Raw genomic sequence first — 55303 nt, forward strand, 5'->3', positions numbered from 1 at the left:
CGTCGACAGCACCGTAGGGAAATCCCGTTCATACGGAACCCGGGCACGCTTGGAAAAGGCGGGAATCAAGATGAAGCCCGCGGACTATATCTTGCTGGTGACTTGCTCGGCCTTCGTTGCAGGAATAGTCGGTTTCATCATGAGCGGCTTTATCTTCGGCTTGCTTTTGTTGATCGCTGCACCTTTCGTTGCAAAGCTCATTGTGGGCGTGCTGACGGGCCGCCGCCGGGCGAAATTCGAGCTCCAACTCGGTGACACCATCCAGATGCTCTCGGGGGGCATGCGAGCAGGGCACAGCCTGCTCCGTTCAATCGATGCCGTGGCTCAGGAGTCCGAGTCTCCTACCCGCGAAGAGTTCGCCCGCATAGTAGCGGAGACCCGGCTCGGGCGCGATTTGAGGGATTCGATGAGCGATGCTGCTGACCGTCTCGATAGCGAAGACTTCGTCTGGACTGCCCAGGCCATCGAGATCCACCGGGAGGTAGGTGGCGACTTGGCAGAGGTCCTGGATCACGTCGGTGAAACCATTCGTGAGCGGGCCCAGGTCAAAGGCCAGGTTCGCGCTCTAAGCGCCGAAGGACGTCTCTCCGCGTATATCCTCATCGCCCTGCCGATCGGAATGTTTCTATACCTCACCCTGACAAATCCCGTATATATCGGACTGCTTTACTCCAACCTTCTCGGTTGGATCATGATCGTCACTGCCGTTATCTTGCTGGTGCTTGGGGCCTTCTGGCTCAACCGTGTCGTCAAGATCAAGTTCTGAGGGGTTGCTATGAGTCCTATTGCATGGCTGTTCGTAGCACTGATTGTCGTTCCGATTGCGGGGATGGCTTGGTCTTTCATTTCGGTAGACCGTGCCGGACTGGCTACAGTCCGAGCGAATTTAAGACGAAGCCCAGGACGGCTTCAACAGGCAGAGCCAGAAGCGCAGCGGATCCTCGTCAAGGAACTTGGCCTTCGTTTCACGCCCAAGGGATACGTCGCTTGGCTGGACAAGCTTCTCGCGCGGGCCGGTCGGCCGGCGGGAATCCCTTTGGAGCGACTGCTCATTGCCAAACCGGCACTTGCGCTTGTTGCTGGGCTTTTCGGCCTCTATTTCTTCCTCCAAGCCCCGAGCGGGCCAGGCTTCCTTCTGTACCTGTTCGTCGTTGCGTTGTGTTACATGGTGCCGGATGTCATGATCCACAGCCGTGGTGCGAAGCGCCAGGAAGCCATTCAACTGGAACTCCCGAACACCCTCGACCAGATGTTGATCTCGGTCGAGGCGGGTCTGGGATTCGAGGCAGCGATGTCAAGGGCGGGCCAAAATGGTTCGGGCCCCCTGGCCTCGGAATTCCTTCGTACCTTGCAGGACATGCAAGCCGGGCGCAGCCGCAAAGACGCATATCTGGCGCTCTCCAGCCGTGCGGATGTTCCAGAATTAAGAAGCTTTGTGCGTGCAGTCGTTCAGGCTGACACCTACGGAATCGCCATAGCCAACGTTCTTCGAACGCAGGCGTCGCAGATGCGCATCAAGCGTCGTCAGCGGGCTGAAGAGAAAGCGATGAAGCTTCCGATCAAGGTTCTCTTTCCGCTCATGTTGTGCATACTCCCCGTACTCTTCATTGTGGTCATGGGGCCAGCGGTCATCAACGTAATCAACAACTTCATGGGGGCGTTCTGACCAGGCTCCCATAACCAGCGCATCTGGGGCGCTACTGACAGGCCACCCGCCACCCCAGAACCGCGGGTGGTCTTCGCAGGCCCCCTCCCCGGTACCCAGAGCCGGGAGGGGGCCGTCCAACGTCCAAGGCCGTCCAACGTCCAGGCGCGTCCGGGAAAGCTCGCGGGAGACCGCCAGCCCTGAACCTACTCCCGCCGCGCCCGGGTCAGCTCGGCCCGCGCGAACAGCTCCGCGTCAGAGGGATAGGCCACTTCCTCCAGCACCAAGGGGTGCGGCGCGGCGAGCACCGACTTGGCGTCGCGTACCCCAGCTAGCAAACGTTCATGCAGCCATTCCGGCTTTTCCAGGCCCTCCCCCACCCGCAGCGCCGACCCCACGAGTGCACGCACCATGTTGTGGCAAAAAGCATCGGCTTGGACCTTAGCGACAAGTACGCCGTCGCTGCCGCGCACGAACTCCAGCCGCTGCAGCTCGCGAATCGTCGTGGCGCCTTCACGGGGCTTGCAGTACGCCCGGAAGTCCTGGAGCCCCAACAATGCCGCCGCCCCGGAATTCATCGCTCGTTCGTCCAAGGCGGCCTTGTGCCACAAAGTCACTCCGCGCAGGACCGGGTCCCAGCGTTCGGGGCCGTCGGCGATCCGGTAGCTGTAGCGGCGCCACAACGCTGAGAAGCGAGCGTCAAAGCCCTCAGGCGCCAGACCGGCGTCGTGCACTTCGATAGCGCCGGTCTCATCCTGCAGGACCCGGCTCAGTGCTCCGCGAAGCCTCCGCAGCAAGGCGGCGGCGGGGTCGATCTCGTGGCCCCTCGTCAGTCCGGTCCACTCTTCCCCGGACAAGTCGATATGCGCCACTTGTCCACGGGCATGGACACCGGCGTCGGTCCGCCCCGCTACGGTAACCCGCACAGGACGCCGCACAATCAGCGCCAGTCCCTCTTCCAACGATCCCTGCACGGTACGGAGGCCGGGCTGAAGCGCCCACCCGTTGAACGGACCGCCGTCGTACGAAAGATCCAGCCGGACACGCAAAAACCCGCCGCCCCCCGAAACGGGGGCAGCGGGTTTTCGTTCGTTCATAGACTTAAGTCTACTGTGAAGAATTCAGTGAATTACTTCTTTTCCTCAGCGGCCGGAGCCTCTTCGGTTTCAGCAGCTTCAGCTTCGGGAGCCTCGGCTTCGGTCTCAGGGGCGTCAGCCACAACGTCAGCCTCAACGACCTCTTCCTCGGCAACCGGAGCGGCTTCCTCGGCGGCCGGAGCAGCCTTCTCAGCGTCCTTCTTGGCAGCGGCAGTCGCCTCGGCAACTACAGCTTGCTTCGGGGAAACCGGCTCAAGAACCAGCTCGATGACAGCCATGGGAGCGTTGTCGCCCTTGCGGTTGCCGATCTTGGTGATGCGGGTGTAGCCGCCATCGCGGTTGGCAACGGCGCCGGCGATGTCGGTGAACAGCTCGTGGACGATGCCCTTGTCGCTGATCAGGCCGAGCACACGACGGCGGGATGAAAGGTCGCCGCGCTTGGCGAAGGTCACGAGGCGCTCTGCATACGGCTTCAGGCGCTTGGCCTTGGTGACCGTGGTGGTGATGCGCTTGTGCTCGAACAGCGATGCTGCCAGGTTCGCGAGCATCAAGCGCTCGTGAGCCGGACCGCCTCCGAGGCGCGGACCCTTAGTGGGGGTAGGCATAGTAATTTCTCCTGTAATGAAGGCCGTCCGGGTCCGAACGTGGACCCGGTGGCCAAGATCTGCTTGTTAGAGCTCGTCGTCGCTGAACGCGGCGTCGTCCTCTTCGATGGCTGCGGCGCGTGCTGCAAGATCGAAACCGGGAGGGGAGTCCTTGAGGGACAGGCCCAGTTCAACCAGCTTTGCCTTGACCTCATCGATGGACTTCGCACCGAAGTTGCGGATGTCCATCAGGTCAGCCTCGGAGCGGGCAACGAGTTCACCCACGGTGTGGATGCCCTCACGCTTGAGGCAGTTGTAGGAACGGACGGTGAGGTCCAGATCCTCGATCGGCAGTGCCATGTCAGCCGCCAAGGCAGCATCCGTCGGCGACGGGCCAATCTCGATACCTTCAGCTGCGGTGTTCAGCTCACGTGCAAGACCGAACAGTTCCACCAGGGTGGTGCCTGCCGAAGCAACGGCGTCGCGCGGGGCGATAGCCTGCTTGGTCTCGACGTCGACAATCAGCTTGTCGAAGTCAGTGCGCTGCTCAACACGGGTAGCTTCCACGCGGAAGGTAACCTTCAAGACCGGCGAATAAATCGAGTCGACCGGAATACGGCCGATCTCGGAATCGCCGGACTTGTTCTGAGCTGCCGAAACGTAGCCGCGGCCGCGTTCGATGGTCAGTTCGAGTTCGAACTTGCCCTTCGAGTTCAGCGTGGCAATGTGCAGATCCGGGTTGTGGAATTCGACGCCGGCCGGCGGAGCGATGTCCGCGGCGGTGACGACTCCGGGGCCCTGCTTGCGCAGGTATGCAACAACCGGCTCATCGTGCTCGGAGGACACGGAGAGGTTCTTGATGTTCAGGATGATCTCAGTGACATCTTCCTTGACACCCGGAACCGTGGTGAACTCGTGCAGCACGCCATCGATCCGGATGCTGGTTACAGCGGCACCGGGGATGGAGGAGAGCAGGGTACGGCGGAGGGAGTTTCCGAGGGTGTAACCGAAGCCCGGTTCCAGCGGTTCAATGATGAAACGCGAGCGGTTCTCGGAGACTACTTCTTCAGACAGAGTGGGGCGCTGTGCAATAAGCACTTAGGTTTCCTTTCGGCGAGCATCCGCTATATGACGCAACACAGGTGGTGGAAATCGGCTTGGTACCGGCATTGCCGGCCGGACGGGGTGGAACAGTCACGCTGTTCCACCCCGGACCCGGCCGGCAAGGCCAAGAATCCAATTAGACGCGGCGGCGCTTCGGCGGGCGGCAACCGTTGTGGGCGCTGGGGGTGACGTCCTGGATGGAGCCGACCTCGAGGCCAGCGGCCTGCAGCGAACGGATTGCGGTCTCGCGTCCGGATCCCGGTCCCTTGACGAACACGTCAACCTTGCGCAGACCGTGCTCCTGGGCGCGCTTTGCAGCAGCCTCGGCAGCCATCTGGGCGGCGAACGGGGTGGACTTGCGGGAGCCCTTGAATCCAACCTCACCGGCGGAAGCCCAGGAGATTACAGCACCGTTCGGGTCCGTGATGGACACGATGGTGTTGTTAAAAGTGCTCTTGATGTGCGCTTGGCCAAGCGCGATATTCTTCTTGTCCTTCTTACGCGGCTTGCGAACCGCGCCACGAGTCTTCGGGGGCATTATTTCTCCTACAGAAAGTTATCGGGGGAAAGTCAGCTGCTATTTCTAGCGGCCGGCCTTCTTCTTGCCGGCGACGGTACGCTTCGGGCCCTTGCGGGTACGAGCGTTGGTCTTCGTACGCTGACCGCGTACGGGCAGGCCCTTGCGGTGACGCAGGCCTTCGTAGCTGCCGATTTCAACCTTGCGGCGGATATCTGCTGCTACTTCGCGGCGAAGGTCACCCTCAACCTTGTAGTTGCCTTCAATGTAGTCACGCAGCTGGACCAGCTCGGCGTCAGTCAGGTCCTTGACGCGAACGTCAGCGCTGATGCCGGTGGCAGCCAGGGTTTCGTGTGCACGGGTCTTGCCCACGCCGTAGATGTAAGTAAGCGCAATTTCCAACCGCTTTTCGCGGGGAATGTCTACGCCAGCGAGACGAGCCATAGTGGCAGTACTCCTTGAATAAACCGGAGGTCGTAGGCAGTACACCCGCACTTTCAGTGCGGCCCCAGCCTCCGACCGGGGGTTAGCTGTCCGGGCTCCATACGTCCCAATTCAGCTTGTGCTGCCTTTATTTACTTGCGTGGGTTAGCAACCCAGGTTGCCCTCGCGGGCGCTAGTTCCCTTGCGGGGAATCAGCCCTGGCGCTGCTTGTGGCGCGGGTTCTCGCAGATCACCATGACCCGGCCATTACGGCGGATCACTTTGCACTTGTCGCAGATCTGCTTAACGCTCGGCTTGACCTTCATGGCGTTCCTTTGCGTGTTGCAGTTGGTCAGCTGAAGCGGCACTACCTGGGATGTGTATTCCCGAGGCTGCCGCCCAGCAATTACTTGTAGCGGTAGACGATGCGACCACGTGTGAGGTCGTAAGGGCTCAGTTCCACCACTACGCGGTCTTCAGGGAGAATCCTGATGTAGTGCTGTCGCATCTTCCCCGAGATGTGTGCAAGAACGATGTGCTTGTTGGTGAGCTCAACGCGAAACATCGCATTGGGCAGCGCCTCAGTCACAACGCCCTCGATCTCAATGACCCCGTCCTTCTTGGCCATATCCTCCGCTAACTGTTGTTTGCCGCAGCCCTCCGGTTAGGCACCGGAAAATCTGCGGACGTTTTTTGTTTGTTTGGCCGTCCGGCTCCCGCCACTCCACGAAGCAGGACTCGCGACCTGTTAAATGGGCGTGGCTGTGCAGACAACCAACAGACAACTCTACGCCAAGACGGCGCGAAAGTTAAATCCGCCCATGCTAGCGCAGACACCGGCACGGTGTCACCCTTCCCGGCACCGGAGAACCCCTTGGATCCCGCTAAACCGCGCCGTATGCAGGGAAGGCGCCTGCCGCCGTCGTGATGGATTCCGCGGCCGCGATGCCGTCGCGGACAGCCAGGCGGACCGCGTCTGCCGCCGCGCTTTGCAGGGTGATGAGCGAAACCTGCCTTGCTTGTTCCGAACTGCGGTCAAGTCCGACGGCGCCGGTCGCCAGCGCGAACACGGTGTCGCCGTCGGCGAGCGTATGGGAAGGACTCAGCGCCCGGGCGAGGCCCGCGTGCGCCGCACTCGCGGTGCGCTTGCATTCGGCGGGATCGAGGTCAGCGTTGGTGGCGACCACAACGAGCGTGGTGTTCAACGACGGGGGTCCCGCAGGCGCGGTGCTGCCGGATTCCGGCCGCGGGGACGATTCGCCGAACGGCATTCCCAACGCATTGACCACCGCGAGCGCACCCACCACCACGCCGCGGTCCAGGGTGATGGACGAGGTGCCCACTCCCCCCTTGAACGCGCCCCGTCCGATCACGGCACCCGTACCGGCGCCAACGTTTCCACGCCCGACGTCGGCGCGCTCGCTTGAGGCCGCAGCCGCACCGGCCGCTTCGTATCCCATGGCTTCGTCGGGGCGAGCGGAGAAGTCCCCGCCGCGGCCCAAGTCGAAGATCGCGGCTGCAGGGACGATCGGCACCACTCCCCCGGCCACGGTGAAACCGTGTCCTTGCTGTTCACACCAACGCTGGGCGCCATGTGCCGCGATCAGCCCAAAAGCGCTCCCGCCGGTAAGCACCACTGCGTCAACCGTCGGCACCAGGGTGGTGGGATCGAGAGCGTCCGTCTCATGCGTGCCCGGACCGCCGCCCCGCACGTCCACCGATCCCACCGTCCCCGCCGGCGGAAGGACAACGGTCACGCCGCTCAGCCAGCCATCGCCGATCCGTTGGACATGTCCCACCCGGATTCCTGGCACATCAGTGATCTTGGAAGTCATGCGCCTATTCTGCTCCTTCGATACAAACGATAGGCGGGCCTCGAATGTAAACACGGCCCGATCCTTCACGAAACATCGAGTAAACGACCGCAGAAGCCTTGTCCAACAATCCAGCGAAGAGCTGGTTTTTTGACTTGACAGACATCCCCGTGTGGTGAGGTAAAACAAGCCGCCCCCTTTACCCCGTAGTGGCGAGTCCGGCGCACCCCGATATCTGCAAACCGTTAGAGACATCCCATGACAAGACAACTGACTGGCAGCCCCGCGGTCACCGCGCAGGCTGTCCCGGCCCCTCGGCGCCGTGGACGCTGGTCCGGCCGGACCCGGCGCGACTTCTTCGTGTTCCTGGCCCTGGCCTTGCCGAACCTGGCGCTGATCGCGGTCTTCACCTACCTGCCGCTAATCAACAACATGTACTACTCGACCCTCGACTGGACCTTGGGGTCCGCCTCGGCCACCGTCGTCGGGTTCGACAACTACATCGCCTTCTTCACCAGTTCCGACGCTCCGCAGGTTCTTGGCACCACAGCCATCTTCACGGTGGTCACAGTTGGCGGTTCCATGGCGCTCGGACTCCTGGTTGCCCTTGCGTTGAACGCGAAGGTCCGCGGCACCACGTTCGCCCGTTCCGCCGTCTTCGCCCCCTACGTCCTCAGCGGCGTAGGTGTGGGCCTCGTCTGGCTATTCATCTTCGACCCCGGTTATGGCGTCTTGTCCTGGCTCCTCCGGGGTATCGGCCAGCAAAGCCCGCAGTGGATCAACGATCCGCAGCTCTCCCTCGTGATGGTCATCATCGTCTACGTCTGGAAGAACCTGGGCTACTGCGCCGTCGTGTACCTCGCCGGGCTCCAGTCGCTCCCGAAGGACGTCATGGAGGCAGCTTCCCTGGATGGTGCCAACGGTTTCCGCCGCTTCATGAGCATCTCCGTTCCCCTGCTCGGTCCCACCACCTTCTTCCTGCTGATCACCACGATGATCAGCTCGCTTCAAGCCTTTGACTTGATCCGCATCATGACTCCGCTGGGCAACGGCACCAGCACGCTGATCTACGAGGCCTACCTCCAGGCGTTCGGGGCCTACAACCGCGCCGGGTACTCCGCCTCCATATCGGTGGTGCTCTTCGCCATCCTGCTCATCATCACCGTGCTCCAGTTGCGGTTCGTCGAACGGAAGGTGCACTACTCATGAGCACGCTCTCTCCCGTCAGCCCCAACTCCGCAGGCGGCGTCGGATCCCGTAACGCTCCCGACGCCGGTCCGGAGCTTCCCGTGCGGCGCGAGCGGCCGTTTTCCCGCTCGAACCTCGTCCAGACCCTGGCGGGAGGCTACATCCCGCTGATCGTGGCCACCCTGGTAGTAGTCCTGCCCCTGTTGTGGATGTTGCTGAGCTCCTTCAAGCAGCCCGGCGAGATCGTCACCACGGATCTCAAGATCCTGCCGCAGGGGCTGAACCTGGAGAACTACCACACGGCCATGACCACCGTGCCGTTCGCCGGGTTCTTCCTGAACAGCCTGATCGTCACCACGGTCGGCTCCACGGTCAAGGTGATCCTGGCGATCCTGACGGCGTATGCCTTGGTCTTTGTCCGATTCCCGTTCAAGAACGTGATCTTCGTCGTGATTCTCGTAGCCCTGATGGTGCCGCCGCAGGTGTCGATCCTCCCGAACTACATCCTGATCGCGGGAATCGGAGGGAAGAACACCTTGTGGGGAATCATTCTCCCGGGGCTCGGCACGGCCTTTGGAACCTTCCTCCTTCGCCAGCATTTCAAGACGCTTCCGGGGTCAATCCTCGAAGCCGCGGAAATCGACGGCGCGGGCCATTGGCGCAGGCTGTGGCAAGTGGTCGTCCCCGTGTCGCTCCCCTCCATCGCCACCGTTGCCCTCGTCACCGTGGTCAGCGAATGGAACGACTACATCTGGCCGCTGATCATCACGGACCGGCCGGAAACCATGACCCTCCCGGTCGGCCTGACCCTGCTTCAGAACTCTGAAGGAAACGGAGCCGGCTGGGGGATCCTGATGGCCGGGGCAGTCCTGGTGATCATCCCCATCCTCCTGGTCTTCGCGGCGCTGCAACGCTACATCGTCGCCGGGCTCACCCAGGGCAGCGTCACCGGATAGCAACACAGCACGTCTCCCGCTGCCTTCCCCGAGCTTTGGCAGCACCGTCCAACAAACCATCACCACCTTTGCATCCTTGAGAGGACCCATCATGGCAATGTACCTTGACCGTAGAAACTTCCTGGGGCTCGCCGGACTGGGAGTCGCCGCCGCCGCCCTGGCTGCCTGCGGCGGACCGTCGACCGGCGGCAGCGCCGCGAGCACAGCTCCGTCCGACATCGACTTCACCAGCGTGAAGCCGGCCGGCTCATTCGACTTTTGGACCAGCCACCCCGGGCAGTCCCAGGCCGTCGAGCAGTCCATCATCGACAAGTTCCAAGCGAAGTTCCCCGACATCAAGGTGAACCTCGTCACAGCAGGCGCCAACTACGAGGAAATCGCGCAGAAGTTCCAGACATCGCAGGCAGCGAAGTCGGCCCTCCCCGGCCTCGTCGTGCTCTCCGACGTGTGGTGGTTCCGCTACTACACCAACGGCAACATCATCCCGTTGGACGGACTGATCAAGCAGCTGGACATCAAGATCGACGACTTCCAGAAATCCCTGGTGGCGGACTACAAGTACGCCAACAAGCAGTGGGCACTCCCCTATGGCCGCTCCACGCCGCTCTTCTACTACAACAAGGATCACTTCAAGGCCGCGGGCCTTCCGGACCGTGCGCCGAAGACTTGGCAGGAATTCGCCGAGTGGGCCCCCAAGCTCCAGGCCAGCTCGGGCGCAAAGTACTCGTACATGTACCCTGCCTTGGCCGGTTACGCCGGCTGGACCCTGCAGAACAACCTGTGGGGCTGGGGAGGCGGCTGGTCAAACGGCTGGGACATCACCGCAGACTCTGCTGAGTCCGTCACGGCGCTGCAGTGGGTACAGGACACCATCTACAAGGACAAGTGGGCCGGTGTCTCCTCCAAGAACGCTGCTGATGACTTCTCCGCGGGCATAGCATCAACCACGATCTCCTCTACCGGCGACCTGCTGGGTGTGCTCAAGTCCGCCAAGTTCAACGTCGGGGTCGGCTTCCTCCCGGGCGGGCCCAAGGCCCAGAGCAACGTCTGCCCCACCGGGGGTGCCGGACTCGGGATCCCCAGCGGGGTCAGCAAGGAAGTCCAGCTCGCCGCAGCGACCTTCCTGAAGTTCATGACCGAACCGGAGAACACGGCCGCGTTCTCGGCCGCCACCGGTTACATGCCCACGCGTGTCTCCGCGGACATGACCGCCGTCCTCGCCAAAACCCCGCAGATCAAGACGGCCATGGACCAGCTCGCTGTCACCAAGGTCCAGGACAACGCCCGTGTATTCCTGCCGGGAGCGGACCAGGAGATGGCCAAGGCTGCAGCCAAGATCATGACCCAGCAGGGCGATGTGAAGGCCACGATGACAGACCTTAAGGCAACCCTCGAGGGCATTTACACCAAGGACGTGAAGCCTAAGCTCAAGAGCTAGATTCCACCCACGCTACGCAAAATCCCTGGCGACACCCGAATTCGGGCGTCGCCAGGGATTTTCTGTGTCGCCAGGGATTTTCTGTGTCGTCGGGTCAGGGAATCGGAACGGGCACGACGCCGAGCGGCGCCAGCTGCTCCGCACCGCCGTCGGGGGCGGAAAGCACCCAGATGCCCTTTTCGTGGACGGCTACCGAGTGTTCCCACTGGCACGAGCGCTTGCCGTCGGTGGTCACCACGGTCCAGTCGTCGTCGAGGGTTGCTGTTTCGATGCCGCCCCGGACGAGCATGGGCTCAATGGCAAGGCACAGTCCCGGCCTGATCTTCGGACCGCGGTGCGTGGTGCGGTAGTTCAACACATCAGGAGCCATGTGCATCTCGGAACCGATGCCGTGGCCTACATAGTCTTCCAGGATGCCCAGCGGCTTTCCCGGTACCGAGGAGACGTAGTCATCCACGGCGTTGCCGATGTCCCCCACGAACTTGCCCTTGGCCAAAGCAGCGATTCCACGCCACATGGCGGCCTGGGTGACATCCGAGAGCCGCTGGTCTTCAGGATCCGCCGTACCGACGATCACCGTGCGCGCGGAGTCCGAGTGCCAGCCATCAACGATCGCTCCGCCGTCAATCGAAATGATGTCCCCGTCCTGGAGGATCCGGTCACCGGGAATCCCGTGGACGACCTCCTCGTTGACGGACGTGCAGATGGTGGCCGGGAAGCCGTGATAGCCGAGGAAGTTCGACTTCGCTCCGGCGTCGATCAGGACAGCCGCAAACACGGCGTCGATCTCACGCGTGGTCACGCCCGGTTTCGCAGCACCAACGGCTGCGTCGAGCGCTCTGCTGAGGACCAATCCGGCCTCCTGCATCTTGCGCATTTGCTCGTTGGTCTTGTATTCGATGCGGGGCTGGCCGAACGCCATGGTCTCCTCTTGTCGTGTGCTGATGGTGGTTGGCTGCAGCAGCAGGCCACCCTCTGGTTTCCTATTTTCCCGCATCGGACGCCGTGCCCGAAACCCCGGGCTGGAAGAACGCAAAAAGGGCGAGTCCCCCGCCGGAGCATTTCGCTCCGGCGAGGGACACGCCCTTTTCAATAGTCATGCGGCGACTAGACCGCCTTGGCCGCCTCGATCGCCAACAGCACGCGATCCGTGACCTCGTCGATGGCGCCAATGCCATCAACTTGGGTCAGGATGCCACGTTCGGCGTACTTGGCAACGACGGGTTCGGTCTGCTCGTGGTAGAGGTCCAAGCGGTGGCGGATGACAGCTTCGTTGTCATCCGAGCGCCCGGTCTCCTTGGCACGGCCCAGCAAACGTTTGACAAGTTCCTCGTCGTCGGCCGTCAGCTGAAGCACGACGTCGAGCTTCTCGTCCGTGTCGGCGAGGATCTGGTCCAGGTATTCCACCTGGGCGGTGGTGCGGGGGTATCCGTCGAGCAGGAAGCCGTTTTCGACGTCGCTCTCGCTCAGGCGGTCGCGGACCATCTTGTTGGTGACGCTGTCCGGAACGAAATCGCCGGCGTCCATGTACTTCTTGGCTTCGATACCCAGAGGGGTTTCGCCCTTGACGTTCGCACGGAAGATGTCCCCAGTGGAGATCGCGACTACGCCCAAGCGCTCGGAAATCCGCTCAGCCTGGGTTCCCTTACCCGAACCCGGGGGTCCAATGATCAGCATTCTCGTCATCGCAAAAGCCCTTCGTAGTGACGTTGTTGTAGCTGCGCATCAATCTGCTTGACGGTTTCCAGGCCAACACCCACCATGATCAGAATTGACGTGCCACCGAACGGGAAGTTCTGGTTGGCACTGATCAGGACGAGTGCGACCAGCGGAATCAACGCCACGAAGCCTAGGTAAAAGGCGCCGGGGAGGGTAATCCTGGAAAGCACGTACTGCAGGTAGTCCGCGGTCGGTTTACCCGCCCGGATGCCCGGAATGAACCCGCCGTACTTCTTCATGTTGTCCGAGACCTCTTCAGGGTTGAAGGTGATCGCGACATAGAAGTAGGTGAAGAACACAATCATGACGAAGTAGAGCGCCATGTAGATGGGGTGGTCGCCCTTGGTGAGGTTGTTGTTGATCCACTCAACCCACGGGGCGATGGTCTCTCCGGCCTTCGGCTGGTTGAACTGCGCAATCAGCCCGGGCAGGTAGAGCATGGAGGAAGCAAAGATGACGGGCACGACGCCGGCCATGTTCACCTTGATGGGGATGTAGGTGCTGGTGCCGCCCACAGTGCGCCGGCCGATCATACGCTTCGCGTACTGGACCGGAATGCGCCGCTGGGACTGCTCCACGAAGACCACGAGCGCGACGGTCACCAGACCGATCGCCAGCACCGTGAAGAACGTGCCCGGTCCCTTGGAGTTCCAGATGGCGCCCAGGGAGGTCGGGAAGCCTGCTGCGATGGACGTGAAGATGAGCAGGGACATACCGTTGCCCACGCCCTTCTCGGTAACCAGCTCGCCCATCCACATGATCAGGCCCGTACCGGCCGTCAAGGTGATGACCACAAGAATCGTGGCGATGATGCTCGTGTCAGGGATGATCGGCAGCTGGCAGTTGGGGAGCAACTGTCCGGAGCGCGCCAGGGACACCAGGGTGGTGGCGTTCAGCAGACCCAGCGCAATAGTCAGATAACGCGTGTACTGCGTCAGCTTCGACTGACCGGAGGCACCTTCGTCGTACAGCTGCTGGAACCGCGGAATGACCACGCGGAGCAGCTGCACGATGATGCTGGCCGTGATGTACGGCATGATCCCCAAGGCAAAGATCGAAACCTGTAGCAGTGCACCACCGCTGAACAGGTTGACGAGCTGGTAGAGGCCGCCCTGGTCCTGATTGCTTGACAAACATTGCTGAACATTTTGGTAGCTCACACCAGGCGAGGGGATAAAGGCTCCCAAGCGGAAGATTGTGATGATTCCCAGCGTGAACAACAACTTGCGTCGCAGATCAGGCGTCCGAAATGCCCGGCCGAATGCGCTTAGCAAGCGTCCTCCTGAGTTAAAAGTCCAAGGGTGTCGATACGGGTCATTGAAACCCAACACCCGAGTCTAACGGTTTGATGCGCCATGCGAACAATCGAGGGGTGCCCCCGTATGAAAAAACTCCCGATGCGAAGGGCCGAAGCCCTCCACACCGGGAGTCCTTTTACAACGGGCGATCGCCCCAGAGCCCTTAGAGGGCAGTGGTGGTTCCGCCTGCTGCTGCAATCTTCTCAGCTGCGCTGGAGGAGAAAGCGTGGGCGGTGACGTCAACCTTGACGGTGATGTCGCCGGTGCCCAGCACCTTGACGGGCTGGTTCTTGCGAACGGCACCCTTCTCAACCAGGGACTCGACGGTGACAGCGCCACCTTCCGGGAACAGCTCGTTGAGCCTGTCCAGGTTTACAACCTGGAACTCAACCCGGAACGGGTTCTTGAAGCCGCGAAGCTTCGGCAGGCGCATGTGCAGCGGCAGCTGGCCGCCGGCAAAGCCAGCCTTGACCTGGTAGCGGGCCTTCGTACCCTTGGTACCGCGACCGGCGGTCTTACCCTTGGAGCCTTCACCACGACCAACACGGGTCTTGGCAGTCTTGGCACCGGGGGCGGGACGCAGGTGGTGGACCTTCAGAGCGTTCTGCTTGTCAGCAGCCTCGTTCTGTGCCTTATCGGCGGTCTTGTTCTCAGCCATTACTTCGCCTCCTCTACATTCACGAGGTGCGGAACCGTGTTGAGCATTCCGACGGTTACGGCATCAGCGGTACGGACAACAGTGTGTCCGATGCGCTTGAGGCCGAGGGACCGCAGGGTTTCACGCTGGTTCTGCTTGGCGCCGATGACGCCCTTGATCTGGGTGATCTCCAACTGAGCGTCGGAGGGAGTCAGGTTCTTAGCCATGACTAGACACCTGCCTTCTGGTTCTGGAGTGAGCGCACCAGAGCAGCAGGAGCAACCTCGTCCAGCGGCAGGCCACGGCGGGCTGCCACGGATGCTGGCTCTTCCAGTCGCTTCAGGGCGTCAACAGTCGCGTGAACGATGTTGATGGCGTTCGAGGAACCGAGCGACTTGGAGAGGACGTCGTGGATACCGACGCATTCCAGTACCGCGCGGACCGGACCACCGGCGATAACACCGGTACCCGGGGAAGCCGGACGCAGCATGACAACGCCTGCTGCGGCCTCACCCTGCACGCGGTGCGGGATGGTGTTGCCAACGCGGGGAACGCGGAAGAAGGACTTCTTAGCCTCTTCAACGCCCTTTGCGATAGCTGCCGGAACTTCCTTGGCCTTGCCGTAGCCAACGCCAACCATGCCGTTACCGTCACCGACGACGACGAGGGCGGTGAAGCTGAAGCGACGACCACCCTTGACGACCTTGGCAACACGGTTGATGGTTACAACGCGCTCGACGAACTGGCTCTTCTCGGCCTCGCGACCGCCGTCGCGGCCACCACGGCCACCACGGTCGCCGCGGCCCTGGCCACGGTCACCACGCTCGCCGCGACGGCCGCCGCGGCGGTCGTCGGTGGCAGCAGCAGTCTCAGTTGCTTCAGCAGCAGGTGCTTCAGTCACATTCTGTTCAGCAGACACGGTGTCCTTTTCCTTGTTTACTTCGGTCACAGTGCCAGCCCACCTTCACGTGCACCGTCAGCGACGGCGGCGATCCGGCCGTGGTACTTGTTACCACCGCGGTCGAAGACAACAGCTTCGATGCCTGCAGCCTTGGCGCGCCCGGCAACGAGCTCGCCGACGCGCTTGGCCTTGGCAGTCTTGTCCCCGTCGAATGCACGAAGGTCTGCTTCCAAAGTGGACGCGTAAGCCACGGTTACACCCTTGCTGTCATCGACAACCTGGACGAAGATGTGGCGTGCGGAGCGGTTGACGACCAGACGAGGACGAACAGCCGTACCGGTGATGCGCTTGCGGATACGAAGCTGGCGACGGCTGCGTGCAGCAGACTTGCTCTTGTTCGTACGCTTCTTGTTAATTGCGATGGCCATGGTTTACTTACCAGCCTTTCCGACCTTGCGGCGGATAACTTCGCCGGCGTAACGGACACCCTTGCCCTTGTAGGGGTCGGGCTTGCGCAGCTTGCGAATGTTGGCAGCAACCTCGCCGACCTGCTGCTTGGAGATACCAGCGACGGAGAGCTTGGTCGGCCCCTCCACCGTGAAGGTGATGCCTTCCGGAGCGGAGACATTGACCGGGTGGCTGAAGCCGAGAGCGAACTCAAGGTCAGAACCCTTGGCCTGAACGCGGTAACCGGTACCAACGATTTCAAGCTTCTTCTCGTAGCCCTTGGTGACGCCCTCGATCATGTTGGCGATCAGGGTGCGGGTCAGGCCGTGCAGGGAACGCGAAGCGCGCTCGTCGTTCGGGCGGGTGACAGTCAAGGTGCTCTCGTCCAGGGTGACCTCGATCGGGCTGGCTACAGTGTGGCTCAGCTCGCCTTTGGTGCCCTTGACGTTGATGACAGAGCCATCAACCTTAACTTCAACGCCGGCAGGAACGGTGATGGGGAGACGTCCAATACGTGACATTATTCTCTTCCTTTCCCGTTACCAGACGTACGCGAGGACTTCGCCGCCCACGCCCTTCTTGCCGGCCTGCTTGTCAGTCAGGAGGCCGGAAGAGGTGGACAGGATTGCGATACCCAGGCCACCCAGCACGTGAGGCAGGTTGGTGGACTTCGCGTAAACGCGGAGACCAGGCTTGGAAATGCGGCGGACACCAGCAATCGAACGCTCGCGGTTCGGACCGAACTTGAGGTCGATGGTCAGCTTCTTGCCGACTTCGGCTTCCTCTTCCTTCCAGGCAGCAATGTAGCCTTCTGCCTTCAGGATGTCGGCAACGCGTGCCTTGAGCTTGCTGTACGGCATGCTCACGGTGTCGTGGTATGCCGAGTTGGCGTTGCGCAGACGCGTAAGCATGTCTGCGACAGGGTCTGTCATAGTCATTTGGGCTCTTGCCCTTCCTCGTAATGGTTTCCGCGTTGGCTAAAGAGCAGCCGCGGCCGGACCTACTACGTAGTTATTAGTCTTCGGATTTGAACGGGAAGCCAAGTGCCTTAAGCAGCGCACGGCCTTCGTCATCGGTCTTTGCAGTGGTGACAACCGTGATGTCCATACCGCGAACGCGGTCGATGGAGTCCTGGTCGATTTCGTGGAACATAACCTGCTCGGTCAGACCGAAGGTGTAGTTGCCGTTACCGTCGAACTGCTTGCCGTTGAGGCCGCGGAAGTCGCGGATACGGGGCAGGGCGAGGGTCACGAGGCGGTCCACGAATTCCCACATGCGGTCCCCACGCAGAGTTGCGTGTGCACCGATGGGCATGCCTTCGCGCAGCTTGAACTGGGCGATCGACTTGCGGGCCTTGGTTACCTGCGGCTTCTGGCCGGTGATCAGGGTGAGGTCGCGGACAGCGCCGTCGATCAGCTTGGAGTCCTTTGCGGCATCTCCAACACCCATGTTCACAACAACCTTCACCAGGCGGGGAACCTGGTTCACGTTCTCGTACTTGAATTCCTCAACCAGGGACTGCTTGATGGAATCGGCGTACTTCGTCTTCAGACGCGGAACGATCTTCGTTTCGACGGTGGTCTCAGACAGTGTCTCACTCATCAGATGTCCTTCCCGGATGCCTTGGACACGCGGACACGGACGGTCTTGGAGACGCCGTCCTTCTCAACGGTCTCGAGACGGAAACCAACGCGGGTCGGCTTCTTGGTCGAGGGGTCAACAAGAGCAACGTTGGAGACGTGGATCGGGGCCTCAACGACCTCGATGCCACCGGTCTTGGTGCCGCGCTGCGACTGACCGACCTTGGTGTGCTTGGTGACGCGGTTGATGCCTTCTACCAGGACGCGGTTGGCTTCCGGGTAGACGCGCAAGACCTTGCCCTGCTTGCCGCGGTCGCCGCCGCGCTCCTGCTTGGCTCCGGTGATGACCTGAACGAGGTCACCCTTCTTGATCTTAGCCATGGACTAAAGCACCTCCGGGGCCAGCGAGACGATCTTCATGAACTTCTTGTCACGGAGCTCACGACCAACCGGGCCGAAGATACGGGTACCGCGGGGGTCGCCGTCGTTCTTCAGAATCACAGCTGCGTTCTCGTCGAACTTGATGTAGGAACCATCCGCACGGCGGCGTTCCTTCTTGGTACGAACGATGACAGCCTTGACGACGTCACCCTTCTTTACGTTGCCGCCCGGGATAGCGTCCTTGACGGTTGCGACAATGACGTCGCCAATGCCTGCGTAGCGACGGCCGGATCCACCGAGAACGCGAATGGTAAGGATTTCCTTAGCACCCGTGTTGTCGGCGACCTTCAGTCGCGACTCCTGCTGAATCAATTTTTACTCCTTGCGTCGCGCCGGTTCTCAGACCGAAATGGAGCATACGGAATGAGCCTTGCGGAACGGTTGATCGGGGTGTCTCTTGACCTGCCTGGATTTTGCCAGTGCAGGCCTAAACTCCCGTGCCGCCAGCATCAGCTTCCCTTGCGGAAATAACTGCGCGGGGCAGTATGCCGCGGCACGATTGTTTACGAGGTGGTTGTTGGCGCACAACTGACGCCATACAAACTCAATATCCTAGCACGGTTTATGCTAAGGACCGAAACGCGGAAAGGCCCGCATCCCTTACGGAATACGGGCCTTCCTGCCAATCCATATCGCTGCCGGGCACAAGGGCCGGCGCGGGACTACTTAGCCTTTTCGAGGATCTCCACGAGCCGCCAGTTCTTGGTGGCGGACAGCGGACGGGTCTCGGCGATGAGAACGAGGTCGCCGATGCCGGCGGTGTTCTCTTCGTCGTGAGCCTTGACCTTCGAGGTGCGGCGAATAACCTTGCCGTACAGAGCGTGCTTCACGCGGTCTTCAACCTGCACAACGATGGTCTTTTCCATCTTGTCAGAGACAACGTAGCCGCGACGCGTCTTACGGTAACCACGCTGTGTAGCGCCGGCTGCTGCTTCCGTCACAGTTTCCTTCTGTTCGCTCACTTGGCGTCCTCTCCAGCCTCAGCTTCGGCCTTTTCAGCCTTGGCTTCTGCCTTCTTGGACTTCTTGTCTTCCTTGGCTTCCACAACCGGCGCGGCAACCTCGGCACGAATGCCCAGCTCGCGCTCACGGAGAACGGTGTAGATGCGTGCGATGTCCTTCTTTACCGCGCGCAGGCGACCGTGGTTCTCCAGCTGTCCGGTGGCGGACTGGAAACGCAGGTTGAACAGCTCTTCCTTGGACTTGCGGAGTTCTTCAACGAGACGCTCGTTGTCGAAACCGTCCAGCTGTGCGGGTGCGAGATCCTTCGACCCTACTGCCATTTCTATTCACCACCTTCGCGACGCACAATGCGTGCCTTCAACGGCAGCTTGTGGATTGCCAGGCGCAATGCCTCGCGAGCTACCTCTTCATTGACACCGGCGAGTTCGAAGAGAACGCGGCCCGGCTTGACGTTTGCGACCCACCATTCCGGAGAACCCTTACCGGAACCCATGCGGGTTTCGGCCGGCTTCTTCGTCAGCGGACGGTCCGGGTAGATGTTGATCCAGACCTTGCCGCCACGCTTGATGTGGCGGGTCATCGCGATACGGGCAGACTCGATCTGACGGTTCGTGACGTAGGCCGGGCTCAGGGCCTGGATGCCGTACTCACCGAAAGTGACCTTGGTGCCGCCCGTTGCAGCGCCGGAACGACCCGGGTGGTGCTGCTTACGGTGCTTGACTCGACGTGGGATAAGCATTTAAGCCTGTCCTCCTTCTGCTGCCTGTGCCGAACCTGCGGTAGCGGCTTCAGCTGCCGGAGCCTCTGCAGCAACAGGTGCTGCGTCAGCTGCCGGACGGTCGGTACGACGACGACGGTCACCGCGGTCAGCGCCACCCGGGCGGCCCGGGCGATCGCTGGCACCGCGACCGCGGGACGGAGCAGCAGCTGCCTGCTGAGCCAGTTCCTTGGCGGTGACGTCGCCCTTGTAGATCCAGACCTTCACGCCGATGCGGCCGAAGGTGGTCTTGGCCTCGTAGAAGCCGTAGTCGATGTTCGCACGCAGGGTGTGCAGGGGCACACGGCCTTCGCGGTAGAACTCCGAGCGGGACATTTCTGCACCACCCAGTCGACCGGAGCAAGCGATACGGATACCCTTGGCACCGGCACGCTGTGCGGACTGCATGGCCTTCTTCATCGCACGGCGGAAAGCCACGCGGGAAGTCAGCTGCTCAGCAACGCCCTGGGCAACAAGCTGGGCTTCCATCTCGGGGTTCTTGACCTCGAGGATGTTCAGCTGGACCTGCTTGCCGGTGAGCTTTTCGAGCTCGCCGCGAATGCGGTCCGCCTCTGCGCCGCGGCGGCCGATGACGATGCCCGGGCGAGCCGTGTGGATGTCCACGCGGACACGGTCACGGGTGCGCTCGATTTCGACCTTGGCGATACCAGCGCGCTCCATGCCCGTGGACATGAGCTGGCGGATGCGGATGTCTTCGCGAACGAAGTCCTTGTACCGCTGGCCAGCCTTGGTGCTGTCAGCAAACCAGTGCGATACGTGATCGGTGGTGATGCCGAGTCGGAACCCGTGCGGGTTTACTTTCTGTCCCACTTAGCGAGCCTCCTCTTTCTCCGGGGTAGCGACTACCACGGTGATGTGGCTCGTGCGCTTCTTGATCTGAAATGCGCGACCCTGAGCACGCGGCTGGAACCGCTTCATGGTCGGGCCTTCATCAACAAACGCTTCGCTGATGTAAAGGTCTCCTTCGTCAAAGGCAACGCCGTCGCGGTCCGCGAGGACCCGTGCGTTTGCCATTGCCGACTGAACTACCTTGAATACCGGCTCCGAAGCTGCCTGTTCGGCGAACTTCAGAATTGCCAGAGCCTCATTCGCTTGCTTACCACGAACAAGGTTGACGACGCGCCGGGCCTTCATAGGCGTTACGCGGATGTGACGCGCAATAGCCTTGGCTTCCATTGCTTTCCTTCTCTCGTCTTAGCCGTAGAGCGAGCGCCTTAGCGGCGCTTGCCCTTACGGTCGTCCTTGACATGGCCGCGGAATGTCCGCGTGGGAGCGAATTCGCCGAGCTTGTGCCCGACCATCGACTCAGTGACAAACACCGGAATGTGCTTGCGTCCGTCGTGAACGGCAATCGTGTGACCCAGCATGTCCGGGACGATCATCGAACGGCGGGACCAGGTCTTGATGACGTTCTTGGTGCCCTTTTCGTTTTCCCTGGCGACCTTCACAAAGAGGTGCTGGTCAACGAAAGGACCTTTTTTCAGGCTGCGTGGCATGTGTCCAGGCTCCTATCGCTTGTTCTTGCCAGTACGACGGCGACGAACAATAAGCTTGTCGCTCTCTTTGTTGGGGCGGCGGGTGCGGCCCTCGGGCTTGCCGTTCGGGTTGACCGGGTGACGTCCACCGGAAGTCTTGCCTTCACCACCACCGTGCGGGTGGTCGACCGGGTTCATGGCGACACCACGCACGGTCGGGCGGACGCCCTTCCAGCGCATGCGGCCGGCCTTGCCCCAGTTGATGTTGGACTGCTCGGCGTTGCCGACCTCGCCGATGGTTGCGCGGCAGCGCACGTCAACGTTGCGGATTTCGCCGGAGGGCAGACGCAGCTGGGCGAAACGGCCTTCCTTGGCGACGAGCTGTACCGAAGCACCTGCGGAACGGGCCATCTTGGCGCCGCCACCCGGACGCAGTTCGACTGCGTGGATAACGGTACCGACGGGGATGTTGCGCAACGGCAGGTTGTTGCCCGGCTTGATGTCAGCGTCGGGGCCAGCCTCGACGAAGTCACCCTGGGACAGCTTGTTCGGGGCGATGATGTAACGCTTGGTGCCATCAACGTAGTGCAGGAGGGCGATGCGAGCCGTGCGGTTCGGATCGTACTCGATTTCGGCAACGCGAGCGTTGACGCCGTCCTTGTCGTGACGACGGAAGTCGATCAGACGGTACTGGCGCTTGTGGCCACCACCCTTGTGACGGGTGGTGATCTTACCGGTGTTGTTACGGCCGCCGGTCTTGTGCAGCGGACGCAGCAGCGACTTTTCCGGAGTCGATCGCGTGATTTCGGAGAAGTCGGCTACGCTCGAGCCGCGACGGCCCGGGGTAGTCGGCTTGTATTTACGGATTCCCATAATTCATTTCCTCGTTAAAGTGGTCTCCGCTACGCGAGCGGACCGCCGAAGATGTCGATTGTGCCTTCTTTGAGGGTGACAATTGCACGCTTGGTGCTCTTGCGCTGTCCCCAGCCGAATTTGGTGCGCTTGCGCTTACCGGCACGGTTGATGGTGTTGATCGATTCGACCTTGACGGAGAAGATCTTCTCCACGGCCAGCTTGATCTCGGTCTTGTTCGAGCGGGGGTCCACCAGGAAGGTGTACTTGCCCTCGTCGATCAGGCCGTAGCTCTTTTCCGAGACGACGGGTGCAATGACGACGTCGCGCGGGTCTTTGATGGTGGCTGCACTCACTTGGCGTCCTCCTCGTTCTTTGCCTTGTCAGCGATGAAAGCCTCGAAAGCAGCCTTGGTGAAGACCACGTCGTCGGAAACCAGCACGTCGTAGGTGTTCAGCTGGTCTGCGTACAGAACGTGAACTTCCGCGAGGTTGCGCACCGACAGTGCGGCAACATCGTTGGCGCGCTCGATGACAACGAGCAGGTTCTTGCGCTCGGAAACCGAACGCAACGATGCCAGTGCTTCCTTGGAGGACGGCTTGGTGCCGGCGACCAGTTCGTCAATGACGTGGATGCGACCGTTGCGGGCGCGGTCAGACAGGGCACCGCGAAGTGCGGCAGCCTTCATCTTCTTGGGGGTCCGCTGGCTGTAGTCACGCGGCGTCGGGCCGTGGACAATGCCACCACCGGTCATGTGCGGAGCACGGATGGAACCCTGACGGGCGCGGCCGGTGCCCTTCTGCTTGAACGGCTTGCGGCCTGCACCGGAAACTTCGGCGCGGGTCTTGGTCTTGTGGGTACCCTGGCGAGCAGCAGCGAGCTGTGCGACGACGACCTGGTGCAGCAGCGGCACGTTGGTCTGGACGTCGAAGATCTCTGCAGGCAGGTCTACCTTGACAGTGCTAGTCATCTAACTAGGCTCCCTTCACGGCGGTGCGTACGAGGACGACCTGGCCGCGGGCGCCGGGGACGGCACCCTTGATAAGGAGCAGCGACTTCTCGGCGTCGACGGCGTGAACGGTGAGGTTCAGCGTGGTGTGACGTACTGCGCCCATGCGACCGGCCATTTTCAGACCCTTGAAGACGCGGCTCGGGGTGGATGCGCCACCGATGGAACCGGGCTTGCGGTGGTTCTTGTGCGCACCGTGGGAGGCTCCAACACCGTGGAAGCCGTGACGCTTCATAACACCGGCGAAGCCCTTACCCTTGCTGGTACCGACGACGTCGATCTTCTGACCGGCTTCGAAGAGCTCAACAGAAAGCTCCTGGCCCAGTTCGTAAGACGCGGCGTCCGCAGTGCGCAGTTCGACGACGTGGCGGCGAGGAGTTACGCCGGCCTTTTCAAAGTGACCAGCCAGCGGCTTGGTGACCTTGCGGGGATCGATCTGGCCGTAGCCGATCTGAACGGCGACATAGCCATCGGTCTCTGCGTTGCGCAGCTGGGTGATGACGTTGGAGTCAGCCTGGACGACAGTTACCGGGATGAGCTTGTTGTTCTCGTCCCAGACCTGGGTCATGCCGAGCTTCGTGCCCAGCAGGCCCTTTACATTACGGGTTGCGGTCATAGTTTTCTCAGCACCTCCCTACAGCTTGATTTCGATGTTCACGTCGGCCGGCAGGTCGAGACGCATAAGCGAGTCAACAGCCTTCGGCGTGGGGTCGATGATGTCGATCAGACGCTTGTGAGTACGCATTTCAAAGTGCTCGCGGCTGTCCTTGTACTTGTGGGGAGAGCGGATAACGCAGTACACGTTCTTCTCCGTCGGCAGCGGCACGGGGCCCACTACCGTTGCGCCTGCGCGCGTGACCGTCTCAACGATCTTCCGCGCTGAAACATCAATGACCTCGTGGTCATATGACTTCAGCCGGATGCGGATTTTTTGTCCCGCCATGTCGCCTGACTCTCTTTCAGTCTTTGCTGCCCTCGAATAAAGGCTGCCCTGTTCACTTACGTGTTGTATGTGGCTGCCGAAGCATTTGAAGTAGTACTACCACCCGCCGCACAAGCTGAATCCGGAGGGATCCGGGTTCCTCAACTTGCCGGTGTAACCGACCCCCGCGGTCGGGCGTGTCGCGATTTCCACGCAAACGCGTCCGTAGTCCTTTGGGGATCTGGGTTATGTTTGGTCTTCAGCTTGGACCCTGGCACCCGGCATTATCCGGATCGGGACGCGAAGAAGCGCTTGAACAACTCAACTAGTATGCCGGAATTTCCCGGCATAAGCCAATTGAGCCCCTTCCGAGCATTGCTATCGGCTCCTGCGCTCGGGATGATTGGGTCATGACCGTCCAAGATGCTTCCACTGTGGGGGATCTTGCAGGACGCATCCGGCCGGACTTCATTCTAGGGGTCGCGGCGGCGGCATTCCAGATCGAAGGCGCGCTCACGGCCGACGGACGAGGACCGTCGAGTTGGGACGCATTTGCCGAGAAACCAGGCGCGATCGTCGACGGCCACTCCCCCGCAGTCGCGTGCGACCATTACAACCGGACGGATGAGGACATTTCCCTCATGCAGGACCTGGGCGTGGATTCCTACCGGTTTTCCCTCTCCTGGCCCCGGATCCAACCCGGCGGCAAGGGACCCATCAACCAACAGGGCCTGGACTTCTACGACCGCCTGATCGACAAGCTCCTCAAGGCCGGGGTCTCACCTATGGTGACCTTGTTCCATTGGGATACTCCCCTGCCATTGGAGCACGACGGCGGCTGGCTGAATCGGGCGACAGCGGAACGGTTCGCCGAATATTCCGCTGCGGCGGCACACCGCTTCGGTGACCGGGTGGCGCAATGGGTCACCCTGAACGAGCCTGTTTCGGTCGCGTTGCAAGGGTATGCGCTTGGCGTCCACGCTCCCGGACGGCGGCTGCTTTTCGATGCCCTGCCGGCTGCCCACCACCAGTTGTTGGGGCACGGGCTTGCCGTGCAGGCCCTGCGCGCCGCCGGCGTCGCGGGAACCATCGGCGTGGCCAACGTGCATTCCCCGGTAAGCCCGGCAAGCAAGCGGCTTGGAGACGGTCTCATGGCCAAGGCCTTCGACCTCATCTTCAACCGGGTCTATGCCGATCCCATCCTCCTGGGGCGTTACCCGAAACCTCCGCTGCAAGTTAAGCCTTGGTTCCGGGCCTTGGGCAAGGTGCGGGAGGAGGATCTCAAGACCATCCACCAACCGTTGGATTTCTACGGTTTGAACTACTACTACCCGGTCAAGGTAGCCTCGGGCCGCGGGGGCGGGGGCGACGGAAGCGCCCCCGTCATCAACCCGGAGATGATGGCCAAGCTGCCGTTCCATCTGGCAGCCTTCCCGGAATACGAAACGACGGGCTTTGGCTGGCCTGTGGCTCCCGAACACCTCGGAATCCTCCTGCGGGAGTTGAAGGACCGTTACGGAGACGCACTGCCTCCCCTGTTCATCACCGAGAGCGGCGCGAGTTTCCCGGAACCTGAGCACACCCGGGGTCCAGTGCACGACGCCGACCGCATCCGCTATCTTGCCTCGCACCTCGGCCAGGCCTTGAGGGCCACGGCCCCTGGCGGGATTGCCGACGACGTCGAACTCCTGGGCTACTACGTGTGGACCCTGCTGGACAACTTCGAATGGGCTGCCGGATACTCGCAGCGATTCGGGCTGGTGCACGTGGACTTCGACACCCTCGAAAGGACCCCTAAGGACTCGTACTACTGGTACCAGTCCTTGAGCAAGGCGCGCCGGAGTTGATTCCGCGTCCTTTTTGTGGACCGACCGTGCTAAATAGATTTTTTCCAATTCGCCCGATCGTGCTAAATCAATCTTTCCTATTCGCCCGGTTGATGCGCTTGGCGCGCTCAAAGCTATCAGGGCGCGAACCGCATCCGGCAGTGCCCCAGGCCCGTAACAAAGAAGAACCCCGCCACAAAAGTGACGGGGTTCTTCTTTGGCTTGCTACCGGCCGACAGGCGGCCGGTGGTTCACCGATCTACAAGTAGGAACTACTTGAGGATCTTGGTAACACGTCCCGAACCAACGGTGCGGCCACCTTCACGGATTGCGAAGCCGAGGCCCTCTTCCATAGCGATCGGCTGGATGAGCTCAACGGTCATCTCAGTGTTGTCGCCAGGCATAACCATTTCCGTGCCTTCCGGCAGGGTGATAACGCCGGTTACGTCCGTGGTACGGAAGTAGAACTGCGGGCGGTAGTTCGAGTAGAACGGGTTGTGACGTCCGCCTTCGTCCTTGGAAAGGATGTAGACGTTAGCTTCGAAGTCGGTGTGCGGGGTGATGGAACCCGGCTTGACGACAACCTGGCCACGCTCGACGTCGTCGCGCTTCAGACCGCGGAGCAGCAGGCCACAGTTCTCGCCGGCCCATGCTTCGTCGAGCTGCTTGTGGAACATCTCGATACCGGTAACGGTGGTCTTCTGGACCGGACGGATACCAACGATTTCAACTTCAGAGTTGATCGCGAGGGTACCGCGCTCGGCGCGACCCGTAACGACGGTGCCACGACCGGTGATCGTGAAGACGTCTTCGATCGGCATCAGGAACGGCTTGTCGCGGTCGCGAACGGGGTCCGGAACCGAGTTGTCGACAGCTTCCATGAGGTCTTCGATGGACTTGACCCACTCAGCGTCGCCTTCGAGGGCCTTCAGGCCGGAAACGCGGATAACCGGAGCGTCGTCGCCGTCGAAGCCCTGCGAGCTCAGGAGCTCACGAACTTCCATTTCGACGAGGTCGAGAAGCTCTTCGTCGTCGACCATGTCGGCCTTGTTCAGAGCGACCAGCAGGTAGGGAACACCAACCTGGCGGGCGAGCAGAACGTGCTCGCGGGTCTGGGCCATCGGACCATCGGTGGCGGCAACCACGAGGATCGCGCCGTCCATCTGGGCAGCACCGGTGATCATGTTCTTGATGTAGTCAGCGTGACCCGGAGCGTCCACGTGTGCGTAGTGGCGCTTTTCGGTCTGGTACTCAACGTGCGAGATGTTGATGGTAATACCGCGCTGACGCTCTTCCGGAGCAGAGTCGATCGACGCGAAGTCACGCTTCTCGTTGAGAGTGGGGTACTTGTCGTACAGCACCTTGGAAATGGCGGCAGTCAGCGTCGTCTTACCGTGGTCAACGTGACCGATGGTGCCGATGTTGACGTGCGGCTTAGTCCGCTCGAACTTTGCCTTTGCCACAGGTTCCTCCTAGAACGATTTCAAGTGAGTTGCTCCTCGGCCGCGCTTTTCGCGGCAGAAACTCCAGCAAGTCTACTTGGGGGCTTTGGTTTTGGTGAAATTGCAGATTCAGGCACCAATCTTAGTACCTGGAGTCTGTTCGTGCAGGGGCCGGGCCGCGGCCTTGGCTAAAGCCCTGCCCCTGCACTGAATGCTTTCCCGGAATGGGCCAGCATCCTGGTTATTCCGTCGGTGATTACTCGCCGCGGGTCTTCTGGATGATCTCGTCGGCAACTGCCTTCGGGACCTCGGCGTAGCTGTTGAACGTCATGGAGTACACAGCACGGCCCTGGGTCTTCGAGCGCAGGTCACCGATGTAGCCGAACATGCCGGACAGCGGAACGTGTGCACGGATTACCTTGACGCCGGCGGCATCTTCCATGGACTGCATCTGGCCACGGCGGGAGTTCAGGTCACCGATTACTTCACCCATGTATTCCTCAGGGGTGCGGACCTCAACATCCATCAGCGGTTCGAGCAGAACCGGGTTCGCCTTGCGTGCGGCTTCCTTGAAAGCCATACGGCCGGCGATCTTGAACGCCATTTCCGAGGAGTCAACATCGTGGTACGCGCCGTCAATCAGCGTGGCCTTGATGCCGACAACCGGGTAGCCGGCCAGAACGCCGTCGTTGAGTGCATCCTGGATGCCCGCGTCAACGGACGGGATGTACTCGCGGGGCACGCGGCCACCGGTGACCTTGTTCTCGAACGCATAGAGCTCGCCGTCGGCGGTATCCATCGGCTCGATAGCGATCTGGATCTTTGCGAACTGACCCGAACCACCGGTCTGCTTCTTGTGCGTGTAGTCGTGACGCTCTACAGCGCGCTTGATGGTTTCGCGGTACGCAACCTGCGGCTTGCCGACGTTTGCCTCGACCTTGAATTCGCGGCGCATGCGGTCCACCAGGATGTCCAGGTGGAGCTCGCCCATGCCGGCGATGATGGTCTGACCGGTGTCTTCGTTGAGGGAGACCTGGAAGGTCGGGTCCTCAGCGGAGAGCTTCTGGATGGCCGTGGAGAGCTTCTCCTGGTCACCCTTGGTGTTCGGCTCGATGGCAACCGAGATCACGGGCTCCGGGAAGCTCATGGACTCGAGCACGATCTGGTTGTTCGCGTCGCACAGGGTGTCGCCCGTGGTGGTGTCCTTCAGACCGATTGCTGCGTAGATGTGGCCCGCGGTAGCGCCCTCAACAGGCATTTCCTTGTTGGCGTGCATCTGGAACAGCTTGCCGATGCGCTCCTTCTTGCCCTTGGTGGAGTTGACCACCTGGGCGCCGGCTTCTACGTGACCGGAGTACACGCGGATGAAGGTGAGCTGGCCGAAGAACGGGTGCGCGGCAATCTTGAATGCCAGGGCCGAGAACGGCTCTTCGGCAGAAGGCTTGCGGGTGAGCTCCTTCGATTCGTCGCGCGGGTCGTGACCGACCATGGGCGGGACGTCGAGGGGGTTCGGCAGGAAGTCAACAACAGCATCCAGCATCGGCTGGACGCCGCGGTTCTTGAAGGCAGAACCACAGAGAACCGGGTAGAGCTCAGAGTTGATGGTCATCTTGCGGATGCCAGCCTTGAGCTCCTCAAGAGTGAGTTCTTCACCCTCGAGGTACTTCTCCATGAGTTCTTCGGAAGCCTCGGCAACAGTCTCAACGAGCTGTGCACGGTATTCCTCCGCCTTGGCCTGGAGGTCGGCGGGGATCTCCTGGACCTCGTACTTGGCACCCATGGTCACGTCACCCTTGGCATCGCCCGGCCACACCAGTGCGCGCATCTCAAGGAGATCCACGACGCCGATGAAGTCGTTCTCAGCACCGATAGGCAGCTGGAGAACCAGCGGCTTGGCGCCGAGGCGGCTGATGATGGTGTCTACGGTGAAGTAGAAGTCAGCGCCGAGCTTGTCCATCTTGTTGACGAAGCAAATACGCGGCACGTTGTACTTGTCGGCCTGGCGCCAGACAGTCTCGGACTGCGGCTCAACGCCTTCCTTGCCATCGAAGACAGCAACGGCGCCGTCGAGGACGCGCAGCGAGCGCTCAACCTCAACCGTGAAGTCCACGTGGCCCGGGGTGTCGATGATGTTGATCTGGTTCTTGTCCCAGAAGCAGGTCACGGCGGCAGACGTGATGGTGATGCCGCGTTCCTTTTCCTGTTCCATCCAGTCGGTCGTCGAAGCGCCGTCGTGCGTTTCGCCGATCTTGTGGTTCACACCCGTGTAGAACAGGATGCGCTCGGTGGTGGTGGTCTTGCCGGCATCGATGTGGGCCATGATGCCGATGTTGCGGACCTTGCTAAGGTCGGTAAGCACGTCCTGTGCCACGGTGTCTCCCTTTCGGATGGACTACACGTTCGCCGCCAGCTCGTCGGAGCCGGCGGCGTACGGGAAGTTTTACCAGCGGTAGTGTGCGAAGGCCTTGTTCGACTCGGCCATCTTGTGGGTGTCTTCGCGACGCTTCACAGCGGCACCGAGACCGTTGGACGCATCCAGGATTTCGTTCTGGAGGCGTTCGGTCATCGTCTTCTCGCGGCGGGCCTTGGAGTAGCCAACCAGCCAGCGGAGAGCGAGGGCGGTGGAGCGGCCCGGCTTGACCTCAACGGGAACCTGGTAGGTTGCGCCACCGACACGGCGGGAGCGGACCTCGAGGGAAGGCTTGACGTTGTCCATGGCCTTCTTGAGGGCGGCAACGGGGTCGCCACCGGACTTGGCACGTGCACCTTCGAGTGCGCCGTAAACGATGCGCTCCGCGGTGGACTTCTTGCCGTCGATCAGAACCTTGTTGATCAGCTGGGTGACCAACGGGGAACCGTAAACGGGATCGGAAACTAGCGGCCGCTTCGGGGCCGGACCCTTGCGAGGCATATTACTTCTTCTCCATCTTTGCGCCGTAGCGGCTGCGGGCCTGCTTGCGGTTCTTGACACCCTGGGTATCGAGGGCACCACGGACGATCTTGTAACGGACACCCGGGAGGTCCTTCACACGACCACCACGGACCAGCACGATGGAGTGCTCCTGGAGGTTGTGGCCAACACCGGGGATGTAGGCGGTAACTTCAACGCCACCGTTGAGGCGCACACGTGCAACCTTACGGAGAGCCGAGTTCGGCTTCTTCGGGGTGGTCGTGTAAACGCGGGTGCAAACACCGCGGCGCATCGGGCTGCCCTTAAGCGCGGGAGCCTTGGTCTTGGAGACCTTCGGCGTGCGGCCCTTGCGGACCAGCTGGTTAATCGTAGGCACTTTCGTGTTCTCCGTTGGTTGATCTCTGCTCCGCGCCCAGGCACTGGCCTGTGTTTGCGTGAGAGCTTTGGCGTTGTCCATGCGACCCTGGCCCGAAGACCGCTGGGCGTGCAAAAGTGCGGCATTCGTTGCGCACGTAGCCCGCAACCCGGAAACAGGCTCCACCCAAGCACCATGAGAACAAAACCAAAATGATGCTGCGGCGGCCTTCATCCACTGCCACACAGAACAATTACCAAAATTCTAGCATGGCTTGATCTGAAGCCTTAATCGGGTGTAAAGGAGTAGACCCCGACGACGGGCGCCGGCCGCCGTCGTCAGGCACCTAACGAGTCGGGCACCCAACGGGAAGGACCCCGCACTCACAGAGTGCGGGGTCCCTCCTTTGCGCTACAACCTCCGGGTCAGCGGAAGTCGTTGCCGAGATCGTAGTCATCCAGCGGGATGGCGTGGAACTCGGGAGCTCCATCGCCGCCCAGGGCGTCATACGAGAAGTCGGTGAAGGCGCTGGGGCCCGTGAACAGGCTTGCCTTTGCTTCTTCAGTCGGCTCCACGGTGACCTCGGTGTAACGGGGCAGGCCCGTTCCGGCCGGGATGAGCTTACCGATGATGACGTTCTCCTTGAGGCCGAGCAGCGGGTCGCTCTTGCCTTCCATGGCCGCCTGCGTCAGAACGCGGGTGGTCTCCTGGAAGGAAGCGGCCGACAGCCAGGACTCGGTTGCCAGAGATGCCTTGGTGATACCCATCAGTTCCGGGCGACCGGAAGCCGGGGTACGGCCTTCGGACACCACGCGACGGTTCTCGTCTTCGAAGCGGCTGCGCTCAGCGAGCTCGCCCGGAAGCAGATCGGAGTCGCCGGATTCGATGACGGTCACGCGGCGCAGCATCTGGCGGACGATGACTTCCACGTGCTTGTCGTGGATGCCAATGCCCTGGCTGCGGTAAACGCCCTGGACCTCGTCCACCAGGAACTTCTGGGCGGCACGGGGACCCATGATGCGCAGAACCTGCTTCGGGTCCACAGGACCGTTGATCAGCTTCTGGCCGACGCTGACGTGCTCGCCATCCTCGATGAGGAGGCGGGAACGGCGCAGCACCGGGTAGGCGATCTCCTCGGAACCATCGTCCGGGGTGATGATGAGGCGCATCTGGCGCTCGGACTCTTCGATGGCGATGCGACCGGCTGCTTCAGCAATCGGTGCAACACCCTTCGGAGTACGGGCTTCGAAGAGCTCCTGGATACGGGGCAGACCCTGGGTGATGTCGTCGCCACCGCTGGCGGAAACAGCACCACCGGTGTGGAACGTACGCATGGTCAGCTGGGTACCGGGTTCACCGATGGACTGAGCGGCGATGATGCCGACGGCCTCTCCGATGTCGACGGTCTTGCCGGTGGCCAGCGAACGGCCGTAGCAGAGCGCACAGGTACCGACCTTGGACTCACACGTGAGCACGGAACGGACCTTGACCTCGGTGATGCCGGCCGCGAGCAGCTCGGCAATGACGACGTCGCCGCAGTCGGTGCCGGCAGCTGCCAGCACCGTGCCCTTGGAGTCGACGACGTCGACGGCGAGGGTACGTGCGTAGGCGCTGTTCTCGACGTTCTCGTCGAGAGTCAGCTCACCGTTGGAGTCCGGCACGGCGATTGCGGTCATGAGACCACGCTCGGTGCCACAGTCCTCTTCACGGACGATGACGTCCTGCGAAACGTCCACCAGACGACGGGTCAGGTAACCCGAGTTGGCGGTACGCAGGGCGGTGTCAGCCAGACCCTTACGGGCACCGTGCGTGGCGATGAAGTATTCCAGCACCGACAGGCCTTCGCGGTACGAGGACTTGATCGGACGCGGGATGATCTCACCCTTCGGGTTGGCCACAAGACCACGGATACCCGCGATCTGGCGGACCTGCATCCAGTTACCACGTGCACCGGAGGACACCATGCGGTTGATGGTGTTCATCGGGGACAGGCTGTCACGCATCGCCTGGGCGATTTCGTTGGTGGCCTTGTTCCAGATCTCGATCAGTTCCTGGCGACGCTCGTCGTCGTCGATCAGGCCCTTGTCGTACTGGCCCTGGATCTTGGCAGCCATGGTCTCGTAACCGGCCAGGATCTCCGGCTTGGAGGTGGGCACCTCGATGTCGGAGATTGCCACGGTGACGCCCGAGCGGGTCGCCCAGTAGAAACCGGCGTCCTTCAAGTTGTCCAGCGTTGCAGCCGTGACAACCTTCGGGTAGCGCTCTGCGAGGTCGTTGACGATCCGGGAAAGCTCGCCCTTGTCGGCAACAGCCTCAACCCACGGGTAGTCCTCCGGCAGGGTCTCGTTGAAGAGAACCTGGCCGAGGGAGGTCTGGACCAGTGCGGTCTGGCCCGGCTCCCAACCTTCCGGAGCTTCCCAGCCGGCGTAAGGAACAAAGCCCTCAAGGCGGATCTTGACCTGGGAGTTCAGGTGCAGCTCGCGGGCATCGTAGGCCATGATGGCTTCCGCTACCGAACCGAACACGCGGCCTTCGCCTGCCGAACCAACACGCTTGGTGGTCAGGTGGTACAGACCGATGATCATGTCCTGCGAAGGCAGGGTCACCGGACGGCCATCCGACGGCTTCAGGATGTTGTTGGAGGACAGCATCAGGATGCGGGCTTCAGCCTGGGCTTCGGGGCTCAGCGGCAGGTGGACTGCCATCTGGTCGCCGTCGAAGTCAGCGTTGAAGGCGCCGCAAACCAGCGGGTGAAGCTGGATGGCCTTTCCTTCAACAAGCTGCGGCTCGAATGCCTGGATGCCGAGGCGGTGCAGGGTAGGTGCACGGTTGAGCAGCACCGGGTGTTCGGTGATGATCTCTTCCAGCACGTCCCAGACCTGCGGGCGGTAACGCTCGACCATGCGCTTTGCCGATTTGATGTTCTGCGCGTGGTTGAGGTCAACCAGTCGCTTCATCACGAACGGCTTGAAGAGCTCCAGGGCCATCTGCTTGGGCAGACCACACTGGTGCAGCTTCAGCTGCGGGCCGACGACGATGACCGAACGGCCGGAGTAGTCGACGCGCTTGCCGAGCAGGTTCTGGCGGAAACGACCCTGCTTGCCCTTGAGCATGTCGCTCAGGGACTTCAGCGGACGGTTGCCCGGACCCGTGACCGGACGGCCGCGGCGGCCGTTGTCGAAGAGGCTGTCAACAGCTTCCTGAAGCATGCGCTTCTCGTTGTTGACGATGATCTCCGGAGCACCGAGGTCAAGCAGGCGCTTGAGTCGGTTGTTGCGGTTGATCACACGGCGGTAGAGGTCGTTGAGGTCGGAGGTCGCGAAGCGGCCACCGTCCAGCTGGACCATCGGGCGCAGTTCCGGCGGGATCACCGGGACGGCGTCCAGCACCATGCCAAGCGGGCTGTTGTTGGTGGTCAGGAAAGCGTTGACAACCTTCAGGCGCTTGAGGGCACGCGTCTTGCGCTGGCCTTTGCCGTTCTGGATGGTGTCGCGCAGGGCCTCCGACTCTGCCTGCATGTCGAAGTTCTCAAGACGCTTCTTGATGGCTTCGGCACCCATGGAGCCTTCGAAGTACATGCCGTAGCGGTCGCGCAGTTCGCGGTACAGGCCTTCGTCACCTTCGAGGTCGGCGACCTTGAGGTTCTTGAAGCGGTCCCAGACCTGCTCGAGGCGCTCGATCTCAGCGTCCGCGCGCTTGCGGACGTTGGCCATCTGACGGTCCGCGGAGTCGCGGGCCTTCTTCTTGTCTGCAGCCTTGGCGCCTTCGCCCTCGAGGCGGGCAAGCTCGTCCTCAAGGTCGCGGGCAATCGTGGCGATGTCGCTGTCGCGGTTGTCGACGAGCTGCTTCTTCTCGAGGTCGTGCTCCACCTGGAGGTTCGGCAGTTCCGCGTGACGGCTCTCGGTGTCGACGCTGGTGATCATGTAGGCAGCGAAGTAGATGACCTTTTCAAGGTCTTTCGGTGCCAGGTCAAGGAGGTAGCCCAAGCGGGAGGGAACACCCTTGAAGTACCAGATGTGCGTGACGGGAGCGGCGAGCTCAATGTGGCCCATGCGCTCACGGCGCACCTTGGCGCGAGTGACTTCAACGCCACAACGCTCGCAGATGATGCCCTTGAAGCGCACGCGCTTGTACTTGCCGCAGTAGCATTCCCAGTCCCGGGACGGGCCGAAGATCTTCTCGCAGAAGAGGCCGTCCTTCTCGGGCTTGAGCGTGCGGTAGTTGATGGTTTCCGGCTTCTTGACCTCACCGTACGACCAGCCGCGGATGTCTTCCGCGGTGGCGAGGCCGATCTGCATGAGGCCGAAGGAGGATTCGCTGGACATATGGTCCCTGTTCTCTCTTGTTCTCTAAATTCTGAAGTCTTGGGTTTACGGAAAGAGGCAGCAGCCTTGGCCGGCGGTCTGCACCGCCAGCCAGAGCGGCTGTTTAGACCTCTTCTACGGAGCTGGGCTCTGCGCGAGACAGATCAATGCCCAGTTCTTCCGCAGCCGTAAAGACTGCGTCATCAGAGTCACGCATTTCGATCGTCGTACCGTCGGTGGAAAGAACCTCCACGTTCAGGCACAGCGACTGCATTTCCTTGATCAAGACCTTGAAGGATTCCGGAACGCCAGGCTCGGGGATGTTCTCGCCCTTGACGATGGCTTCGTAGACCTTCACGCGGCCGTGGATGTCATCCGACTTGATCGTGAGCAGTTCCTGGAGGGTGTAGGCGGCGCCGTATGCTTCGAGCGCCCACACTTCCATTTCACCGAAGCGCTGGCCACCGAACTGTGCCTTACCACCCAGCGGCTGCTGCGTGATCATGGAGTACGGGCCGGTGGAACGTGCGTGGATCTTGTCGTCCACCAGGTGGTGGAGCTTCAGGATGTACATGTAGCCCACGGAGATCGGATCCGGGAACGGCTCGCCGGAACGGCCGTCGAACAGACGGGTCTTGCCGGAGGAGTCGATCAGGCGGTCGCCGTCGCGGGTCACGTTGGTGGAATCCAGCAGACCTGTGATTTCCTCTTCGCGTGCACCGTCGAACACCGGGGTGGCGACAGTGGTCTGGCCGGTTTCACGAGGCAGGTTCGGAAGGTTCTTGACCCACTCCGGCTCGCCTTCGATCTTCCAACCGGTCTTCGCAACCCAACCCAGGTGCGTTTCCAGCACCTGGCCGACGTTCATACGACCCGGAACACCCAGCGGGTTCAGGACGATGTCCACCGGAGTACCGTCAGCAAGGAACGGCATGTCTTCCACGGGCAGGATCTTGGAGATAACACCCTTGTTGCCGTGGCGGCCGGCGAGCTTGTCGCCGTCGGTGATCTTGCGCTTTGCAGCTACGTAGACGCGGACCAGCTGGTTGACGCCCGGGGGCAGCTCGTCGTCATTGTCGCGGTCGAAGACGCGCACGCCGATAACCGTGCCGGACTCACCGTGGGGAACCTTCAGCGAGGTGTCACGCACTTCGCGGGACTTCTCACCGAAGATCGCACGGAGCAGGCGCTCTTCCGGAGTCAGTTCGGTTTCACCCTTCGGGGTGACCTTTCCGACCAGGATGTCGCCGGCTTCAACCTCGGCACCGATGTGGATGATGCCGCGCTCGTCCAGTCCTGCGAGGACTTCCTCGGACACGTTGGGGATGTCACGGGTGATTTCCTCGGCACCAAGCTTGGTGTCGCGGGCATCGATCTCGTGCTCCTCGATGTGGATGGAGGAAAGAACGTCCTCAGCAACGATGCGCTGCGAGAGGATGATGGCGTCCTCGAAGTTGTGGCCTTCCCAGGACATGAATGCCACAAGGAGGTTCTTACCGAGGGCGAGTTCACCCTGGTCCGTTGCCGGGCCGTCGGCGATGATGCCGCCGACTTCGAGGCGCTGGCCTTCGTTGACCAGGACACGGTGGTTGTAGCAGTTGCCCTGGTTCGAACGGGCGAACTTATTGATGCGGTAGCTGGTTTCCGTGCCGTCGTCGTTGAGCATGGTGACGAGGTCAGCGGAAACTTCGTTGACGACACCGGCCTTCTTCGCGATGACAACGTCACCGGCGTCGACGGCGGCAGCGCGCTCCATGCCGGTGCCCACGAACGGAGCCTCGGAACGGACCAGCGGCACAGCCTGGCGCTGCATGTTGGCACCCATGAGTGCGCGGTTTGCGTCGTCATGCTCGAGGAACGGAATCAGGGCGGTAGCCACGGAAACCATCTGGCGCGGGGAAACGTCCATGAACTGAACGTCGGCAGCCGGAACCAGGACGGGCTCGCCTCCACCACCGCGGGCACGGACAAGGACGGTCTCTTCGGCGAACCGCTTGTTCTCGTCGAGCGGAGCGTTGGCCTGCGCGATCAGGACTTCAGCTTCGTCGTCGGCCGTAAGGTACTGGACGTCGTCGGAAACAACGCCGTCCTTGACGAGGCGGTACGGGGTCTCGATGAAACCGAACGGGTTGATCCGTCCGTAGGAAGCCAACGAACCGATCAGGCCGATGTTCGGGCCTTCAGGAGTTTCGATGGGGCACATACGTCCGTAGTGGGACGGGTGAACGTCTCGGACTTCCATGCCTGCGCGGTCACGGGACAGACCACCCGGGCCAAGAGCCGACAGGCGGCGCTTGTGGGTCAGACCCGACAACGGGTTGTTCTGGTCCATGAACTGCGACAGCTGGGACGTTCCGAAGAACTCCTTGATCGCTGCCACAACAGGGCGGATGTTGATCAGGGTCTGCGGCGTGATCGCTTCGACGTCCTGCGTGGTCATGCGTTCGCGGACGACGCGCTCCATGCGGGACAGGCCGGTGCGGACCTGGTTCTCGATCAATTCGCCGACGGCGCGGATGCGGCGGTTGCCGAAGTGGTCGATGTCATCGATCTCGACGCGGAGCTCGTGGTCTTCGCCATCGCGCTTGCCCATGAGGGTCTTCTCGCCGGCGTGCAGCGCGACGAGGAACTTGATCATGGCGACGATGTCTTCAACGTGCAGGACCGAAGCTTCCTTGTCGCCAAGGGAGCGGTCGATGCCGAGCTTGCGGTTGATCTTGTAACGGCCAACCTTGGCCAGATCGTAGCGCTTGGCGTTGAAGTACAGGTTGTCCAGCAGCGACTGGGCAGCCTCGACGGTGGGCGGCTCGCCCGGACGCAGCTTGCGGTAGATGTCCAGCAGGGCGTCTTCGCGGGTTTCGGTGGCGTCCTTCTCCAGGGTTGCCCGCATGGAGTCGTACTGGCCGAACTCTTCGAGGATCTGGCCTTCGGTCCAGCCAAGGGCCTTCAGCAGAACGGTGACCGACTGCTTGCGCTTACGGTCGAGGCGTACGCCGACCTGGTCGCGCTTGTCGATTTCGAGCTCGAACCATGCACCGCGGGACGGGATGATCTTTGCAGTGAAGATGTCCTTGTCGCTGGTCTTGTCGGCGGTGCGCTCAAAGTAGGCGCCCGGCGAACGGACCAGCTGGGAGACGACGACACGCTCGGTGCCGTTCACAACGAACGTTCCCTTCTCGGTCATGAGAGGGAAATCGCCCATGAACACGGTCTGCTGCTTGATTTCACCCGTGTTGTTGTTCATGAACTCGGCCTTGACATACAGCGGTGCCGAGTAAGTGGCGTCACGGTCTTTGCATTCGGCCATGGTGTACTTCGGATCAGCGAACTCCGGCTCGGAGAAGCTCAGGGACATAGTGCCCTGGAAGTCCTCGATCGGGGAGATCTCTTCGAAGATGTCAGCAAGTCCAGAGGTGGTGGCGACGCTCAGGTCGCCTTCCTCGACAGCCTTCGCTACGCGCGCCTGCCAGCGTTCGTTTCCGACCAGCCAGTCAAAGCTGTCTGTCTGCAGTGCGAGCAGATTCGGAACGTCCAGCGGTTCGTGAATCTTTGCGAATGAGAGCCGGCGAGTCGCACCGTCGGTGCTGCTGGCATTGATAGCGGTTCCTGCATTGTTTTCATTTGAGGTGCTCGAGGCGACCAAGAGGGATCCTTCCACAGACCTTCAGGCGTTTTCAGATCTCCCCCGCTTGCACCCCGCAGATTGGATCCGCAGGGTACCTTTCCGGTTCCGCTATATGACCCGGGACCTCCGCTGGCAAAGGCCGTGCCCGTTCTAAATGGCACGTCGATGGCGCAGCTGAGAGGTAAAGCCCACCGCTATATGAAGGCTGAAGGTTAACAGGGAAGACGCAAATATCCACAATACGGCAAATCAACCCACCTGTCTACCCCACATCCCGCCTGAATGCAAGCACGGTTGCTGCAGGCATCTATGCACCCCGGCTTCTGGAGCCGTGCGTGGAATGTTGTTCCAGGGTCCATCGTTGAATGGAGAGGTGATGGGCGCCACGGTAGCCTAGGCTCACCACCCTTGATCGGAAGAGAGAAAATGAGCACCCCCTCAGACAAGACGGACAACAACAACGACGTTGTCATCCTTTCCGCCAGCCGTACCCCACAGGGACGGTTGAACGGGCAACTGGCCGGGCTCACCGCCGTCGAGCTCGGTGCTCACGCCATTTCAGGCGCCATCGCGGCGAGCGGACTGACCGCGGACAAAGTAGACGCGGTGATTATGGGACAGGTCCTGCAAGCGGGCGCCGGCCAGAATCCGGCCCGGCAAAGCGCCATCGCAGCCGGAATCGGCTGGAACATCCCAGCAGTCACCATCAATAAGGTCTGCCTCTCCGGACTCACCGCCGTGATCGATGCCGCGCGAATGATCCGGAGCGGGGACGCCGCCGTCGTGGTTGCCGGCGGCCAGGAATCGATGACCCGGGCCCCCCACTTGCTGCCGGGTTCGAGGCAAGGGTGGAACTACGGGGCGATCCAGGCGCTAGACGTCGCGGCCCACGACGGCCTCACCGACGCGTTTGACGGCCAGTCGATGGGCCTGTCCACCGAGATCAAGAACCTCTCGCTCGGCATCGATCGCCGGTCCCAGGATGAAGTGGCCGCCGCTTCGCACCAGCGTGCAGCCGCGGCCGCCGCGGAAGGAGTGTTCGACGGCGAGATCGCTCCCATCAGCGTCAAACAGCGCAAGGGCGAACCCTTGGTGCTGGCAAGCGACGAAGGGGTGCGCCCCCAGACCACACTTGAGACCTTGGCCCCTTTGAAGGGCGCGTTCGCCACCGATGGAACCATCACCGCGGGCAACTCCTCTCCCCTGTCCGACGGCGCCTCCGCACTCGTTCTCACGAGCCGCCGCTTCGCCGAGGAAAACGGCCTTGACTACCTCGCGATCGTCGGCAAGCCCGGCCAAGTAGCGGGACCTGACAACAGCTTGCATTCGCAGCCTTCGAATGCGATACGGCACGCATTGGACCGCGCGGGGTGGACAACGGCCGATCTGGACTTCATCGAGATCAACGAGGCATTCGGTTCGGTCGCGGTCCAATCCTTGAAGGATTTGGCCTACCCCCTGGAGAAGTGCAATATCCACGGCGGAGCAATTGCGATCGGACACCCGATCGGCGCGTCAGGAGCGCGGCTTGCCCTCCACGCCGCCCATGAGTTGAAGCGCCGCGGCACGGGTAAAGCGGCCGTTGCCCTCTGCGGTGGCGGCGGCCAGGGCGAAGCACTGCTTCTCTACCGCGACTAGATATCCGCCGATTGGAACGGCATGGCTGGAAAGGGAGCATGAATGCGCGGCACTGAGAGATTCCTCGCCGACGCGGCCGCCCGCGGACTCGATGTCCAACTCGTGGAGCGGGCGGCGGCAAGCAGTCTTGAGGAAGCGGCCCGGATCATGGGGATCATGCCTGCGGACATCGTGAAGTCCCTTGTGGTCAAGCACCGGGATGGCTCGTTCTTGTTTGCGTTGGTTCCCGGTGACCGGCAGATCTCCTGGCCGAAGCTGCGCGCCCTCCTGGGCGTCAACAAGCTGTCCATGCCCTCAGCCGATGTCGCTTTCGAGGCTACCGGCTATGAGCGCGGCACCATCACGCCTTTGGGAAGTTCGAAGCCATGGCCGGTCTATGCCGATGCCAGCATCGCCGGACGCAGGATTTCCATGGGCGCAGGGGAACACGGATACAGTGCTTTCGTGCACGCCGACGCCCTCACCGCAGCCCTGGATGCGATAGTGGCCGATATCAGCGACCCGCTCTAGGCAACGCGGGGTCACTTACGGCCCATCCGGGAGCACCTCATGGGCCGTAGGTGACCCCGCGTTGCTTCTTTAGAACGCAAAGAAGCCCCGCCCGGACGAATCCGGACGGGGCTTCCTGGGTAAAGCGATCTACCCGAAAACGCGAGTTACTTGACGGTAACCGTGGCGCCGGCAGCTTCGAGCTGCTCCTTCGCCTTGTCAGCGGCTTCCTTGGTGGCGCCTTCGAGAACAGCCTTCGGTGCACCGTCAACCAGGTCCTTGGCTTCCTTGAGGCCGAGGGAGGTGATGGCGCGAACTTCCTTGATCACTGCGATCTTCTTGTCGCCGGCAGCTTCGAGGATGACGTCGAATTCGGTCTTCTCTTCAGCTTCTTCAGCGGCAGCGCCACCGGCAGGGCCGGCGACTGCAACAGCAGCAGCGGTAACTTCGAAGGTCTCTTCGAAGAGCTTGACGAACTCGGAGAGCTCGATGATGGTCAGTTCCTTGAAAGCTTCAATGAGCTCTTCGTTGCTGAGCTTCGCCATGATTGGCGTCCTTCCTTTAGGTGGTGCTGCCACGGACGTCGTCCGTTACTGCACCGGAGTTTGAATGGGGAGAACTTAGTTCTCTTCGGTTGCTGCTTCAGCGGCTTCAGCCGGAGCGGCAGCCTCTTCCGCAGCAGCCTCGGCGGGAGCCTCTTCGGCAGCCGGTGCTTCTTCAGCGGCCGGTGCTACAGCGCCGCCCTCTTCTTCAAGCTTGAGGCGCAGAGCGTCAATGATGCGTGCAGCAGCAGCGGCAGGTGCCTTGAGGACGCCTGCAACCTTGGCGAGCTGCAGCTCACGGGACTCGAGGGCTGCCAGTGCGGCAACCTCTGATGCGTTCAGTGCCTTGCCTTCGAAGTAGCCGGTCTTGATGACCAGCTGCTTGTTGGTCTTGGCAAAGTCCGTCAGGCTCTTGGCGGCAGCAACCGCGTCACCCTTGATGAATGCAATTGCAGTGGGGCCGGCGAGCTGGCCGTCGAATGCTTCGACACCAGCTTCCTTGGCTGCAATGGCGGTCAGGGTGTTCTTGACGACCGAGAACTTGGTGTCCAGGCCGAGAGAAACACGCAGCTGCTTGAGCTGTGCAACAGAGAGCCCGCGGTATTCGGTCAGGACAGCGGCGTTCGATTCCTTGAAATCGTTGGTGATCTCAGCTACTGCGGAGATCTTGCTAGGCGTTGCCATAACCCTCCTTCCGGGGAATAAAGCCGGTTTTCCGGGTCCCCGCTCAAAAGAGCTGCAACTAAAAAACGCCCCGCGCAGATGCACGGGGCTTGGCTCAACACGATCCAATGATCATGGAGACTTGCTTCGTTCACCTGCGCCGGCCGCCCTTTGTCAGGGTCCTTCGTCAAGGAAGCCACTTTGTTCTTCCGCGCATAGCTACAGAATTGAGCGATGCCCGGAGGAGTGGATTCCCATCAACCGACGGTCTTTGGTAAGTCAAGCTTACGGGACGGGCAAGTGCTTCGCCAAATCGCGCCGGCTCACTCGGAGGAGGTGACCCTTGGGCCCATGTCCGGCAGTTCCTTCTGCCACAGGCCCGTGACCCCGGCCGTGGTGAATCCCAATTGCTTGTTCACTGTCAGCAGGTACCTGTTTTCGGGGGCATTCCAGGTGTAGATCACCCGGGCGTCAGGAAACTGTTCGCTGAGGCGTTGCATATTGGCGACCTTGATGAGGAGCCCGAGCTTGTTCCCCCTGTGTTCCTGCAGGACGATCGTGTCGTCTTGGAAGACGACATCCTGGCGTTGCGCCAGGACGCCGATGGTGGTGAGTCCGACGATCCGGCCGCTGGCGACGTGCTCGACGGCGGTGACCACCGTTCGACGTCCCTGCGCCACGGCGGCGTCCTCCGCCTGGCGCAACACAGCGCCGTCGAACACTAGCTGTTGTTGCTCGACCTCCGCAGCTTCGCTGCCCTCGGATACCACTTCCCCCGCCGCGTTCTCCAGCGCGGCCACGGCCTCGAGCCACTGTTGGGGGCAACGGTCGGTCCAGTGGTGCACGCGGTAGCGGCCGGCGTTGGCGTCTTCCGCTTCGGCCTCAAGCTCGGCGACGAGTTTTGAATCCAGTGGGAGCGCGCAGGAACTGAACTGTTCGATGTGCTGGAGGGTGTAGCCGGTACGACGGGCAAAATCGACCTCGCGGCTGGCCAAGGGAACGAAACCCATGCCGCTGCCAGGGACGAGCTGCCCCTCAGCACCACCGCGGAGGGACTCGGCAGGATGGTTGGTGTCCACCATGATCATCGTCCGGCCCTCGCTTTTGGCGAAGTGTTCGGCGGCTTCCAGAAGCTGCCGGCCCACACCCCTGCGCTGGAATTCCGGAAGGATGTCGAGGGTGAACTCGGCCAGGTCCATGTTATCGGCAAGGGGCAGCGCGATGTCCACGGTTCCGACGATGCGCCCGTCGACACGGGCCACAAGAATGACCTGGCGTTCGTATGGATCGCCAAGTTCGAGCAGTTTTTCCAACGGGGTGTAGGCGAGATCGTCCGTGCCCCAGATCTGCATGCGGACCCTGCGGCTGACTTCGACGGCGGCCAGAAAGTCCCTTGCGTCATCGGCGTCAAGGGAATCCGGAATCCACAGTTGGCCGATCTCCACCGTGCTCGTCATTTGGTCCTCTTTTGCCATCCGCCGTCGTACCCCGCCGGTTTGAAGCAGAGCTGTACGTTGATGGACAGCATATGTTCGTTTTCCTCAGCGTTAAAAGTCATGACGCGCTCGACCGGTGGATGTTCCGTTTGCAGCCCGCGCAGGTTCGCCAGTTTCACCTCAGCCTAATCAGCGGCCGCTGTCCGCGATAGGTGCCTGCCTGCCGTGGGCGGGGTGGCTGGAATCGCCCCCCGAGCCTCACGACCCCCGGAGGTGCGGGCCGGCGTCGTACTCTTCGGAAGTCGTACTCTTCGGAACGGCGCACGGCGCTCCGGTGCCCGGGACTCCGGTGCCCGGGACAACGAAAGGACCGCCCGGCAAATGCCGGACGATCCTTTCAGAGTTGTGCTTCCGGGGCTTACGCCTCGGTGAGAACCTTGGTGACGTTCGGGTCAACGGAGATGCCCGGGCCGAACGTGGTGGCGACCGTAGCCTTCTGGATGTAGCGGCCCTTGGAAGCGGACGGCTTCAGGCGAAGCACCTCTTCCAGCGCGGCTGCGTAGTTCTCGGCCAGCTTCAGTGCATCGAAGGAAGCCTTGCCGATGATGAAGTGCAGGTTCGAGTGCTTGTCGACGCGGAAGTCGATCTTGCCGCCCTTGATGTCGTTGACAGCCTTGGTGACGTCTGCGGTCACGGTGCCGGTCTTCGGGTTCGGCATGAGGTTACGCGGGCCGAGGACCTTACCGAGACGGCCAACCTTGCCCATGAGGTCAGGGGTTGCCACGGCGGCGTCGAAGTCGGTCCAGCCACCGGCGATCTTTGCGATCAGGTCATCGGAACCAACGAAGTCGGCGCCTGCAGCGATTGCCGCTTCAGCCTTGTCGCCCGTTGCGAAAACCAGGACGCGGGCAGTCTTACCCGTGCCGTGCGGCAGGTTGACGGTGCCGCGGACCATCTGGTCGGCCTTACGCGGGTCAACGCCCAAACGGAAAGCGACCTCAACGGTGGCGTCGAACTTGGACGGGTTGGTGTCCTTGGCGAGCTTGATGGCCTCGAACGGGGCGTAGAACTTGCCTGCCTCGATCTTGGCTGCGGCTGCCTCATATGCTTTGCTGCGCTTTGCCATGCTGCTTATTCTCCTTGTGCAGTTGTGGTCTGCGGACCGCGCTGGGCCCTGCCACAGTTGGAAATCCGGGTGGTAATCCGTGCCCGTTTCCAATATTTTCAATATTTCAATGGTGCCGGTTTACCGGCGGTTGAGGGTATTAGCCCTCGACGTATTAGCCCTCGACGGTGATGCCCATGGAGCGTGCGGTGCCGGCGATGATCTTGGCAGCACCCTCAAGGCTGGTGGCGTTGAGGTCTTCCATCTTGGTGGTGGCGATCTCGTTAACCTGCGCCTGGGTCAGCTTGGCAACCTTGACGGTGTGCGGCGTGGCCGAACCCTTGGCAACGCCTGCAGCCTTCTTGATGAGCTCTGCAGCCGGCGGGGTCTTGGTGATGAAGGTGAAGGAGCGGTCTTCGTAGACCGTGATTTCAACCGGGATAACGTTTCCGCGCTGGGCTTCCGTCGCAGCGTTGTACGCCTTGCAGAATTCCATGATGTTGACACCGTGCTGGCCAAGCGCAGGACCGATCGGCGGGGCCGGGTTGGCGGCACCTGCCTGGATCTGCAGCTTGATGAGGCCGGTGACCTTCTTCTTGGGAGCCAATGTAGGTCCTTCTCTCAATAACTTCCTAGGACACAGGAGCGTGCCTTAGGTTTGTCGCCGCCATGGCAAGGCGGCCGACCGCTCCGCGGCTGCTAAGCGGGCAACCGAGGAGCGAAATTCTTGGATCAACTAGATCTTGGTGACCTGGTTGAATGCGAGCGTAACCGGGGTTTCGCGTTCGAAGATCGACACCAGGACCACAAGCGTCTGGGAGTCCATCTTGATCTCGGAGATCGTGGCGGGAAGGGTCTCGAACGGACCTTCCTTGACGATAACGGATTCTCCGACCTCGAAGTCGATGTCGACGGGTGCCTGGTTCTGCTTGTTGACCGGCTTGCCCTTTTCGGCCTGCTGCTCTTCGAAGACCGGAGCCAGCATCGAGAAGACCTCGTCGAGGCGAAGCGGGACCGGGTTGTGTGCGTTGCCGACGAATCCGGTGACACCAGGGGTGTGGCGCACAGCGCCCCAGGATGCGTCAGTCAGGTCCATACGGACGAGGACGTAACCCGGAATGCGTACGCGGTTGATGATCTTGCGCTGGGCGTTCTTGATCTCAACGACTTCCTCCATGGGCACCTGGATCTCGAAGATGTAATCTTCCATGTCCAGGGTCTGGATGCGGGTCTCAAGGTTGGCCTTGACGCGGTTTTCGTAGCCGGCGTAGGAGTGGATGACGTACCAGTCACCTTCCTGGCGGCGAAGCTTGGCCTTGAACTCCTCAGCGGGGTCGGCGGGCGCTACGGCTGCCGCGGCGGCCAGGGCGTCGGCGTCGTCAGCGGACTCACCCTGGTCGGCGTCGTCGACGTCGGCAGTTTCGGGCGCAGCAGAATCGACCTCGGATCCTTCCACGGCGTCCGCCGTGGCGTGGGCCGTGCTTTCAGCGGGCCCATCCAGCTCAGTCTCAGTTACCTCGAGCTCCTGCTCAGACACTTGGTCTCCTGCTTCCTCATTGCCTAACATGCCTATTTAAATGGCTCAATTCCGCAAACCCTGCGAAATCCCTTGATTTTCCGGGGATTCCACGCGGTTTGCGGAGCGATCCGCTTAGTGGTTCGTGGTGCCAGCCGTGCCGAAGACCCATTTGATTCCCGTACCGAAAGCCAGGTCCAGGATGGTCACGACGAGCATCATGATGGCCACGAACACCAGCACCACGACTGTGTAGTTGACCAGTTCCTTGCGGGTGGGGGCAACTACCTTCTTGAGCTCGCCGATTACCTGGCGGACAAAAAGTGCAATTCGAGCGAAGAAGCCGGAATCGGACTTCTTGGCAGGGCGGCCCTTCGAGCTGCTCGCAGCTGTTTCGGTCACCTGATCCTCACTCATCTATGCAAACGTCGTTGACCCGACTCTGATCAGAGCCATGGTTGCTGCGCTTGTTCCAAGGAGAACCCCGGAACAGCTTGCGCAGGGCAGACAGGACTCGAACCTGCAACCTGCGGTTTTGGAGACCGCTGCGCTACCAATTGCGCCACTACCCTATGGAACGAGTCCATATTTTGGCCACACTCCACCAAGGCCAAGAAGTCCCAAAGAGCACGGGATTCGAGGCCAATCCGGGGCGCGAACCATTGTGATGTTTTTCAACACCGGTGAACCAGTCTACGCAAGAACGTCGCGATAGTCGAACCGGCCCACATTCCGGGGCATCCAGGCCATCTCGTTCATGTGATCAGCCTCAACTGTCACTTTCCCGACGTTAGCCCGATAGCTCCGCAGAACAGCATAAAGTAGATTCCGTCGAATCCCACCATCCAGCTCATGAGCTGCCCGCGAAGAACGGTGCTTTAAATGTCTGCCGGAATACCTGCCGCCCGCATTTCACAGCGAATTTCCGCCATCGCCGAATCCGCCACCCTTGCCGTTGACGCCAAGGCCAAGGCGCTCAAGGCAGCGGGTCGCCCCGTGATTGGCTTCGGCGCCGGGGAGCCCGATTTCCCGACACCTGACTACATCGTCAAGGCCGCCGTCGAGGCCGCCGCCCAGCCGAAGTACCACCGCTACTCCCCCGCAGCCGGACTGCCGGAGCTGAAGAAGGCCATCGCCGAGAAGACCTTCCGCGATTCCGGCTACAAGGTTGACCCTTCCCAGGTGATGGTCACCAACGGCGGCAAGCAGGCTGTTTACAACACCTTCGCCACACTGGTTGATCCGGGCGACGAAGTAATCATCCCCACGCCGTTCTGGACCACCTACCCGGAGGCCATCCGCTTGGCCGGCGGCGTTCCCGTTGAGGTCTTCGCCGGCCCCGAACAGGGTTACCTGGTCACCGTGGAGCAGCTAGAAGCCGCAGTCACCGACAAGACGAAGATCCTGCTTTTCGTCTCCCCGTCCAACCCGACAGGCGCCGTTTACAGCGCCGAACAAGTCGCCGAGATCGGAAAGTGGGCGGCGGCCAAGGGCCTCTGGGTTGTCACCGACGAGATCTACGAGCACCTGACCTACGACGGCGTGCCCTTCACCTCGATTGCCACGGCCGCCCCCGAGCTCGGCGACAAGGTGGTCATCCTCAACGGTGTCGCCAAGACCTACGCCATGACAGGGTGGCGGGTCGGATGGATGATCGGCCCGAGCGACGTCATCAAGGCCGCCACCAACCTCCAGTCCCACGCGACGTCGAACGTTTCCAACATCATGCAGATCGCGGCGCTGGCGGCAGTGTCGGGTCCGCTGACCGCCGTCGACGAAATGAAGGTGGCCTTCGACCGCCGTCGGAAGGCGATTGTCGCCGGACTGAACGAGATCGAGGGTGTTGAATGCCCGACGCCGACCGGCGCCTTCTACGTGTACGCCGACGTCCGCGGGCTGCTGGGCAGGGAATTCCCGACGTCGAACGGTCCCGTGCGTCCGTCGACGTCCGCTGAGCTCGCCTCACTGATCCTCGACGAAGTTGAGGTCGCCATCGTTCCGGGCGAGGCCTTCGGCCCCTCCGGTTACGTCCGCCTCTCCTACGCCCTGGGCGACGACGACCTCGCCGAAGGCGTTCGACGCCTCCAGGAATTCCTCGGCCAGGCCAAGTAGCCTTTCGCCTGCGCAAACGCTCGCTCACCTTGGGAAAAGGTGAGCGAGCGTTTCGGTTTAAGGCCCCCGACGTGAGCAGGCGTCCGGGTTTAAGCCCCGCCGCCGACGCCCGGTCACATAAACCGCCACCGCAGCCAACGCCCGGTCACATAAACCGCCCCCGCAGTCACCTTGGGATCGAGGTGAGCAGGCGTTTGGGCTTAAGCCGCCAGAGGTGAGCAGGCGTCGGGGAATTGAGGTGAATATCTGAGCGGGGGTCAGAGGAGGCGGCGCTCGGCGGCCCACTTGGTCAGTTCGTGGCGGCTGGAGAGCTGGAGTTTGCGGAGCACCGCGGAGACATGGGTTTCCACCGTCTTGATGGAAATGAACAGCTCCTTGGCCACCTCCTTGTAGCTGTAGCCACGGGCAATGAGGCGCATGACTTCCAGTTCCCGCGCAGAGAGCCGGTCCAGTTCGTCGTCGGCGATCCCGGCCGGGGACGTTCCGAATGCGTCAAGGACAAAACCCGCCAGCCTCGGGGAGAAGACGGCGTCACCATCGGCCACGCGGATCACAGCATCGGAGATCTCGGGGCCGGATATCGTCTTGGTGACATAGCCGCGCGCCCCGGCCCGAATCACGGCCACGACATCCTCGGCCGCATCTGAGACGCTCAGGGCCAGGAAGCTCGTGCTCCCGCGCAAGGGAGAGGAAGCGCCGATGACCTCCCGTCCGCCGCCGCCAAGGCCGCCAGGCAAATGGACGTCAAGCAACACCACTTCCGGGCGGACTTGGGCAATCACGGCGATGGCTTGCTCCACTGTTCCGGCTTCGCCCACGACGTCGATCCTGGAATCGAGGTCGGCTTTCAGCCCCGACCGGAAAATGGCATGATCGTCCACGATCACCACGCGGACCTTCCGCGCTACTTGCTCTGACAGGGCGTTCATCCTTTGGCTTCTCCGTTTCGGGTCTCCGCTTTGTCGGCGTTCTCGACGGGCAGCTTCAGGCGGACTTCCGTGCCCTCGGAGCTACTGTTGATGACCACAGTGCCGCCGTGGCGTTTCATGCGTCCGATAATTGACTCCTTGACTCCAAGCCGGTCTTCCGGAACGGCATCCGGGTCGAAGCCGGGTCCGCGGTCCCGGACGAAAACCTCGCTCCCCGTTTCCGAGCTCTCGAGATAGACGGACACGGCACCGCCGCCATGCCGGGCGGCGTTGTGCATGGCCTCCCGTGCCGCCAGGACCAGGGCCTCGTGCCTGTCCGTCATGATGGCGTCTCCCACGCTGACGACGTCGACGGCGTGTCCGTGGGCGTCCTCCACTTCGGCCGCGGCCGCGGCAATCCGCTCCGCCAGGAGTCCCGCATCCTTGGCGGCGTCCCGGTAGAGCCAGCTGCGCAGTTCACGCTCCTGGGCGCGGGCGAGGCGGACCACATCCTGTTCGGAGCCTGCCCGGCGCTGGATCAAGGCAAGCGTCTGCAATACCGAGTCGTGCAAGTGGGCTGCAATCTCGGCCCGCTCAGTCTCACGAACCCGCGCTGCCCGCTCAGTTTCAAGGTCCTTCCAGAACTTCAGGCCCCAAGGCAGCAGCACCAGGGCGACACCGCCCAGCACTGCAATGGAAGCCAGCAGAGCGAGCCAGGTCTGCTCCCACGAACCGGAACCGGACACCATGACCAACACCCCGGCGACCACGAGTGCCAGGCCCGCTGCGAGGCGCACCCAGCCGCCGGCCTGGTCGGCCTTGGTTTTGTCCACCAGTCCGGCCCGGCGCGTCTCATCCAACTGCATCCACGCAATCGCTGCTCCGCCGAGTATGGCCGCCGCCGGAATCAGCGTGCCGAGGGGGACGTCGACGCCGAATTGCCGGGCAATGAGGATGGCCGCCACGAGGAGCAGGCCGGCCCCCAGGAGGATCTCTTTCCCGTACTGGATGCGACGCAACCTGAACCAGGAAGCGAGGACGGGGACCGGGGCGGACAGCGGCAGGGGCTGCGCTCCGCCGTCGGGCGTTATTACCTCCGAAGGCATGCTCACCGAAGGAGCAATGGGCGACGCCGGGCGGCGGCTATTGCGGCGGGCGCTTTCGTCGGCGGTGGGCACCATGACCCACAGCCAGGCGTAGAAGGCCAGGCCCGCGCCGCCGGCGAACGAAGCAAGGACCATGCCCAGCCGGATGTACTTCACAGGCCAGCCAAGGTGGTCCGCCAGGCCGCTGCACACGCCCGCAATCATCCGGTCGCTGCTCCGGACCAGCGGCGGGCGCTGCATGGCGGTTGTCATGAATCCATCCAAACACGTATCAGGGACTTCGGCGCTCGAAGCCAGGGCAACTCAGGGGGCCACTCAGGGAACGTTCAGGGTATCCCCCAATAGAGGGCGACATCGCCGGAAGGCAAGATCGAAGTATGAACGCGAACAGCATGAATCCCGAGGACCCCGGACAAGCAGCGGAGCCCGGACAACCTGCAGAACCCAGCCACCCGGCAGGGACAGGCTCGCCGGAAGAACCGGCCCAGCCAAACTCCGGCAGCACCGGCGGCGCGGCACCGTACTATGCCGCTCCCGCTCCCCCGCAGAACTTCTTCACCTGGATCCGCAGCCAAGGGATCAGCCGCGGCCGGGACCGGTGGATGGGCGGCGTGGCCAGCGGCATCGCGCACCGCTTCGGCATCGACCCTTTGATCGTCCGCGGCATCTTCATCATCCTCACCCTCTTTGCCGGCATCGGCATCCTGCTCTACGGCCTCGCATGGGCTCTCCTGCCCGAACCCGATGGACGCATCCACGCCCAAGAGGCCGGCGCGGGACGCTGGTCCGCAGGCATGACCGGCGCCCTCATCACAACCATCATCGGATTGCCAAGCCTCGGCCACGGCTTCTGGGGATGGGGTTTGAACGGCGTTCCTGGAATCCTGTGGACGCTCTTCTGGGTAGGCGGCATCATCTACCTGGTCTACTTCCTGGTCCAGCGCAGCAAATCCCGCAACGGAAGGCAGACCATGGGCACGCAGCACTATGCGGCCGCTCCCGGCTCGCCGGGCGGGGCGGGCACCCATGCCTCGGCAGGTTATCCAGCCGGTCCTTCGAGTGCCGGTCCGTACAGCGCGGGTCCTTACAGCGCAGGGCCGTACAGCGCAGGTCCTTACAGCGCGGGGCCCGCCACGCCCTCGGGGCCCTTCGATCCTCCGGGACCCACTCCGCCGGCAGGCGTTCCCAACCGCCCCGAACGGCCCGAGCGGCCGCGGCGGCAGGGACCCGGCGCCGCCATCGTAGCTGTCTCAGCGGGGGCGGCCCTGCTGGCCGGCGGGACGCTCAAGCTGCTCGACGCCGGCAACGTCATCCACCTGGGCGACGCCGCCAACGCGGTGGTCTGGGCAACGGGCTCCGCCGTCCTCGGCCTCGGCATCCTGGTCGCAGGTCTCCGTGGCCGCACTTCGGGACTGCTCGGCTTCCTGGCGGTGGCGACGCTGGTGATCGGGGGCATATTCAATGTCGCCCCCAACGCGGACCGCTTCCGCCTCCAGAACGCCCAATGGAACCCCGTGAGCATCGAGGATGCCCGCAAAGGCTTCGACATCACCGGAGCCAACGGGACCGTCGACTTGACCAGGCTGAACCTCAGCGCACCCCTTGGCTCCGACGTCGTGGTTCCCATGGACGTGACCGCAAGCAACATCAAACTCCTCATCCCCGCGACCGTGCCGGTGGAGGTCCAGGCAGACATGACCTTCGCGAACCTCAAGCAGGACGGTAGCGCCGTCACCCAAAGCAATGGTGGCACCCGGGACAGTTTCAACACGGACAAGCCCGGCGCCAAGCTGGTCGTCAAACTCAACGGCACTTTCAGCAATGTCACCGTCCAGGAAGGAAACTGACATGAACACACACGAGCCCACGCGGACATTTGAAACAGAACCGCTGCCGGCACCTGTAAAGACCCAAGCCGCCCGGGCCAGGGTGGGCACGGTGGTCTGGGGGCTGATAGTCCTGGCACTCGCAGCCCTGATCATCATTTCCAAGCTCGGCCTCGTGGCCCTGAACGGCAACTACGTGTTGATCGGGCTCATGATCGGGGCAGGCGCGGCACTCGTGGTCGGCGGCCTGGTTTCGGCCCGTTCCCGAAAGGGCAGCGGGCCGGGCCCGGACTCCGGGGCCGGCGCTGCGGATTCCGACCACCGTTAGCAAGCAGCACGTGACAAAGCAACCGCAACAGGGAAGGCTCTAGCCATGGACAAATTCTTCAGCATCGTACGGAGCATCGGCCTGAAGCGCGGACCGCAGCGTTGGATCGGCGGAGTTTTCGGTGGCATTGCCGCCAAACTGAATGTGGACGTGGGCTATGTCCGCATTGGCTACCTGATCTTCTGCCTGCTCCCCGGTCCCGCCGTGTTGATCTACGTGGCGGCATGGCTGCTGCTTCCCAACCAAAGCGGCGCCATTGCCCTGGAATCCTTCCTCACCCAGCGTTCGCAAGGCAGGAAATAGCTCAGTCCGGTCCCGTCGGTTGACGGCCTGCGGGACCACCGGCGCTCCGCCACCGCGGCGGGGCGCTGGGCTTGTTAAGGACGCTGGGCTTGTACGGCGGTCATGGTTTGTGTCCCACCCCACATTGCCGCCTACAATCGTTGTGAGCTCAGCGTGGCGCTCTGCACGTATACCTCCTAGCCAGGATTTGAGCCCTCATGAAAATTGGAATCCTCACCAGCGGTGGCGACTGCCCCGGACTTAATGCCGTCATCCGCGGCGCCGTCCTCAAGGGAATCGCCATTCACGGCCAGGAGTTCGTCGGATTCCGGGACGGTTGGCGGGGCGTTGTGGAGGGCGACGTCATCGACATTCCCCGCACCATGGTCCGCGGTATCGCCAAGCAGGGTGGCACGATCCTCGGCACGTCCCGCACCAACCCGTTCGAGAACGGCGGCGGCCCGGATGTCATCAAGGCCCACATGGACCGCCTCGGCATCGACGCCATCATTGCCATCGGCGGCGAAGGCACCCTGGCCGCCGCGAAGCGCCTGACCGACGCCGGGTTGAAGATCGTCGGCGTCCCCAAGACCGTGGACAACGACCTCGACGCCACCGACTACACCTTCGGTTTCGACACCGCCGTCCAAATCGCCACGGAGGCCATCGACCGCCTGCGCACCACCGGAGAATCCCACCACCGCTGCATGATCGCCGAGGTCATGGGCCGCCACGTGGGCTGGATAGCCCTGCATGCGGGCATGGCTGCCGGTGCGCACGCCATCCTGATCCCCGAGCAGAAGGTCAGCATCGAGCAGATCACCGAATGGGTCCAGGAGGCCCACGATCGTGGCCGTGCACCGTTGATTGTTGTGGCCGAGGGTTTTGTTCCCGAACACATGGAAGCCCCGCACTCCGAACGCGGCCTGGACACCTTCGGCCGGCCCCGCCTGGGTGGCATCGCGGACCAGCTCGCCCCTGAGGTCGAAGCCCGCACCGGCATCGAGACCCGCGCCACGATCCTCGGCCACATCCAGCGCGGCGGCGTGCCCTCGGCTTTTGACCGCGTACTCGCCACCCGTTTGGGCATGGCAGCAATCGATTCCGTCGTGGAAGGCCGCTGGGGAACCATGGTGGCCCTCAAGGGCACCGACATTGAGCACGTGGGCTTCGAAGCTGCCCTGGGCAAGCTCAAGACCGTCCCGCAGAACCGCTACGACGAAGCCGCGGTGCTGTTCGGCTGAGCAGGTTCTTCTACTGCATAGACTCGATGTCATGGAACTTGATGCGGGATCGGCCGAAATTGTGCTGCTGGCCTGGGCCCGACATTTAGGGTTCGACGACGAGGCTTTCAGTTTCGCCTCCGGCCCATCTGCTGGCCGCAATGTGGAGCGGCTGGTCCGCGAAGACGAAGACGCTGAATCCATCACCTTCGTGAGGCTCTTTGGCCGCTCCGCATTAGTGGCTCCGGCCTGGGCGGCGGCTGCCGCCGTCGGGCTCTCAGACGATCAACTGAGCGAGCATTCCGCACTGTTGCGGATCAGCCGCGAACACGGTGGCCACGGGCTCGGGACCTCTGCGCTGCTGTTTGCCGACGACCTTCCCCTCTTCCAGCCGGGCGGCGAAGTCACCGTTTCCCACGGCCATCCGGAGGCGATCGAGCTGGAGGGCAGGTGCCCTCCAGACGACGTCAATGAAGTCCACCTCTCAAGGATGGACCACCATTTCACTGTGATGGATGGAGATGAACCGGACGGCAAACCGGTGGCCTGCGGTGCCTATGCCGAGTGGCAAGGGATCCTCGCAGACATGGGCGTCCTGGTGCCGCCCGAATTGCGGAGGCAGGGACTTGGAACCTTGGCTGCTTCGATCGCGGCCCACGAGGCGCTTGCCTCCGGCCTGACGCTTCAATGGCGGACTGCGCTGGACAACCGGGGCTCGATGGCCCTGGCCCGAAGGCTGGGATTCGTCGACGGCGGTATCCAGACCTCCGTGCTGCTCCGCTAATGCTCGATCTCTGCCCATAGTTGGCAAAAGATGCCCTCAAATCGCAGTTCGAGGGCATCTTCTGCCAGTTCGCGCGGGCTAACGCGCTAACGCGGCTAACCCCGGCCGAGGCTGCCGTCTTGCGAAACAGTCTCGGGCGTGGACGCGGTTCCGGCTTCTGCCGGGGTGCCCCAACCTTGGACAACCTTTGGCTTGCCGAACAACAAGGCCGCTGCGGCGCCCAACAGGATAGCGAAGGCGGGCAGCAAGACCGACTGGCTCATCGCCGTCGAGAACCCCGCATGCAGGAATTCAGGCAGCTTTCCGGTAAATCCACCTTCGCCGGCCGGGGCAGCACCTGGGGGTGCCGCCGGCAGCTCAGCGGCGAGCCGGGACTGGATCAAGGCGGCAATCGCGGCGGAACCCAGCACCGCACCGATCTGGCGGGTCGTGTTGAAAACCCCGGAGCCGGCGCCGGCCAAGCGCGGCGGGAGGTTGCGGCTGGTGGCGTTGGAGACCGGGCCCCAAATGAAGCCGTTGGCTACGCCCTGGAGGGCGCTGGGCAGCAGGAACATCCAGATCGGGGTTTCCGGTTTCAGGAGCGCCCCGGTCCAGAACAGGGCGCCGGACAGGCAGACGAGCCCGAAGGCGGCGAACCAGCGCGGGTTGATGCGGTCGATCAGCTTGCCAACGAAAGGTGCCAGCGCGCCGGAGATCACGGCCATGGGGATCATGAGCAACGCGGACTGCGTCGGGGACAACCCGCGGACCACCTGGTAGTAAAAAATGGTGGGCAACGGGAACGCGGTGATGGTGAAGCCCACCGCCATGATGGTGGTGTTGCCCAAGGAGAAGTTGCGGTCCTTGAACAGGCCCAACGGCAGCAAGGGTTCGCCGCCCCGGCGCTCGAGCAGCCACTGCCACAGGACGAAAACCGCCAGGACAACAAGCCCTGCGATGATCAGTCCCCACACTGTAATGGGCCCTGTGACGGTGCCCCACTTGTAGCTTTGGCCTTCCTGGATGCCGAACACCAGCAGGAACATGCCCGCTGCGGACAGCAGCACGCCCAGGACGTCGAACTTATGGCTGTGCGTGGTCAGCTTCGGCACCAGC

The 55303-nt window shown here is 62.2% G+C and carries 61 protein-coding genes and 1 tRNA gene (2 of these 62 only partly in view); 14 read left to right on the top strand and 48 right to left on the bottom strand.

Annotated features, from left to right (window positions below; genetic code table 11):
* Together J2S96_RS12590 and J2S96_RS12595 are read left to right on the top strand one after the other, a co-directional pair.
* On the top strand, window positions 1-766 hold the 3' portion of the coding sequence (locus J2S96_RS12590) for a type II secretion system F family protein (protein ID WP_306863804.1). It extends 182 nt beyond the left edge of the window; only the last 766 of its 948 coding nucleotides appear in the window; its start codon lies beyond the left edge, outside the window; its stop codon occupies window positions 764-766.
* A 9-nt stretch (window positions 767-775) separates the two neighbouring features.
* Window positions 776-1666, top strand: coding sequence for a type II secretion system F family protein (locus tag J2S96_RS12595; RefSeq protein WP_370873099.1), 891 nt, complete (start codon window positions 776-778; stop codon window positions 1664-1666).
* 185 nt (window positions 1667-1851) lie between these two features.
* On the opposite strand, the gene J2S96_RS12600 is transcribed toward J2S96_RS12595, so the two are convergent.
* The 8 genes from J2S96_RS12600 to J2S96_RS12635 form a co-directional block, all read right to left on the bottom strand.
* Window positions 1852-2742: a tRNA pseudouridine synthase A gene (locus tag J2S96_RS12600; RefSeq protein ID WP_306863810.1), complete on the bottom strand. Its 891-nt coding sequence runs from the start codon at window positions 2740-2742 to the stop codon at window positions 1852-1854.
* A gap of 32 nt (window positions 2743-2774) precedes the next feature.
* On the bottom strand, window positions 2775-3347 hold the full coding sequence (gene rplQ, locus J2S96_RS12605) for a 50S ribosomal protein L17 (protein ID WP_306863813.1): 573 nt from the start codon (window positions 3345-3347) through the stop codon (window positions 2775-2777).
* 66 nt (window positions 3348-3413) lie between these two features.
* Entirely contained in the window at window positions 3414-4424 is a 1011-nt protein-coding gene (locus J2S96_RS12610) for a DNA-directed RNA polymerase subunit alpha (protein WP_011692778.1), read from the bottom strand.
* A 142-nt stretch (window positions 4425-4566) separates the two neighbouring features.
* On the bottom strand, window positions 4567-4968 hold the full coding sequence (gene rpsK / locus J2S96_RS12615) for a 30S ribosomal protein S11 (protein WP_028265083.1): 402 nt from the start codon (window positions 4966-4968) through the stop codon (window positions 4567-4569).
* Window positions 4969-5013: 45 nt separating this feature from the next.
* Complete coding sequence (gene rpsM, locus J2S96_RS12620; protein ID WP_011775569.1) at window positions 5014-5391, bottom strand: 30S ribosomal protein S13; 378 nt, start codon at window positions 5389-5391, stop codon at window positions 5014-5016.
* Window positions 5392-5582: 191 nt separating this feature from the next.
* The gene (gene rpmJ, locus J2S96_RS12625) at window positions 5583-5696 is read right to left on the bottom strand and encodes a 50S ribosomal protein L36 (protein WP_011775570.1); all 114 of its coding nucleotides are present in this window, start codon (window positions 5694-5696) and stop codon (window positions 5583-5585) included.
* 80 nt (window positions 5697-5776) lie between these two features.
* Window positions 5777-5998 (bottom strand): translation initiation factor IF-1, encoded by a 222-nt coding sequence (gene infA, locus J2S96_RS12630; RefSeq protein WP_009358723.1) that lies wholly within the window; start codon window positions 5996-5998, stop codon window positions 5777-5779.
* Window positions 5999-6254: 256 nt separating this feature from the next.
* A complete protein-coding gene (locus tag J2S96_RS12635; protein ID WP_306863820.1) occupies window positions 6255-7205 on the bottom strand; it encodes a P1 family peptidase in 951 nt (316 codons plus the stop codon).
* Window positions 7206-7442: 237 nt separating this feature from the next.
* On the opposite strand from J2S96_RS12635, the gene J2S96_RS12640 reads away from it, so the two are divergent.
* From J2S96_RS12640 to J2S96_RS12650, 3 genes are all read left to right on the top strand, one after another.
* Window positions 7443-8393, top strand: a complete 951-nt coding sequence (locus tag J2S96_RS12640; RefSeq protein ID WP_306863823.1) for a carbohydrate ABC transporter permease — start codon at window positions 7443-7445, stop codon at window positions 8391-8393.
* The gene (locus J2S96_RS12645; protein ID WP_306863826.1) at window positions 8390-9328 is read left to right on the top strand and encodes a carbohydrate ABC transporter permease; all 939 of its coding nucleotides are present in this window, start codon (window positions 8390-8392) and stop codon (window positions 9326-9328) included. Before J2S96_RS12640 ends, J2S96_RS12645 begins: the two co-directional genes overlap by 4 nt.
* A gap of 91 nt (window positions 9329-9419) precedes the next feature.
* Window positions 9420-10766: an ABC transporter substrate-binding protein gene (locus J2S96_RS12650; RefSeq protein WP_306863828.1), complete on the top strand. Its 1347-nt coding sequence runs from the start codon at window positions 9420-9422 to the stop codon at window positions 10764-10766.
* A 94-nt stretch (window positions 10767-10860) separates the two neighbouring features.
* Here J2S96_RS12650 and map read toward each other — a convergent pair whose 3' ends face one another.
* From map to rpsJ, 23 genes are all read right to left on the bottom strand, one after another.
* Window positions 10861-11688, bottom strand: coding sequence for a type I methionyl aminopeptidase (map, locus tag J2S96_RS12655; RefSeq protein ID WP_306863830.1), 828 nt, complete (start codon window positions 11686-11688; stop codon window positions 10861-10863).
* A 185-nt stretch (window positions 11689-11873) separates the two neighbouring features.
* A complete protein-coding gene (locus tag J2S96_RS12660; RefSeq protein ID WP_306863970.1) occupies window positions 11874-12443 on the bottom strand; it encodes an adenylate kinase in 570 nt (189 codons plus the stop codon).
* A 5-nt stretch (window positions 12444-12448) separates the two neighbouring features.
* A complete protein-coding gene (secY, locus tag J2S96_RS12665; RefSeq protein WP_306863832.1) occupies window positions 12449-13759 on the bottom strand; it encodes a preprotein translocase subunit SecY in 1311 nt (436 codons plus the stop codon).
* Window positions 13760-13946: 187 nt separating this feature from the next.
* Window positions 13947-14441, bottom strand: coding sequence for a 50S ribosomal protein L15 (rplO, locus tag J2S96_RS12670; protein ID WP_306863835.1), 495 nt, complete (start codon window positions 14439-14441; stop codon window positions 13947-13949).
* On the bottom strand, window positions 14441-14647 hold the full coding sequence (rpmD, locus tag J2S96_RS12675) for a 50S ribosomal protein L30 (RefSeq protein ID WP_059387371.1): 207 nt from the start codon (window positions 14645-14647) through the stop codon (window positions 14441-14443). Before rpmD ends, rplO begins: the two co-directional genes overlap by 1 nt.
* Before the next feature lie 2 nt (window positions 14648-14649).
* Entirely contained in the window at window positions 14650-15321 is a 672-nt protein-coding gene (gene rpsE / locus J2S96_RS12680) for a 30S ribosomal protein S5 (protein WP_306863973.1), read from the bottom strand.
* A gap of 44 nt (window positions 15322-15365) precedes the next feature.
* Window positions 15366-15749 carry a 50S ribosomal protein L18 gene (gene rplR, locus J2S96_RS12685; RefSeq protein WP_059387369.1) on the bottom strand — a complete coding sequence of 128 codons (384 nt, stop codon included), beginning with the start codon at window positions 15747-15749 and terminating at the stop codon, window positions 15366-15368.
* A gap of 3 nt (window positions 15750-15752) precedes the next feature.
* Window positions 15753-16289 carry a 50S ribosomal protein L6 gene (rplF, locus tag J2S96_RS12690; RefSeq protein WP_059387368.1) on the bottom strand — a complete coding sequence of 179 codons (537 nt, stop codon included), beginning with the start codon at window positions 16287-16289 and terminating at the stop codon, window positions 15753-15755.
* An 18-nt stretch (window positions 16290-16307) separates the two neighbouring features.
* Window positions 16308-16706, bottom strand: a complete 399-nt coding sequence (gene rpsH, locus J2S96_RS12695; RefSeq protein ID WP_028265096.1) for a 30S ribosomal protein S8 — start codon at window positions 16704-16706, stop codon at window positions 16308-16310.
* A gap of 76 nt (window positions 16707-16782) precedes the next feature.
* The gene (gene rplE, locus J2S96_RS12700) at window positions 16783-17370 is read right to left on the bottom strand and encodes a 50S ribosomal protein L5 (RefSeq protein ID WP_306863842.1); all 588 of its coding nucleotides are present in this window, start codon (window positions 17368-17370) and stop codon (window positions 16783-16785) included.
* The gene (gene rplX, locus J2S96_RS12705; RefSeq protein WP_306863844.1) at window positions 17370-17729 is read right to left on the bottom strand and encodes a 50S ribosomal protein L24; all 360 of its coding nucleotides are present in this window, start codon (window positions 17727-17729) and stop codon (window positions 17370-17372) included. The genes rplE and rplX overlap by 1 nt, the downstream gene beginning before the upstream one ends.
* 3 nt (window positions 17730-17732) lie before the next feature.
* On the bottom strand, window positions 17733-18101 hold the full coding sequence (gene rplN, locus J2S96_RS12710; protein WP_003803789.1) for a 50S ribosomal protein L14: 369 nt from the start codon (window positions 18099-18101) through the stop codon (window positions 17733-17735).
* Between the two features lie 350 nt (window positions 18102-18451).
* Window positions 18452-18751, bottom strand: coding sequence for a 30S ribosomal protein S17 (gene rpsQ / locus J2S96_RS12715; protein WP_306863848.1), 300 nt, complete (start codon window positions 18749-18751; stop codon window positions 18452-18454).
* Window positions 18748-19071, bottom strand: coding sequence for a 50S ribosomal protein L29 (gene rpmC / locus J2S96_RS12720; protein ID WP_306863851.1), 324 nt, complete (start codon window positions 19069-19071; stop codon window positions 18748-18750). Before rpmC ends, rpsQ begins: the two co-directional genes overlap by 4 nt.
* Window positions 19072-19073: 2 nt before the next feature.
* A complete protein-coding gene (rplP, locus tag J2S96_RS12725; RefSeq protein WP_028265101.1) occupies window positions 19074-19490 on the bottom strand; it encodes a 50S ribosomal protein L16 in 417 nt (138 codons plus the stop codon).
* Complete coding sequence (gene rpsC, locus J2S96_RS12730; RefSeq protein ID WP_306863854.1) at window positions 19491-20339, bottom strand: 30S ribosomal protein S3; 849 nt, start codon at window positions 20337-20339, stop codon at window positions 19491-19493.
* Entirely contained in the window at window positions 20340-20705 is a 366-nt protein-coding gene (gene rplV, locus J2S96_RS12735) for a 50S ribosomal protein L22 (protein ID WP_028265103.1), read from the bottom strand. It abuts the gene before it with no gap.
* 38 nt (window positions 20706-20743) lie between these two features.
* The gene (gene rpsS, locus J2S96_RS12740; protein ID WP_018773666.1) at window positions 20744-21025 is read right to left on the bottom strand and encodes a 30S ribosomal protein S19; all 282 of its coding nucleotides are present in this window, start codon (window positions 21023-21025) and stop codon (window positions 20744-20746) included.
* Window positions 21026-21037: 12 nt separating this feature from the next.
* Complete coding sequence (gene rplB / locus J2S96_RS12745) at window positions 21038-21877, bottom strand: 50S ribosomal protein L2 (RefSeq protein WP_070350361.1); 840 nt, start codon at window positions 21875-21877, stop codon at window positions 21038-21040.
* Between the two features lie 29 nt (window positions 21878-21906).
* Window positions 21907-22212: a 50S ribosomal protein L23 gene (rplW, locus tag J2S96_RS12750; RefSeq protein ID WP_059387362.1), complete on the bottom strand. Its 306-nt coding sequence runs from the start codon at window positions 22210-22212 to the stop codon at window positions 21907-21909.
* Complete coding sequence (gene rplD, locus J2S96_RS12755; RefSeq protein ID WP_306863868.1) at window positions 22209-22826, bottom strand: 50S ribosomal protein L4; 618 nt, start codon at window positions 22824-22826, stop codon at window positions 22209-22211. Before rplD ends, rplW begins: the two co-directional genes overlap by 4 nt.
* A 4-nt stretch (window positions 22827-22830) precedes the next feature.
* Window positions 22831-23481 (bottom strand): 50S ribosomal protein L3, encoded by a 651-nt coding sequence (rplC, locus tag J2S96_RS12760; RefSeq protein ID WP_306863871.1) that lies wholly within the window; start codon window positions 23479-23481, stop codon window positions 22831-22833.
* 18 nt (window positions 23482-23499) lie between these two features.
* The gene (gene rpsJ / locus J2S96_RS12765; RefSeq protein WP_003803825.1) at window positions 23500-23808 is read right to left on the bottom strand and encodes a 30S ribosomal protein S10; all 309 of its coding nucleotides are present in this window, start codon (window positions 23806-23808) and stop codon (window positions 23500-23502) included.
* A gap of 389 nt (window positions 23809-24197) precedes the next feature.
* On the opposite strand from rpsJ, the gene J2S96_RS12770 reads away from it, so the two are divergent.
* Window positions 24198-25634, top strand: coding sequence for a GH1 family beta-glucosidase (locus J2S96_RS12770; protein WP_306863874.1), 1437 nt, complete (start codon window positions 24198-24200; stop codon window positions 25632-25634).
* Window positions 25635-25885: 251 nt separating this feature from the next.
* Here J2S96_RS12770 and tuf read toward each other — a convergent pair whose 3' ends face one another.
* The 6 genes from tuf to rpoB all read right to left on the bottom strand — a co-directional run bounded on the left by tuf (window position 25886) and on the right by rpoB (window position 38268).
* Window positions 25886-27076 carry an elongation factor Tu gene (tuf, locus tag J2S96_RS12775; RefSeq protein WP_306863877.1) on the bottom strand — a complete coding sequence of 397 codons (1191 nt, stop codon included), beginning with the start codon at window positions 27074-27076 and terminating at the stop codon, window positions 25886-25888.
* A 235-nt stretch (window positions 27077-27311) separates the two neighbouring features.
* Window positions 27312-29426 (bottom strand): elongation factor G, encoded by a 2115-nt coding sequence (gene fusA, locus J2S96_RS12780; protein ID WP_306863881.1) that lies wholly within the window; start codon window positions 29424-29426, stop codon window positions 27312-27314.
* Window positions 29427-29495: 69 nt separating this feature from the next.
* Window positions 29496-29966 (bottom strand): 30S ribosomal protein S7, encoded by a 471-nt coding sequence (gene rpsG, locus J2S96_RS12785; RefSeq protein WP_059387355.1) that lies wholly within the window; start codon window positions 29964-29966, stop codon window positions 29496-29498.
* 1 nt (window position 29967) lies between these two features.
* Window positions 29968-30342 carry a 30S ribosomal protein S12 gene (gene rpsL / locus J2S96_RS12790; protein WP_009358312.1) on the bottom strand — a complete coding sequence of 125 codons (375 nt, stop codon included), beginning with the start codon at window positions 30340-30342 and terminating at the stop codon, window positions 29968-29970.
* A 404-nt stretch (window positions 30343-30746) separates the two neighbouring features.
* The gene (locus tag J2S96_RS12795) at window positions 30747-34646 is read right to left on the bottom strand and encodes a DNA-directed RNA polymerase subunit beta' (protein WP_306863887.1); all 3900 of its coding nucleotides are present in this window, start codon (window positions 34644-34646) and stop codon (window positions 30747-30749) included.
* 103 nt (window positions 34647-34749) lie between these two features.
* Window positions 34750-38268, bottom strand: coding sequence for a DNA-directed RNA polymerase subunit beta (rpoB, locus tag J2S96_RS12800; protein WP_306863889.1), 3519 nt, complete (start codon window positions 38266-38268; stop codon window positions 34750-34752).
* Window positions 38269-38676: 408 nt separating this feature from the next.
* On the opposite strand from rpoB, the gene J2S96_RS12805 reads away from it, so the two are divergent.
* Together J2S96_RS12805 and J2S96_RS12810 are read left to right on the top strand one after the other, a co-directional pair.
* Window positions 38677-39888: an acetyl-CoA C-acetyltransferase gene (locus J2S96_RS12805; protein ID WP_306863892.1), complete on the top strand. Its 1212-nt coding sequence runs from the start codon at window positions 38677-38679 to the stop codon at window positions 39886-39888.
* 42 nt (window positions 39889-39930) lie between these two features.
* Window positions 39931-40398 (top strand): aminoacyl-tRNA deacylase, encoded by a 468-nt coding sequence (locus J2S96_RS12810; protein ID WP_306863895.1) that lies wholly within the window; start codon window positions 39931-39933, stop codon window positions 40396-40398.
* Window positions 40399-40544: 146 nt separating this feature from the next.
* On the opposite strand, the gene rplL is transcribed toward J2S96_RS12810, so the two are convergent.
* The 8 genes from rplL to J2S96_RS12850 form a co-directional block, all read right to left on the bottom strand.
* Window positions 40545-40922, bottom strand: coding sequence for a 50S ribosomal protein L7/L12 (gene rplL / locus J2S96_RS12815; protein WP_306863898.1), 378 nt, complete (start codon window positions 40920-40922; stop codon window positions 40545-40547).
* A 75-nt stretch (window positions 40923-40997) separates the two neighbouring features.
* Window positions 40998-41603 carry a 50S ribosomal protein L10 gene (rplJ, locus tag J2S96_RS12820; protein WP_306863900.1) on the bottom strand — a complete coding sequence of 202 codons (606 nt, stop codon included), beginning with the start codon at window positions 41601-41603 and terminating at the stop codon, window positions 40998-41000.
* Window positions 41604-41905: 302 nt separating this feature from the next.
* Complete coding sequence (locus J2S96_RS12825) at window positions 41906-43057, bottom strand: GNAT family N-acetyltransferase (RefSeq protein WP_370873100.1); 1152 nt, start codon at window positions 43055-43057, stop codon at window positions 41906-41908.
* A gap of 379 nt (window positions 43058-43436) precedes the next feature.
* Window positions 43437-44144, bottom strand: coding sequence for a 50S ribosomal protein L1 (rplA, locus tag J2S96_RS12830; RefSeq protein WP_306863906.1), 708 nt, complete (start codon window positions 44142-44144; stop codon window positions 43437-43439).
* Window positions 44145-44298: 154 nt separating this feature from the next.
* Entirely contained in the window at window positions 44299-44730 is a 432-nt protein-coding gene (rplK, locus tag J2S96_RS12835) for a 50S ribosomal protein L11 (protein ID WP_018773647.1), read from the bottom strand.
* Between the two features lie 129 nt (window positions 44731-44859).
* A complete protein-coding gene (gene nusG, locus J2S96_RS12840) occupies window positions 44860-45660 on the bottom strand; it encodes a transcription termination/antitermination protein NusG (RefSeq protein WP_306863913.1) in 801 nt (266 codons plus the stop codon).
* Between the two features lie 114 nt (window positions 45661-45774).
* A complete protein-coding gene (secE, locus tag J2S96_RS12845; protein WP_306863915.1) occupies window positions 45775-46056 on the bottom strand; it encodes a preprotein translocase subunit SecE in 282 nt (93 codons plus the stop codon).
* A gap of 82 nt (window positions 46057-46138) precedes the next feature.
* Window positions 46139-46211: transfer RNA gene (locus J2S96_RS12850), tRNA-Trp, on the bottom strand.
* 310 nt (window positions 46212-46521) lie between these two features.
* On the opposite strand from J2S96_RS12850, the gene J2S96_RS12855 reads away from it, so the two are divergent.
* Entirely contained in the window at window positions 46522-47751 is a 1230-nt protein-coding gene (locus J2S96_RS12855) for a pyridoxal phosphate-dependent aminotransferase (protein WP_306863918.1), read from the top strand.
* A gap of 257 nt (window positions 47752-48008) precedes the next feature.
* Here the strand turns inward: J2S96_RS12855 and J2S96_RS12860 are convergent, their stop codons facing one another.
* Window positions 48009-48680, bottom strand: a complete 672-nt coding sequence (locus tag J2S96_RS12860; RefSeq protein WP_306863921.1) for a LuxR C-terminal-related transcriptional regulator — start codon at window positions 48678-48680, stop codon at window positions 48009-48011.
* Window positions 48677-50017, bottom strand: a complete 1341-nt coding sequence (locus J2S96_RS12865; protein WP_306863924.1) for an ATP-binding protein — start codon at window positions 50015-50017, stop codon at window positions 48677-48679. The genes J2S96_RS12860 and J2S96_RS12865 overlap by 4 nt, the downstream gene beginning before the upstream one ends.
* A gap of 125 nt (window positions 50018-50142) precedes the next feature.
* Between J2S96_RS12865 and J2S96_RS12870 the strand changes: the two genes are divergently transcribed.
* The 5 genes from J2S96_RS12870 (at window position 50143) to J2S96_RS12890 (ending at window position 54208) form a co-directional block, all read left to right on the top strand.
* The gene (locus J2S96_RS12870; protein ID WP_306863930.1) at window positions 50143-51612 is read left to right on the top strand and encodes a PspC domain-containing protein; all 1470 of its coding nucleotides are present in this window, start codon (window positions 50143-50145) and stop codon (window positions 51610-51612) included.
* Between the two features lies 1 nt (window position 51613).
* Complete coding sequence (locus J2S96_RS12875; protein ID WP_306863933.1) at window positions 51614-51919, top strand: hypothetical protein; 306 nt, start codon at window positions 51614-51616, stop codon at window positions 51917-51919.
* A gap of 45 nt (window positions 51920-51964) precedes the next feature.
* Complete coding sequence (locus J2S96_RS12880) at window positions 51965-52222, top strand: PspC domain-containing protein (RefSeq protein ID WP_306863935.1); 258 nt, start codon at window positions 51965-51967, stop codon at window positions 52220-52222.
* Between the two features lie 197 nt (window positions 52223-52419).
* The gene (locus J2S96_RS12885; RefSeq protein WP_306863937.1) at window positions 52420-53445 is read left to right on the top strand and encodes an ATP-dependent 6-phosphofructokinase; all 1026 of its coding nucleotides are present in this window, start codon (window positions 52420-52422) and stop codon (window positions 53443-53445) included.
* 31 nt (window positions 53446-53476) lie between these two features.
* The gene (locus J2S96_RS12890) at window positions 53477-54208 is read left to right on the top strand and encodes a GNAT family N-acetyltransferase (RefSeq protein ID WP_306863939.1); all 732 of its coding nucleotides are present in this window, start codon (window positions 53477-53479) and stop codon (window positions 54206-54208) included.
* Between the two features lie 95 nt (window positions 54209-54303).
* Here the strand turns inward: J2S96_RS12890 and J2S96_RS12895 are convergent, their stop codons facing one another.
* Window positions 54304-55303, bottom strand: partial view of a DHA2 family efflux MFS transporter permease subunit gene (locus J2S96_RS12895; RefSeq protein WP_306863941.1) — the 3' portion only. The gene runs 545 nt beyond the window's last position; only the last 1000 of its 1545 coding nucleotides appear in the window; its start codon lies beyond the right edge, outside the window; its stop codon occupies window positions 54304-54306.

The organism is Arthrobacter bambusae (assembly GCF_030812595.1).
Classification (GTDB): domain Bacteria; phylum Actinomycetota; class Actinomycetes; order Actinomycetales; family Micrococcaceae; genus Arthrobacter; species Arthrobacter bambusae_B.

Excerpts from the sequence above, each read along its gene's own strand:
- J2S96_RS12595 (WP_370873099.1), top strand. The coding sequence starts at position 776 with ATGAGTCCTATTGCATGGCTGTTCGTAGCACTGATTGTCGTTCCGATT.
- J2S96_RS12600 (WP_306863810.1), bottom strand. The coding sequence starts at position 2,742 with ATGAACGAACGAAAACCCGCTGCCCCCGTTTCGGGGGGCGGCGGGTTT.
- rplQ (WP_306863813.1), bottom strand. The coding sequence starts at position 3,347 with ATGCCTACCCCCACTAAGGGTCCGCGCCTCGGAGGCGGTCCGGCTCAC.
- rpsK (WP_028265083.1), bottom strand. The coding sequence starts at position 4,968 with ATGCCCCCGAAGACTCGTGGCGCGGTTCGCAAGCCGCGTAAGAAGGAC.
- rpsM (WP_011775569.1), bottom strand. The coding sequence starts at position 5,391 with ATGGCTCGTCTCGCTGGCGTAGACATTCCCCGCGAAAAGCGGTTGGAA.
- rpmJ (WP_011775570.1), bottom strand. The coding sequence starts at position 5,696 with ATGAAGGTCAAGCCGAGCGTTAAGCAGATCTGCGACAAGTGCAAAGTG.
- infA (WP_009358723.1), bottom strand. The coding sequence starts at position 5,998 with ATGGCCAAGAAGGACGGGGTCATTGAGATCGAGGGCGTTGTGACTGAG.
- J2S96_RS12635 (WP_306863820.1), bottom strand. The coding sequence starts at position 7,205 with ATGACTTCCAAGATCACTGATGTGCCAGGAATCCGGGTGGGACATGTC.
- J2S96_RS12640 (WP_306863823.1), top strand. The coding sequence starts at position 7,443 with ATGACAAGACAACTGACTGGCAGCCCCGCGGTCACCGCGCAGGCTGTC.
- J2S96_RS12645 (WP_306863826.1), top strand. The coding sequence starts at position 8,390 with ATGAGCACGCTCTCTCCCGTCAGCCCCAACTCCGCAGGCGGCGTCGGA.
- J2S96_RS12650 (WP_306863828.1), top strand. The coding sequence starts at position 9,420 with ATGGCAATGTACCTTGACCGTAGAAACTTCCTGGGGCTCGCCGGACTG.
- map (WP_306863830.1), bottom strand. The coding sequence starts at position 11,688 with ATGGCGTTCGGCCAGCCCCGCATCGAATACAAGACCAACGAGCAAATG.
- J2S96_RS12660 (WP_306863970.1), bottom strand. The coding sequence starts at position 12,443 with ATGCTGATCATTGGACCCCCGGGTTCGGGTAAGGGAACCCAGGCTGAG.
- rplO (WP_306863835.1), bottom strand. The coding sequence starts at position 14,441 with ATGGCTGAGAACAAGACCGCCGATAAGGCACAGAACGAGGCTGCTGAC.
- rpmD (WP_059387371.1), bottom strand. The coding sequence starts at position 14,647 with ATGGCTAAGAACCTGACTCCCTCCGACGCTCAGTTGGAGATCACCCAG.
- rplR (WP_059387369.1), bottom strand. The coding sequence starts at position 15,749 with ATGGCCATCGCAATTAACAAGAAGCGTACGAACAAGAGCAAGTCTGCT.
- rplF (WP_059387368.1), bottom strand. The coding sequence starts at position 16,289 with ATGTCACGTATTGGACGTCTCCCCATCACCGTTCCTGCCGGCGTTGAA.
- rpsH (WP_028265096.1), bottom strand. The coding sequence starts at position 16,706 with ATGACTATGACAGACCCTGTCGCAGACATGCTTACGCGTCTGCGCAAC.
- rplE (WP_306863842.1), bottom strand. The coding sequence starts at position 17,370 with ATGAGTGAGACACTGTCTGAGACCACCGTCGAAACGAAGATCGTTCCG.
- rplX (WP_306863844.1), bottom strand. The coding sequence starts at position 17,729 with ATGGCTAAGATCAAGAAGGGTGACCTCGTTCAGGTCATCACCGGAGCC.
- rpmC (WP_306863851.1), bottom strand. The coding sequence starts at position 19,071 with ATGGCAGTAGGGTCGAAGGATCTCGCACCCGCACAGCTGGACGGTTTC.
- rplP (WP_028265101.1), bottom strand. The coding sequence starts at position 19,490 with ATGCTTATCCCACGTCGAGTCAAGCACCGTAAGCAGCACCACCCGGGT.
- rplV (WP_028265103.1), bottom strand. The coding sequence starts at position 20,705 with ATGGAAGCCAAGGCTATTGCGCGTCACATCCGCGTAACGCCTATGAAG.
- rpsS (WP_018773666.1), bottom strand. The coding sequence starts at position 21,025 with ATGCCACGCAGCCTGAAAAAAGGTCCTTTCGTTGACCAGCACCTCTTT.
- rplB (WP_070350361.1), bottom strand. The coding sequence starts at position 21,877 with ATGGGAATCCGTAAATACAAGCCGACTACCCCGGGCCGTCGCGGCTCG.
- rplD (WP_306863868.1), bottom strand. The coding sequence starts at position 22,826 with ATGACTAGCACTGTCAAGGTAGACCTGCCTGCAGAGATCTTCGACGTC.
- rplC (WP_306863871.1), bottom strand. The coding sequence starts at position 23,481 with ATGACCGCAACCCGTAATGTAAAGGGCCTGCTGGGCACGAAGCTCGGC.
- rpsJ (WP_003803825.1), bottom strand. The coding sequence starts at position 23,808 with ATGGCGGGACAAAAAATCCGCATCCGGCTGAAGTCATATGACCACGAG.
- J2S96_RS12770 (WP_306863874.1), top strand. The coding sequence starts at position 24,198 with ATGACCGTCCAAGATGCTTCCACTGTGGGGGATCTTGCAGGACGCATC.
- rpsG (WP_059387355.1), bottom strand. The coding sequence starts at position 29,966 with ATGCCTCGCAAGGGTCCGGCCCCGAAGCGGCCGCTAGTTTCCGATCCC.
- J2S96_RS12795 (WP_306863887.1), bottom strand. The coding sequence starts at position 34,646 with ATGTCCAGCGAATCCTCCTTCGGCCTCATGCAGATCGGCCTCGCCACC.
- J2S96_RS12805 (WP_306863892.1), top strand. The coding sequence starts at position 38,677 with ATGAGCACCCCCTCAGACAAGACGGACAACAACAACGACGTTGTCATC.
- J2S96_RS12810 (WP_306863895.1), top strand. The coding sequence starts at position 39,931 with ATGCGCGGCACTGAGAGATTCCTCGCCGACGCGGCCGCCCGCGGACTC.
- rplL (WP_306863898.1), bottom strand. The coding sequence starts at position 40,922 with ATGGCGAAGCTCAGCAACGAAGAGCTCATTGAAGCTTTCAAGGAACTG.
- rplJ (WP_306863900.1), bottom strand. The coding sequence starts at position 41,603 with ATGGCAACGCCTAGCAAGATCTCCGCAGTAGCTGAGATCACCAACGAT.
- J2S96_RS12825 (WP_370873100.1), bottom strand. The coding sequence starts at position 43,057 with ATGGCAAAAGAGGACCAAATGACGAGCACGGTGGAGATCGGCCAACTG.
- rplA (WP_306863906.1), bottom strand. The coding sequence starts at position 44,144 with ATGGCAAAGCGCAGCAAAGCATATGAGGCAGCCGCAGCCAAGATCGAG.
- secE (WP_306863915.1), bottom strand. The coding sequence starts at position 46,056 with ATGAGTGAGGATCAGGTGACCGAAACAGCTGCGAGCAGCTCGAAGGGC.
- J2S96_RS12855 (WP_306863918.1), top strand. The coding sequence starts at position 46,522 with ATGTCTGCCGGAATACCTGCCGCCCGCATTTCACAGCGAATTTCCGCC.
- J2S96_RS12860 (WP_306863921.1), bottom strand. The coding sequence starts at position 48,680 with ATGAACGCCCTGTCAGAGCAAGTAGCGCGGAAGGTCCGCGTGGTGATC.
- J2S96_RS12865 (WP_306863924.1), bottom strand. The coding sequence starts at position 50,017 with ATGACAACCGCCATGCAGCGCCCGCCGCTGGTCCGGAGCAGCGACCGG.
- J2S96_RS12870 (WP_306863930.1), top strand. The coding sequence starts at position 50,143 with ATGAACGCGAACAGCATGAATCCCGAGGACCCCGGACAAGCAGCGGAG.
- J2S96_RS12875 (WP_306863933.1), top strand. The coding sequence starts at position 51,614 with ATGAACACACACGAGCCCACGCGGACATTTGAAACAGAACCGCTGCCG.
- J2S96_RS12880 (WP_306863935.1), top strand. The coding sequence starts at position 51,965 with ATGGACAAATTCTTCAGCATCGTACGGAGCATCGGCCTGAAGCGCGGA.
- J2S96_RS12885 (WP_306863937.1), top strand. The coding sequence starts at position 52,420 with ATGAAAATTGGAATCCTCACCAGCGGTGGCGACTGCCCCGGACTTAAT.
- J2S96_RS12890 (WP_306863939.1), top strand. The coding sequence starts at position 53,477 with ATGGAACTTGATGCGGGATCGGCCGAAATTGTGCTGCTGGCCTGGGCC.